The organism is Bacillus sp. EKM202B (genome assembly GCF_011066025.1).
In the GTDB taxonomy this organism is placed as follows: Bacteria; Bacillota; Bacilli; order Bacillales; family Bacillaceae_G; genus Bacillus_A; species Bacillus_A toyonensis.
In genome coordinates, this window is sequence record NZ_JAAMNK010000036.1 from 446 (window position 1) to 44,024 (window position 43,579).

Annotated in this window: 40 protein-coding genes and 1 riboswitch; of the genes, 23 read left to right on the forward strand and 17 right to left on the reverse strand. The window is 37.3% G+C overall.

Features of this window, described 5'->3' with window-relative positions:
* Together G9F74_RS25770 and speD are read left to right on the forward strand one after the other, a co-directional pair.
* The coding region (locus G9F74_RS25770) for a polyamine aminopropyltransferase (RefSeq protein ID WP_165406313.1) at positions 1 to 1,029 on the forward strand (1,029 nt) is incomplete at its 5' end.
* A 27-nt stretch (positions 1,030 to 1,056) separates the two neighbouring features.
* A complete protein-coding gene (gene speD / locus G9F74_RS25775; protein ID WP_000456812.1) occupies positions 1,057 to 1,428 on the forward strand; it encodes an adenosylmethionine decarboxylase in 372 nt (123 codons plus the stop codon).
* A 110-nt stretch (positions 1,429 to 1,538) separates the two neighbouring features.
* On the opposite strand, the gene G9F74_RS25780 is transcribed toward speD, so the two are convergent.
* The 3 genes from G9F74_RS25780 to G9F74_RS25790 are packed head-to-tail and all read right to left on the reverse strand — an operon-like array spanning position 1,539 to position 3,484.
* Positions 1,539 to 1,856, reverse strand: coding sequence for a PTS sugar transporter subunit IIA (locus G9F74_RS25780; protein ID WP_000379629.1), 318 nt, complete (start codon positions 1,854 to 1,856; stop codon positions 1,539 to 1,541).
* A gap of 9 nt (positions 1,857 to 1,865) precedes the next feature.
* A complete protein-coding gene (gene celB, locus G9F74_RS25785) occupies positions 1,866 to 3,167 on the reverse strand; it encodes a PTS cellobiose transporter subunit IIC (protein WP_000617766.1) in 1,302 nt (433 codons plus the stop codon).
* Between the two features lie 14 nt (positions 3,168 to 3,181).
* The gene (locus tag G9F74_RS25790) at positions 3,182 to 3,484 is read right to left on the reverse strand and encodes a PTS sugar transporter subunit IIB (RefSeq protein ID WP_016107254.1); all 303 of its coding nucleotides are present in this window, start codon (positions 3,482 to 3,484) and stop codon (positions 3,182 to 3,184) included.
* 225 nt (positions 3,485 to 3,709) lie between these two features.
* Here G9F74_RS25790 and G9F74_RS25795 point away from each other — a divergent pair, with 225 nt between their 5' ends.
* The 3 genes from G9F74_RS25795 (at position 3,710) to G9F74_RS25805 (ending at position 6,754) form a co-directional block, all read left to right on the forward strand.
* Entirely contained in the window at positions 3,710 to 4,927 is a 1,218-nt protein-coding gene (locus G9F74_RS25795; protein WP_000649372.1) for a dicarboxylate/amino acid:cation symporter, read from the forward strand.
* 246 nt (positions 4,928 to 5,173) lie between these two features.
* A complete protein-coding gene (locus G9F74_RS25800; protein WP_000194326.1) occupies positions 5,174 to 6,331 on the forward strand; it encodes an acyltransferase in 1,158 nt (385 codons plus the stop codon).
* A 42-nt stretch (positions 6,332 to 6,373) separates the two neighbouring features.
* Positions 6,374 to 6,754 (forward strand): VOC family protein, encoded by a 381-nt coding sequence (locus G9F74_RS25805; protein WP_000609842.1) that lies wholly within the window; start codon positions 6,374 to 6,376, stop codon positions 6,752 to 6,754.
* A 40-nt stretch (positions 6,755 to 6,794) separates the two neighbouring features.
* Here G9F74_RS25805 and G9F74_RS25810 read toward each other — a convergent pair whose 3' ends face one another.
* The gene (locus G9F74_RS25810) at positions 6,795 to 8,795 is read right to left on the reverse strand and encodes a YhgE/Pip domain-containing protein (RefSeq protein WP_016107255.1); all 2,001 of its coding nucleotides are present in this window, start codon (positions 8,793 to 8,795) and stop codon (positions 6,795 to 6,797) included.
* Between the two features lie 135 nt (positions 8,796 to 8,930).
* On the opposite strand from G9F74_RS25810, the gene G9F74_RS25815 reads away from it, so the two are divergent.
* Entirely contained in the window at positions 8,931 to 9,815 is an 885-nt protein-coding gene (locus G9F74_RS25815) for a LysR family transcriptional regulator (protein WP_016107256.1), read from the forward strand.
* Between the two features lie 109 nt (positions 9,816 to 9,924).
* Here G9F74_RS25815 and G9F74_RS25820 read toward each other — a convergent pair whose 3' ends face one another.
* Together G9F74_RS25820 and G9F74_RS25825 are read right to left on the reverse strand one after the other, a co-directional pair.
* Positions 9,925 to 11,010 carry a hypothetical protein gene (locus G9F74_RS25820; RefSeq protein WP_001231684.1) on the reverse strand — a complete coding sequence of 362 codons (1,086 nt, stop codon included), beginning with the start codon at positions 11,008 to 11,010 and terminating at the stop codon, positions 9,925 to 9,927.
* A 90-nt stretch (positions 11,011 to 11,100) separates the two neighbouring features.
* Entirely contained in the window at positions 11,101 to 11,250 is a 150-nt protein-coding gene (locus G9F74_RS25825; RefSeq protein ID WP_000283176.1) for a hypothetical protein, read from the reverse strand.
* A gap of 251 nt (positions 11,251 to 11,501) precedes the next feature.
* Between G9F74_RS25825 and cydA the strand changes: the two genes are divergently transcribed.
* The 3 genes from cydA (at position 11,502) to G9F74_RS25840 (ending at position 15,462) form a co-directional block, all read left to right on the forward strand.
* Positions 11,502 to 12,857, forward strand: coding sequence for a cytochrome ubiquinol oxidase subunit I (cydA, locus tag G9F74_RS25830; RefSeq protein ID WP_016107257.1), 1,356 nt, complete (start codon positions 11,502 to 11,504; stop codon positions 12,855 to 12,857).
* Positions 12,850 to 13,875, forward strand: coding sequence for a cytochrome d ubiquinol oxidase subunit II (locus G9F74_RS25835; RefSeq protein ID WP_000544171.1), 1,026 nt, complete (start codon positions 12,850 to 12,852; stop codon positions 13,873 to 13,875). Before cydA ends, G9F74_RS25835 begins: the two co-directional genes overlap by 8 nt.
* Positions 13,876 to 14,103: 228 nt before the next feature.
* Complete coding sequence (locus G9F74_RS25840; RefSeq protein WP_016107258.1) at positions 14,104 to 15,462, forward strand: arsenic transporter; 1,359 nt, start codon at positions 14,104 to 14,106, stop codon at positions 15,460 to 15,462.
* Positions 15,463 to 15,565: 103 nt separating this feature from the next.
* Here G9F74_RS25840 and thiC read toward each other — a convergent pair whose 3' ends face one another.
* Both thiC and lldP read right to left on the reverse strand, forming a co-directional pair.
* Positions 15,566 to 17,326: a phosphomethylpyrimidine synthase ThiC gene (thiC, locus tag G9F74_RS25845; RefSeq protein ID WP_016107259.1), complete on the reverse strand. Its 1,761-nt coding sequence runs from the start codon at positions 17,324 to 17,326 to the stop codon at positions 15,566 to 15,568.
* A 113-nt stretch (positions 17,327 to 17,439) separates the two neighbouring features.
* Positions 17,440 to 17,555, reverse strand: a riboswitch (TPP riboswitch).
* Positions 17,556 to 17,625: 70 nt separating this feature from the next.
* The gene (gene lldP, locus G9F74_RS25850; RefSeq protein ID WP_016107260.1) at positions 17,626 to 19,284 is read right to left on the reverse strand and encodes an L-lactate permease; all 1,659 of its coding nucleotides are present in this window, start codon (positions 19,282 to 19,284) and stop codon (positions 17,626 to 17,628) included.
* A 296-nt stretch (positions 19,285 to 19,580) separates the two neighbouring features.
* On the opposite strand from lldP, the gene G9F74_RS25855 reads away from it, so the two are divergent.
* Entirely contained in the window at positions 19,581 to 19,898 is a 318-nt protein-coding gene (locus G9F74_RS25855) for a magnetosome magnetite crystal formation protein family (RefSeq protein WP_001014094.1), read from the forward strand.
* 113 nt (positions 19,899 to 20,011) lie between these two features.
* Here G9F74_RS25855 and G9F74_RS25860 read toward each other — a convergent pair whose 3' ends face one another.
* A complete protein-coding gene (locus G9F74_RS25860; RefSeq protein ID WP_001139015.1) occupies positions 20,012 to 20,503 on the reverse strand; it encodes a metal-binding protein in 492 nt (163 codons plus the stop codon).
* A gap of 50 nt (positions 20,504 to 20,553) precedes the next feature.
* Positions 20,554 to 20,919 carry a YkvA family protein gene (locus G9F74_RS25865; RefSeq protein ID WP_000810376.1) on the reverse strand — a complete coding sequence of 122 codons (366 nt, stop codon included), beginning with the start codon at positions 20,917 to 20,919 and terminating at the stop codon, positions 20,554 to 20,556.
* A 548-nt stretch (positions 20,920 to 21,467) separates the two neighbouring features.
* Here G9F74_RS25865 and G9F74_RS25870 point away from each other — a divergent pair.
* The 6 genes from G9F74_RS25870 (at position 21,468) to G9F74_RS25895 (ending at position 30,701) form a co-directional block, all read left to right on the forward strand.
* Complete coding sequence (locus tag G9F74_RS25870) at positions 21,468 to 23,396, forward strand: LTA synthase family protein (protein ID WP_016107261.1); 1,929 nt, start codon at positions 21,468 to 21,470, stop codon at positions 23,394 to 23,396.
* A 593-nt stretch (positions 23,397 to 23,989) separates the two neighbouring features.
* Positions 23,990 to 24,874 (forward strand): D-amino-acid transaminase, encoded by an 885-nt coding sequence (locus tag G9F74_RS25875; protein ID WP_002060282.1) that lies wholly within the window; start codon positions 23,990 to 23,992, stop codon positions 24,872 to 24,874.
* Between the two features lie 211 nt (positions 24,875 to 25,085).
* Complete coding sequence (locus tag G9F74_RS25880; protein WP_016107262.1) at positions 25,086 to 26,807, forward strand: C40 family peptidase; 1,722 nt, start codon at positions 25,086 to 25,088, stop codon at positions 26,805 to 26,807.
* 365 nt (positions 26,808 to 27,172) lie between these two features.
* A complete protein-coding gene (locus G9F74_RS25885) occupies positions 27,173 to 28,384 on the forward strand; it encodes a NupC/NupG family nucleoside CNT transporter (RefSeq protein WP_016107263.1) in 1,212 nt (403 codons plus the stop codon).
* A gap of 263 nt (positions 28,385 to 28,647) precedes the next feature.
* Positions 28,648 to 29,403 carry a diguanylate cyclase domain-containing protein gene (locus tag G9F74_RS25890; RefSeq protein ID WP_000794326.1) on the forward strand — a complete coding sequence of 252 codons (756 nt, stop codon included), beginning with the start codon at positions 28,648 to 28,650 and terminating at the stop codon, positions 29,401 to 29,403.
* Positions 29,400 to 30,701 carry a glycosyltransferase family 2 protein gene (locus G9F74_RS25895; RefSeq protein WP_000988737.1) on the forward strand — a complete coding sequence of 434 codons (1,302 nt, stop codon included), beginning with the start codon at positions 29,400 to 29,402 and terminating at the stop codon, positions 30,699 to 30,701. The genes G9F74_RS25890 and G9F74_RS25895 overlap by 4 nt, the downstream gene beginning before the upstream one ends.
* Before the next feature lie 146 nt (positions 30,702 to 30,847).
* On the opposite strand, the gene G9F74_RS30230 is transcribed toward G9F74_RS25895, so the two are convergent.
* Both G9F74_RS30230 and opuD read right to left on the reverse strand, forming a co-directional pair.
* Positions 30,848 to 30,982 carry a hypothetical protein gene (locus G9F74_RS30230; protein ID WP_000833064.1) on the reverse strand — a complete coding sequence of 45 codons (135 nt, stop codon included), beginning with the start codon at positions 30,980 to 30,982 and terminating at the stop codon, positions 30,848 to 30,850.
* A gap of 383 nt (positions 30,983 to 31,365) precedes the next feature.
* The gene (opuD, locus tag G9F74_RS25900) at positions 31,366 to 32,883 is read right to left on the reverse strand and encodes a glycine betaine transporter OpuD (RefSeq protein WP_001230123.1); all 1,518 of its coding nucleotides are present in this window, start codon (positions 32,881 to 32,883) and stop codon (positions 31,366 to 31,368) included.
* A 676-nt stretch (positions 32,884 to 33,559) separates the two neighbouring features.
* Here opuD and G9F74_RS25905 point away from each other — a divergent pair.
* The 4 genes from G9F74_RS25905 to G9F74_RS25920 all read left to right on the forward strand — a co-directional run bounded on the left by G9F74_RS25905 (position 33,560) and on the right by G9F74_RS25920 (position 39,405).
* Entirely contained in the window at positions 33,560 to 34,438 is an 879-nt protein-coding gene (locus G9F74_RS25905; protein WP_000733305.1) for a cell wall-binding protein EntA, read from the forward strand.
* An 84-nt stretch (positions 34,439 to 34,522) separates the two neighbouring features.
* The gene (locus tag G9F74_RS25910; protein WP_016107264.1) at positions 34,523 to 34,825 is read left to right on the forward strand and encodes a DUF3910 family protein; all 303 of its coding nucleotides are present in this window, start codon (positions 34,523 to 34,525) and stop codon (positions 34,823 to 34,825) included.
* Positions 34,826 to 35,045: 220 nt separating this feature from the next.
* The gene (locus G9F74_RS25915) at positions 35,046 to 36,665 is read left to right on the forward strand and encodes an SWIM zinc finger family protein (RefSeq protein ID WP_165406314.1); all 1,620 of its coding nucleotides are present in this window, start codon (positions 35,046 to 35,048) and stop codon (positions 36,663 to 36,665) included.
* Complete coding sequence (locus G9F74_RS25920; protein WP_016107265.1) at positions 36,649 to 39,405, forward strand: DEAD/DEAH box helicase; 2,757 nt, start codon at positions 36,649 to 36,651, stop codon at positions 39,403 to 39,405. The genes G9F74_RS25915 and G9F74_RS25920 overlap by 17 nt, the downstream gene beginning before the upstream one ends.
* 27 nt (positions 39,406 to 39,432) lie before the next feature.
* On the opposite strand, the gene G9F74_RS25925 is transcribed toward G9F74_RS25920, so the two are convergent.
* The gene (locus tag G9F74_RS25925; protein ID WP_001080715.1) at positions 39,433 to 39,918 is read right to left on the reverse strand and encodes a VanZ family protein; all 486 of its coding nucleotides are present in this window, start codon (positions 39,916 to 39,918) and stop codon (positions 39,433 to 39,435) included.
* Positions 39,919 to 40,028: 110 nt separating this feature from the next.
* Here G9F74_RS25925 and G9F74_RS25930 point away from each other — a divergent pair, with 110 nt between their 5' ends.
* Positions 40,029 to 40,253: a DUF1659 domain-containing protein gene (locus tag G9F74_RS25930; RefSeq protein WP_000257697.1), complete on the forward strand. Its 225-nt coding sequence runs from the start codon at positions 40,029 to 40,031 to the stop codon at positions 40,251 to 40,253.
* A 21-nt stretch (positions 40,254 to 40,274) separates the two neighbouring features.
* Positions 40,275 to 40,490, forward strand: a complete 216-nt coding sequence (locus tag G9F74_RS25935) for a DUF2922 domain-containing protein (protein ID WP_001197606.1) — start codon at positions 40,275 to 40,277, stop codon at positions 40,488 to 40,490.
* A 162-nt stretch (positions 40,491 to 40,652) separates the two neighbouring features.
* Here the strand turns inward: G9F74_RS25935 and G9F74_RS25940 are convergent, their stop codons facing one another.
* Positions 40,653 to 41,051, reverse strand: coding sequence for a DUF4359 domain-containing protein (locus tag G9F74_RS25940; protein ID WP_000731398.1), 399 nt, complete (start codon positions 41,049 to 41,051; stop codon positions 40,653 to 40,655).
* Positions 41,052 to 41,241: 190 nt separating this feature from the next.
* Here G9F74_RS25940 and G9F74_RS25945 point away from each other — a divergent pair, with 190 nt between their 5' ends.
* Positions 41,242 to 41,721, forward strand: a complete 480-nt coding sequence (locus G9F74_RS25945) for a competence protein ComK (RefSeq protein ID WP_001058458.1) — start codon at positions 41,242 to 41,244, stop codon at positions 41,719 to 41,721.
* 81 nt (positions 41,722 to 41,802) lie between these two features.
* On the opposite strand, the gene G9F74_RS25950 is transcribed toward G9F74_RS25945, so the two are convergent.
* The 3 genes from G9F74_RS25950 to G9F74_RS25960 all read right to left on the reverse strand — a co-directional run.
* Positions 41,803 to 42,273, reverse strand: coding sequence for a sigma-70 family RNA polymerase sigma factor (locus G9F74_RS25950; RefSeq protein ID WP_000801309.1), 471 nt, complete (start codon positions 42,271 to 42,273; stop codon positions 41,803 to 41,805).
* A 216-nt stretch (positions 42,274 to 42,489) separates the two neighbouring features.
* Complete coding sequence (gene yknW / locus G9F74_RS25955) at positions 42,490 to 43,188, reverse strand: YknW family membrane protein (RefSeq protein WP_016107266.1); 699 nt, start codon at positions 43,186 to 43,188, stop codon at positions 42,490 to 42,492.
* A 115-nt stretch (positions 43,189 to 43,303) separates the two neighbouring features.
* Positions 43,304 to 43,579, reverse strand: a 276-nt coding sequence (locus G9F74_RS25960; protein WP_165406315.1) for an ABC transporter permease, incomplete at its 5' end; no start/stop codon positions are given.

Below are 43,579 nucleotides of genomic sequence, written 5' to 3' on the forward strand. Positions count from 1 at the left end.
GAACAAGATAAACAGGACGAACAAGATAAACAGGACGAACAAGATAAACAGGACGAACAAGATAAACAGGACGAACAAGATAAACAGGACGAACACAATAAGCAAACACAATTAGAACCTATAATAGAAACAAACTCGCACAGCTTAGATATATGGGATGAAATTTCTCTAAAAGAAATACAAGCTGGGGAACACACAAATTTATTTGAAGAAAAAAGTGATTATCAAAATATTAATTTAGTACAAGTCAGCGATGTTCGCCTCTATTTGGACAAACAACTACAATTTAGTTCCGTTGATGAGCAAATTTATCATGAAGCACTTGTGCATCCGATTATGTCAAAGGTAATTGATCCAAAACGTGTTCTCATATTAGGCGGTGGCGATGGTCTTGCCTTACGAGAGGTATTGAAATATGAAACAGTATTACATGTAGACCTTGTTGACCTAGACGAGGCAATGATTAATATGGCGCGTAACGTTCCTGAATTAGTTGCTTTGAACAAAAGCGCATTTTTTGATAATCGTGTGAATGCACACGTATGCGATGCAAAAGAGTTTTTGAATTCTCCTTCCTCTTTATACGATGTAATCATCATTGATTTCCCTGATCCAGCGACAGAGTTATTAAGTACTTTATATACAAGCGAACTTTTTGCTCGTATAGCTACATTCTTAACAGAAGATGGTGCTTTCGTCTGCCAATCTAATTCACCTGCTGATGCACCTCTTGTATATTGGAGTATCGGTAATACAATTGAAAATGCCGGCTTAATTGTAAAAAGCTATCATATAATTGTTCCTTCTTTCGGAACTGACTGGGGATTTCATATTGCAGCTAATTCTGCCTATGTACTCGATCAAATTGAGCAATTATACGTAGTACCAACTCCTCGAACATTACCTTCTCTTCTTTTTCCTTTATTTCAATTTAAAGAAGAACATTTAGATCACCGTAATCTCGCTCTTCTAAACTCAGAATCCAATCTTATCCTACATCAATGTTACAAAAAGGAAATGGAGTTTTGACGATATTATAGTAAGGAGTGCTAACCTATGGAATATTCTACTTTCGGTAAGCATATAATAGTAGATTTGTGGGGAGTGGATTTTTCCCTCTTAGATGATATTCACTTTTTAGAACGCCATTTAGTTGTCGCTGCCGACCATTCTGGCGCACATGTTTTAAATGTAAGTACAAAAGAATTCCATCCTTATGGCGTTACAGTATTAGTGTTACTATCAGAAAGCCATCTTTCTATTCACACTTATCCAGAAAAAAACTTTGCAGCAATTGATTGCTATACATGCGGTACAACTGTTGAACCACAAATGGCGATTGATTATATCGTAAATATATTAAAACCGGAGCAGATACAAATAAAAAAATTGATTCGTGGTATAGGAGAAATTGTTACTATCGATTAACTATTTCTCTTACTCATCCGTAAAAAGGAGGATTGCAACTACCATCAGTGGGATGAACACCCCACTGATGGTGCGGGCAAATACATAAAAAAACCTTGCATACGCAAGGTTCATTCATTCACTGACATCTTCCTATATAACTCTACAAATTCACTCGCTAATTCCTTTACTGTAATCGCATTCATTAAATGATCTTGTGCGTGCACCATCAGTAAGGTAACCTCTGTCTTTTCCCCACCAGCCTCTTTTTGTATAAGCTCCGTTTGTACACGATGTGCCTCTTTTAATTCTTCTAGTGCCTCTTGTAATTTAGCTTCCGCTTCTGTAAACGCCCCACGCTTCGCGCAATCAATTGCTTCCATTGAACAACTTCTTGCATTTCCCCCATGCAAGATTAGATGAAAAGCTTTCGTCTCTATCGTATCCATTTTAGTTCTTTACTCCCCCTTTTCTTCAGCTAATTTTTGTTTATCCCATATTTTTAAGAACGGTAAATAAATAAAGAATGCTAGTGCAAAGTTAACAAGTTGCAAAATAACACCTGAAATTTTCCCACCCGATCCTAAATATCCACTAAAAAGAATAGGTGTCGTCCAAGGTACAGCCGCTCCGCTCGGACGAGCAACTAATCCCCATTCCATCGCAAAGTAAGAAACAAGCGTTAATACAACTGGAACTAATATAAATGGAATAAGTAAAAGTGGATTCATTACAATCGGCATGCCGAACGTCACCATTTCATTAATATTAAAAATACCAGGTGCAATGGACAATCGACCAATACTTTTTAATTGCTGACTTCGTGCAAACAATAACATTCCTACAACTAAAGCAAGTGTTGCACCAGAACCACCCATGTAAATCCACAAGTCAAAGAACTGTGCCGTAATTGTATTCGGTACATCTTGACTAGCCTGAAACGCTACGCGATTTTGATCCATTAACGATAACCAAATCGGGCTCATTACACCACCAACAATTGCAGCACCATGAATTCCGCACGCCCAAAGAACATGGACAATAATAACTGCAATTACTGCGCCCCAAAGACTAGCACCAAGTACACTAAGTGGCTCTTGCAGCAGCTTCCCTACAACATTATGAATACTTCCGAAAGTTGTATGTTCAAAAATCAATCTAATGATCCAAACAACTGTCACAACAATAAATCCTGGAATAAGAGCAGCAAATGAACGTGTTACTGCAGGTGGAACTGTCTCAGGCATCTTTATAATCATTTTTTTCTGTACAATAAATCGGTATATTTCAGTAGATATAATTGCAATAATCATCGCTACAAATAAACCTTGGCTTCCCATTAACGCCGCTGGGATTGCTCCATCTACAATCACACTTTCCTTCGTGCTTGGTATAATATATGCAACTTGAAATGGAGTCGCAAGTAAAAATGTCACAAGCGACAATGCCCCGGATGCTAAAGCATCTACTTTATAATACTCTCCAAGTCTGTAAGCGATTCCAAAAACAGCTATTAAAGCCATTATATTAAAAGTTGCACTAACTGGATACCCCAAAGCTTTCTGCCAACTCTCACCAAACAACCCTGCCATAAAATCATTATAACCTGGTATTGGTAATGCACTAATAATAAGAAAAAATGATCCAATAATTAAGAAAGGCATCGTTAAAATAATTCCATCACGTATAGCTTGCAAATGCCTCTGCTCTGCTACCTTTCCTGCTATTGGCATTACATATTTTTCTAAAAACCGTATCATCTATCCCACTCTCCTCATGGTTTCATTGACAAAGCTGCTTGCAAGATAGCCTCCCCATTACAAAGTCCGTAATGGACGGATTGAATGACATCAACATGTATCCCTTTCCCCTTACATAGTTCTTTCATTTTCGGTAATAAATAACGTACTTGCGGTCCAAGTAAAAGTACATCTGCTTCATCGATGTGACTATTCACTTCAGAACCTGATACAGCCCAAATCTTTACCTCTATCCCTTTTGCCTGTGCTGCTTTCTCCATTTTTGTAACAATCAAACTGGAAGACATTCCCGCCGCACAGCAAAGCAAAATATTCATCCCGCATCCCTCCCCTTTTTTCTAAACCTAAGTTATGGTACATCCCTTGCTACCACTAGGTTACAAATATATATGTCTAGATTTCTAACTGTATGCCGAGCTTAAAAACAAAAATTTCTCGGTTTTCACGCTATTCCATCTATCGGTATTCTTCTAGTAAAGAGGACTCTAACTCGCTATAATAGTTCAGTATGATTTTTTTATAATTGATAGGAGGGTATATTTATGAAGGCATATCGCTTTCCACTTATTTTATTATCTTCTATCCTAATTGGTGGTTTCATTGGTTATTTCATGGGTGCCGATGCAGTTGCTTTAAAGCCACTTGGTGACATTTTCTTAAACTTAATGTTTACGATTGTTGTACCTTTAGTATTCTTTAGCATCGCGTCATCTATTGCTAATATGGATGGATTAAAACGTTTCGGTAAAATTATGTCTAGTATGGCTGGAACTTTCTTATTTACAAGTATTTTAGCTGCTATTTTTATGATTATTGTCGTGAAAGTATTCCCGCCAGCACAAGGCGTTGTATTAGAACTAACACAACCTGACAAAGCTGAAAAAGCAGTGAGTGTTGCGGATCAAATCGTCGGTATCTTAACAGTATCTGACTTCTCGAAGTTACTATCTCGTGAAAATATGTTAGCTCTTATTTTCTTCTCTATCTTAATGGGGGTTGCAACTTCAGCAGTTGGTGAAAAAGGTAAACCATTCGCTACATTCCTACAAGCTGGTGCAGAGATTTCAATGAAAGTCGTATCTTTCATTATGTACTACGCTCCAATCGGACTTGCTGCTTACTTCGCAGCATTAGTTGGCGAATTCGGACCACAACTTCTTGGAACTTACTTCCGAGCAGCAATGGTATACTATCCAGCATCTCTAATTTATTTCTTTGTATTCTTCACTTTCTATGCATACCTTGCAGGTCGCAAACAAGGTGTTCAAATATTTTGGAAGAATATGGTCTCTCCTACAGTTACATCTCTTGCAACTTGTAGCAGTGCCGCAAGTATTCCAGCGAACTTAGAAGCAACGAAAAAAATGGGTATTTCTTCAGACGTTCGTGAAACAGTTGTCCTTCTTGGATCTACACTTCATAAAGACGGCTCTGTTTTAGGCGGGGTATTAAAGATTGCTTTCTTATTCGGTATTTTCAACATGGAATTTGAAGGACCAAAAACATTAGCAATCGCACTTGTCGTTTCTCTATTAGTAGGAACAGTAATGGGTGCTATTCCAGGCGGAGGTATGATTGGGGAAATGTTAATCGTTTCTCTATATGGATTCCCGCCAGAAGCACTGCCAATTATCGCAGCAATTAGTACAATTATTGATCCTCCTGCAACGATGTTAAACGTAACCGCAGATAATGCTTGTGCCGTAATGACAGCTCGCCTTGTAGAAGGTAAAAACTGGATCAAAAATAAATTTGCTTAATAAATAAAAAGAGGATGCTCTAAACGAGCATCCTCTTTTTGTCGTTATTTGTTGATAAGTCGATATCCCTTGTCGAAACGTCGATATATTGAAAAAATCGTTGATATATTTGAAGTTATGATAGATATATTCGAAAAATCGTTGATATCTCCCCTTGCCACAAATTTGTTAAAATCTTCACAAATATTCCACACCTCTCATCCTTACTCCGTACTATAATCATGTATGGAGAAGGAGATGGAAACAATGACACAAAGCGCACCGGAATTTAAAGTTTTGCAAAGCATTGCATTTCTTGCTGTCGTTTTGCAAAGTTCCTTATTATATACAATGAATCAAGGAAATGTCTTACTTGAACAGTCCCTCATTATGGGTATGCTATTTAATCTCGCAAAGTTTTCAGCACCTGCATTCATATTTATCGTTGGGTTTCACCTAATTCGTCACTATACAAAGCAATTAGTATACAAAGAATATATTTCTGAAAAAGCTACACACTTACTCATTCCTTATTTCTTTTGGTCTATTCTTTACTTATTAACAACAAACGATATTATGACATTACAAGGCGGGATAAAAAGTTTACTACTCGGAACAGCCGCACCGCATCTTTGGTACGTTATTATGATGTTCCAAATTCATTTATTATTCCCTTTACTATGCACACTATTTTATTGGTTTCAAAAACGAACAGAAAATAAAAAAGACATATATAAATATATGACCATCTTTGCTTGTCTATATTTCCTTTTAATGTGGTACTCCTCTCACTACATTTTTAATGGAGAGAAATTGACTAGTTCAACCATTTTACATTATACAGATCGTTCCTTCTTCTTCTACTCGTTCTATTTCGTTATGGGCGGAATCGCTGCTGTATCATTAAAAACTTGGCGTATATTTGTCATGAAACATATCCCGCTTATCACAATATTATTTTTCATCTTATTTTTATTCATCAATTATGAGTTATTTAGTTTTTACGGAGCAAACTCTATTCATTTAACCGTTTCTACTTATTTAAAACCGTCTATGTTTTTATATATCGTTTGTGAAATTATGATACTGTACGTGCTATCTATTACAATCGTACAGCGACGCGGTTTCTTATATAAAGCTTTACGATTTATCGGAAATTACACGTATGGTGCTTATTTAGCTCACTTTTTCTTCTTGCAACTATGTACAAAATTCCTTTCTTTATTCACACTGCAAGAAAACACAATATTATATAGCCTATTATTATTTACAATAACGGCTACAATCTCGATTTCAGCAATGGCCATTTGCAGTACACTACCACTTCATACGTGGATTACAGGACCTTCTCCTACAACAAATATAAAGTGGGCGAAGATCATACTTCGGAAAAATCACGAAAAAGTATGCAAACCATATCTTTGATATAATAGAATTCCATACAAGAAAAGAAAGTAGGATACACCTATGATTAATCAAATTGGACAAATTATGTTATATGTAAATAATCAAGATGAAGCCGTACAATTTTGGACTGAGACAGTAGGATTCCAAATTATTGCGGAAGAAAATAACGGAAAAGGATTCCGCTGGATTGAAATTGCACCGGCGAAAGAAGCAGGAACAAGCATCGTCCTTCACGATAAAGCGTTAATCGCGAAGATGCAACCTGAACTAAATCTTAATACACCTTCACTTATGTTCTTCTCAAATAACTTAGACCGTCTATATAAAGACCTTTCTGAGAAAAATGTCACAGTTGGACAAGTTGTAAATTTACCTACTGGTAAAGCATTTAATTTTGCTGATAATGAAAATAATTACTTTGCGGTAATGGAACGAAAATAAAAAAGAAGCTATCCGAAAAAATCGGATAGCTTCTTTCATTTTAAGAAACTTGTTCTGTATTCGTTTCTCTATGCTGTATATGACTCGTAATCCAAGCAATTCCACCAGCAACAACGAGGTAACATAACAATATTAAAATTTGCATTCGTAATTGCGACCAATCCCCTAAAGAAATAACATCTTGTAATCCTCTAAGAGAATGTGACATTGGAAGAAACTGTCCGATTTTGCTAAGAACAGCTACGTTTAATTCTCCTGGGAAAGTCCCCCCACTCGTCGCTAATTGCAAGACGAGAAGTGTTACTGCCGCGAATTTCCCAACAAGACCAAATACCGTTACTAACATAAGAATAAACGTCATGAACGTAAAGGAAATAACAATACTTGATAAAACAAAGAGCGGTACACTTGCAACTTCTAATTTCATGGCTCCTAGCACAACAACATCTACAAGTAGCGCTTGAATGAGCCCAATTAAATATACTAATCCTAGTTTATTAATAAAGTGTACCGTTCCACTTACCTTCATATTTTGTCTACGGCCAAGCGGTAAAATATTTGATGCCATAATTCCGCCGACATAAAATGCAAGTGATAAGAAATATGGTGCAATACCTGAACCGTAGTTAGGTACGTCAGAAACTGTTGACTTCACTAATTGAACTGGCTCCGAGAACATCGTATTGCGTGCATCATCATTGCGAACATCCGCTATCTTCTCTGCGCCCTCTCCTAATTTCGTAGCAAGTTCTTTCGCACCGTCGTCAAGTTTAACAAGGCCATTCACTAACTTGCCAGCACCATTATTCAGCTCTGTTCCACCACTCGCAAGCTGATTTACACCTTCTTGTAATGATGTAAATCCATTGCCCCACTTCGTAAATCCATCAGCTAGATTTGCCGCACCATCTGCTATCTTTTTCGTTCCAGCAGTAGCTTCATTTAACTTAACTCCGAGTGTATTCATGCCTTCTTCAACTTTAAGCTGACCGTCAGCAAGCTTCTTCGCGCCTTGTGTCAATTGTTGTTGGCCATTATTTAAAGTATTTGTTGCTTTAGCTAACCCATTAGAAGTAGCAACGATTTTTTGAAAAGCAGGATCTTGCTGTGCTTCTGGATGACTTTTCATGTACTCCTCTAATTGCTTCTTCACACTACTTGCCGCATCATCCGCTTTCACTTGTCCCTCAGCAAGTTTCTCGCTTCCGTTCACCCATTCATTTGTACCAGCACTTAATTCACTAACTCCTGATTGTAAAGTTCCTTCACCTTGCGCTAGTAATTCCAAACCACTATGAAGTGATGTCGCTCCTTGACTTAGCTCATTTGCTCCCCCGGTTAAAGCAGATTGACTGGATGCAAGCTTGTCACTTCCTTCTTTCAATTTCGATGTCCCGTCACTTAAACGATCAATACCATCCGCAAGCCGATTTGCTCCATTTTTTGCATCGGTCGTTCCTTCATGTAACTTCTCAGCCCCATTACTTGCATCACTCAATCCTTGTGCCAAATCTTGAAACTTTGAAAAGACACCTTCTGTATAAGATTTCGTAATACTGTTTGAGATTTTTGTTTTCATATTTTCAACAGCTGTCGTTCCAATTTGAGCTGCTACAAAGTTTTTACCTGGATTTACTTTGTACTGCAATTGTGCCGGTTCTGGTTTCTCATCCATAAGTGTACTTACTTTTTTAGAGAAATCTTCCGGAATCGTAACAACCATATAATACTTATCTTCTTTTAACCCTTCATCAGCATTTTTTTCTGATACGAAATGAAAAGCCAGTTCCTTATTCTCTTTTAAATTTTTAACAAAGTCGTCTCCTGCATGAATTGTTTTTTCATCCATTGCAGCACCTTTATCTAAATTCACAACTGCAACAGGTAATTTATCTAATCGTCCGTATGGATCCCAATATCCAGCTAAAAAGAATCCCGAATAAATTAAAGGAACGATTAATAAAAAAATTAAAGCGATACGTCCATGTTTATGGTGCCACATCGCTTTCCAATCTTTAAATATAAGTTTAATACCCTTCATGAAACATGCTCCTTCTCCTAATTTAACACCATTAGAATGGTTTAACAGATTTACTATACACGTCCATTTTCATACTGTATAATACATCTTTAATTATCAATTCATTCCCTTTGGTCTATAGAAAGGAGAGTCAAAATGGAACTGCTCCAATTAAAATACTTTCAAACAGTCGCACGACTAGAACATATGACAAAAGCAGCTGAAGAATTGCATATCGCGCAGCCTTCACTCAGTAAAACAATTGCTAGACTAGAAAAAGACTTAGGCGTTCCGTTATTTGATCGCCAAGGTCGACAAATTACATTAAACTCTTTCGGGAAAGTATTCTTAAAACGAGTAGAGCGCATTTTTCATGAATTAAGTGAAGGCGAACGAGAAATTAAAGATTTAGCTAACTTACAACAAAGCTCTATTACGCTGGCCGTTTCTATTCCAAGAATATTACCAGAACTACTCGGTTCTTTTTTACTAGAACATCCTAATGTTAGATTCCAACAGTTTCTCGCATCTACTCCTTCTATGAAACGACAACTAGATAATATAGAAATTGACTTTTGCATTTCTTCTGTGCCAATTGAAGGCGAGGAAATGGTTTGGGAACCACTTATTACAGAAGAAATTTTCTTAGTCGTCCCTTCAGGCCACCGTTTATCAGGACGTGAAAGTATCTATCTTCATGAAGTAAAGGACGAACCGTTTATTAGTATGAACACTGGTTATGGATTTCGACACTTAACAGATGAATTTTGTAAAGAAGCTGGCTTCACTCCACATATCGCTTTTGAAGTAGATGAACCAACCGTGATTAGCGACCTTATTAAGCAAGGTCTCGGCATCGCTTTTGTCCCAAGTTTAACTTTATTAAAAAACTCTACTTTAGCATTAAATAAATTACGTATTATTGAACCGAATTGCGAGCGAACCATCGGCTTAAGTTGGTCGAAGAAACGCTATCTATCAAAAACTGCCCAGCAATTCCGTGAATTCGTGATTGACTACTTCTCCAATATTAGGTCATAAAATTATATCGATCATAACTTCAAATATATCGACGTTTCGCCAAGAAATATTGATTTATCAACAAATAACGACACAAATAGAAGGTGCCACCCCCATAGGATGGCACCTTCTATTTCTTACTCTTCTCTAATTCCATTTCAGCTAAAAGTGGTAGTACATTATCAAAAATATGCGTATTATTATTTTCGCCTGTTACGTACCCACCGTAATATCTACTAAATACATTATCATTTCGGAATGTGGCCATATGTTCATACAATTCCGTCGCAAACTTTGTATCACCTGTTTGTAGTACGTACAAAATCGTTAATCCGTAAGCAGCTGGTGATTCATAATCCACAGTTTGTTTTCCCGTTTCTAAATTATAACGGCCGTATAACTTTCCGTCCTTCTGGAACTTCTTCTTTATGAATTCCAAATAAGCATCTGATGAAAGACCACCTAGACTACGATGATATGCAACGTATGATTGGTCAATAAGATTCACTTCTTTATCGTACGTAAATGTACCATCTTCCTTATACTCTTTCGGGAATGCCCAGCCATGCCTTGGATAATTCGCTAGAAATTGAACCACTTCTTGATACTGCTCAGCAGAAACTTTTCCATACTTTTTCATGTACGAGAATGCATGCGGATTTATGTATGATGTTGTTGCAAAACCACTTTGCTTCCCTGCATCCGCGTCATAATAATCAACGTAATAATTATCTTTCTTATTGTAACGAAGTACAGCATCACTCAATTGATCTGCAAGATTTTTATAACGATCTTCCTTATACATTTCATAAGCACGATATAATTGTTCTATAATACGAAGATCATCTATAAGTGCATTTGTAGCTGACTGCATTTCTCCCTTTTCAGAGACTTTCCATAAAACGATACGATCCTTATGTACAAAGTTATTTTGAACGACCTTTACTTGTTCATCAAATAACGCTTGATCATCTTTATCCAATGTATATTGTAGCCATAGCCCTGCCGATTCTGATAAAGCTTCACGGCCTTTCGCTTCCCCAGTACCTGCCTTTGTATCTTCTAAACGGTAGGTGGCAAGTGTCCCATTTTCATTCACCATATGTCTTAAAATAAAATGTTCCGTACGGTTTCCTTGTAAGGCTGACCAAAATACAATTCCACCTAAGGCGATTAAGAGAATAACTCCAATCCCTATATATAAACGTTTCCGCAATCTTTTCACCTCCCTAATAAGGCTAACCTTAATTTTACCAGAACATACGTAAATTAAAAAAGACAATCTATTAGATTGTCTCCCGCATTTCTACCCCTCACAAACCTCTTTAGAAGGTCTATATAGTGATTCCACAAGTCGGTCATATTCACGACGTGTAATTTCTTTATTATACAACTTCAATAATAAATCTCTATGCTCTTTTGAAAACGCCATCTTTTTAATGACTTCAGGATACATAAAACACCCTCTCCATTTCACATAAACTTCTCCAACCGAAACAGAACTTATGTTCGCATAAAAGATTATAAAATATTCCTAGATAAAAAACAAACAAAATATTATTAAACGTTAATTTCTTTCTATTTATAATATTCAAACACCATATTACCATATTCACTTTTTAAATACATATATATTTTTGGCAGTTTATTGAATAAATCTTCCAATTCAATCAGAAAATAATGGCAAAAAAGAAGAGGAGTATATATATGGATACCGTAACATTAGCAAGAGCGTTTTTTGGTTCTTCATTAGCATTCCACATTATCTTTGCAACACTTGGAGTCGGGCTATCTTTGATGATTTTTATAAGTGAGATACTCTATCACTGGAAGAAAGATTCCGACTATGCCATTATGGCAAAAAGATGGACAAAGGCTTTTGCTATTCTTCTCGGTGTAGCAATTCCAACAGGAACAATTGTTGGTGTACAAATCTCACTTCTTTGGCCTGGTTTCGCCAAAATTGTTGGGCAAGTTATTTCTGTTCCCTTTCAAATTGAGATTTTCGCCTTCTTTTTAGAAGCTTTATTCATGTCTATTTATGTATATGCAGCTGATAAATTACCTCCATTCATGAGATTAATCTCACTCTTTTTCGTCATGATCGGCGCCACGGCATCCGCCGTGCTTATTACATCAGCAAATACATGGATGAATACACCCGCAGGCTTTTCCATGGGGCCAGATGGATCGGTTTTTAACGTTGATCCGTGGAAAGCTTTCTTTAATCCGAGCTTTGGCACAAGCGCATTCCACGTCGTTATTACAGCCTATGCGACTGGAGCAGCCGTCATTGCCTCTATCGCTGGATTTAAATTATTAAAGAAGAATGTAAGTGAGCGTGAAGTGGCTTATCATAAAAAGGGACTACTGCTAGGACTCGCCGTGACATTTATTACAGGTGCTACGATGTGGCTCTCGGGGCACGAATCAGCAATCGCCTTACATAAGCATTCACCTGAAAAACTTGCATCTGCTGAAGCTTTATTTGAAACGACATCACATGCTCCTTTATCAATTGGCGGGGTTGTGGATCCTAACACACTTGAACTAAACTATGCACTGGAAATTCCGAACATGCTTAGCCTATTAGTGGGACTAGACCCTAGCACCGTCGTAAAGGGTTTAAAGGAATTCCCACAAGAAACATGGCCACCATTTTACACACATACGCTGTTCAACTTAATGGTGGGCACCGCTGCCTTCACCTTTGCAGTTGCAGCAATCGCTCTCTTATATTGGTACTTCGTTTACCGAAAAAAAGGAGCCGAGTTACCGAAGTGGCTTCTTTGGGGAGCTGCCGCATGTGGACCAGTTATGATGCTCGGTATTGAATTCGGATGGATTTTCAGCTGTAGCGGTCGTCAGCCGTGGACAATTTATGGTATGCAGCGTACAGTCGATGCTTCTACACGCGCTGATTTCGTCGGTCCTTTATTTATTCTATTCATTATTTTATATATCGGACTCGGTATTTTAACAGTCTTTGTACTACGGACATTCTTTAAGAGACATCCGCTAAAGAATGATTTACATCACCAAGGAGGCGATTCTCGTGCATGAGGAAAGCATTGCAATCATCATCTTATGGGCTCTTATTTTCGTATACAGTATATTAGGGTCCATTGATTTTGGAGCGGGTTTTTGGGGCATGGTATATGCAAAACATCCAACACTTGCTGCCAAGCTTGCCAATCGATACTTATCACCAACTTGGGAAGTAACAAATACGTTTCTTGTCTTTGTCGTTGTCGCTTTCCTTGGTTTCTTTCCGAAAGCAGCCTTTACCCTTGCAACCGTTATGTTCGTACCAGTCATGCTAATTCTAGTACTCGTTGCAATTCGTAGTACATTTATGGTATTTGCTTACTCTCTGCCGAAGTACCAACATCTTCTTCGGATTATTTCAGGTATTACAGGGCTCTTAATTCCAGCCCTATTAATTACCGTTTTACCTGTTACAGAGGGTGCCTACATTACAATGGCTGAAGGAAAAGAAGTACTCCTTTACGGAAAACTTCTTTCTAGTCCTGTTATTTATTGTTATATGCTATTCGGACTAACTTCGGAACTGTTTCTATCTTCTCTCTTTCTCGCTGATTTTGCGAGAGAGCAAGGTTCAGAAGATGCATATAGAATTTATAGAAGAAATGCCATCATACTTGGTCCTGCAACGCTCGTTACGGCAATTATAGCTCTCGTTGTAATGGACCCACAAACACACTGGCTAATGCAAGGATTAATAAAGCAATTCCCATGGTTTACAGTCTCTATCATTTTATTTGTTATCGGCTATTCCTCCCTTTGGTGGACAAATAAGAAATATAGCACACTAGGATTTCCTCGCATTGCAGTTTTAGCTGTCGTCGCTCAATATGCATTTGCAAGCTACGCTTACGGCGTCGCTCATTTACCGTATATCATTTACCCGGACGTAACTGTATTTACAAGCTTTACGACGGTCGAAACATTCTATGCGCTACTTATCCTCTACGCAATCGGGATTGCAATTTTACTACCCGGATTCATTTTCTTCTGGAATTTATTCTTGAAGGATCGAACTTTTTTAAAGGAAAAATAAACATATAAGCTGGAAATGGGGCATTATCATATATAATGTCCCTAAGTATTAGGCCCCTCTCTCGATAGTTATTTCACTACTATCTACATTTGCCTCCTATCATCAAATACACATATTCACTAGATTCAATTAAATGCCTAGTTCCTATCATTTTTTTGTGAATATACTGCTATATAAACTTGAGACAAGCTACATCCGTTCAAGGGAAAATAGAAAGGTAGGCTAACTATGAGCATTGAGATATGGATTACTATTATTGTATTCTTCTTAACGATGGTTGTTATTTTTTGGCGACCTCGTGGCTTAAATGAGGCATGGCCAGCAGCAATTGGCGCTGGTATTATCCTCATTACTGGACTTGTATCAAAGCCAGATGTCATGGACATTATAAGTAAAATCGGAGGCGCTGCCATAACGATATTGGCGACCATCGTTATGGCAGTTATATTAGAAAGCTTCGGCTTCTTCCATTGGGCTGCAGCAAAACTCGCAAATTTAGCGAAAGGTTCTGGACGCCGCCTATACTGGTACATTCAATTACTATGCTTTCTTATGACTCTTTTATTTAATAATGACGGTAGTATTTTGATTACAACCCCAATTTTAATCCTTCTTCTGAAAAATCTTCAATTAAAGCCTCATCAACAAATTCCTTATTTATTAAGCGGTGCTTTAATCGCCACTGCTTCTAGTGCACCAATCGGTGTAAGTAATATCGTAAACTTAATCGCATTAAATATCGTTAATATGACTCTTTATATGCATACTGCTATGATGTTTGTACCTGCAACATTAGGATTATTGTTTATGTCATGGCTCATGTACACTGTTTTAAAGAAAAAATTACCAGAGAAATTACCGGTTTCTTCATATGATATTGAAGAAATTTTCTTCACGAAAAACTTCCATCCGTTAAAAGGAAACAATTCTGTTGATACGAAACAAAAACGTACAAAATTCATGTTAAAAGTATTAGGTTTCGTCTTCCTTATGCGCTGTCTTCTGTTCGTTGCATCCTTCTTATCTATCCCAATCGAAATCGTTGCGGTGCTCGGTTCCCTCGTTCTTCTTATCTGGAGATGGTACTACTTACGAACAAACCCTGTCGATATTTTGAAAAAGACACCGTGGCACATTTTAATCTTCGCCTTCTCTATGTACGTCATTATTTACGGGCTTCACAACGCAGGATTAACAGCCGCACTTGTGCAATGGCTCGAGCCACTTGTAAGTCAGCATTTACTCTATGCTAGCTTTGCAATGGGCGGACTTGTATCCATCCTCTCTAACGTCTTCAATAACCACCCTGCCCTTATGATTGGTACAATCACATTAACAGAAATGGGGCTAGATCCAGTCACATTAAAAACAATCTACCTCGCAAACATTATTGGTAGTGACATCGGTTCACTATTATTACCAATCGGTACACTAGCTTCCCTCATCTGGATGTATATTCTGAAACAAAACAAAATTAAAGTAAAATGGAAAGATTATTTAAGCGTATCTCTCATCGTTATTCCTCTCACAACAGTCGTCACATTATTCCTCTTATACTACTGGGTACACCTCTTCTTTGCCTTATAAAGAAAACAGAAGCCCCCTTTGCTACCGTCTTAGCAAAGGGGGCTTTTTCTATAATTAAGTTAGGTACTACAGTGTGATCAATCAAGTAAAGAGGTGTAACGTGTTATTGGTATAAATGACTACCAGTATCTTTAAATTCTTTCGCCTTCTCTTTCATTCCTTTTTCAATTGCTTCTGTCGTTTCTAAGTCATTTTCTTTCGCATATTCACGAATATCATGTGAAATTCTCATACTACAAAACTTCGGTCCACACATTGAACAAAAATGAGCTGTTTTCGCTCCTTCTGCTGGTAACGTTTCATCGTGATACTCCATCGCACGTTCAGGATCTAAAGACAAATTAAATTGATCGCGCCAACGAAATTCGAAACGTGCTTTTGAAAGTGCGTCATCACGCTGATGAGCCGTTTTATGCCCTTTCGCAAGATCAGCCGCATGTGCTGCAATTTTATACGTTATAACCCCTTCTCGAACATCATCTTTATTTGGTAAACCTAAATGTTCTTTCGGCGTTACATAACAAAGCATCGCCGTTCCAAACCAGCCGATCATTGCTGCTCCAATTGCGGATGTAATATGGTCATATCCTGGTGCAATATCTGTCGTTAGCGGCCCAAGTGTATAAAATGGCGCGCCCTGACAAATATCAAGTTCTTTCTCCATATTTTCTTTAATTAAGTGCATCGGTACATGTCCAGGTCCTTCAATCATAACTTGCACATCATGTTTCCAAGCGATTTTCGTCAATTCACCAAGCGTTTCAAGCTCCGAGAACTGCGCTTCGTCATTTGCATCTGCAATCGAACCTGGACGTAATCCATCTCCAAGCGAGAATGAAACATCGTACTGCTTCATAATTTCACAAATCTCTTCAAAATGAGTATATAGGAAGTTTTCTTTATGATGGAATAAACACCACTGTGCCATAATCGAACCACCGCGTGAAACGATACCTGTCGTACGTTTTGCAGTAATTGGAATGTAACGAAGTAATACACCAGCGTGAATCGTAAAGTAATCAACGCCTTGCTCCGCTTGCTCAATTAACGTATCACGGTACACTTCCCACGTTAAATCTTCTGCAATTCCGTTTACTTTCTCAAGTGCTTGATAAATGGGCACAGTTCCGACAGGTACAGGAGCATTACGAATAATCCATTCGCGCGTCGTATGAATATTTTTACCTGTAGATAAATCCATAATCGTATCTGCACCCCAGCGCGTTGCCCATGTCATCTTCTCTACTTCTTCTGCAATAGAAGAAGATACAGCAGAGTTTCCGATATTTGCATTTACCTTCACATGAAAGTTACGTCCGATAATCATCGGTTCTGCTTCCGGATGGTTAATATTCGCTGGTAAAATCGCACGACCTTCTGCGATTTCCTTACGAACAAACTCAGGCTCCACTCCTTCACGAATCGCAACATACTCCATCTCAGACGTAATAATGCCATTACGCGCATAGTGCATTTGCGTAACATTTGCACCTTCCTTCGCTCTAAGCGGCTTACGATCCATTTGCGGGAAAATAGGTGTATGTTTCGAAGCCACTTTCACACCGTCATCCTCTGGCTTTACTTCACGCCCTTCGTATGCCTCTACATCACCACGCCCTAGGATCCAAGAGTGACGCGGCGCCTGCAACCCCTTTTCCAGTTCCACTTTATACTCAGGATCTGTATAAGGTCCACTCGTATCATACACACGGATGGGCGGATTTTGGACACCATTCGTATCGCTTTGTGCAATCTCACGCATCGGTACTTTCATACCTTCCCGTGGTCCATCTACATACACTTTCTTACTTCCTGGTAAACTCGATTTCAATTCAATTTGCTCAGCTGAAACAGATTGTTTCATAACCTTTGTTGCCCCCCTGTACGTGACAAGGACGAGATATGGCCAGCGTATGCCAAAACAAAAAGAGCCAGGTCCATAAAAAAATAAGGACCTGGCTCATAAAAGACATCATTATGTAAAGCCGTTAACTTCCCTACGCTGGTACGAGCCAGATCAGGTCCAAAGGGTTAAGAAGTTCACACGCTTCTCTCTCAGCCTACGCATACGTTAGGCACCCCTAGTTTATCACTGATTTAATTTTCAATACTTTCCCATCATACACGATAATCTGAAAAATGCAAAGGTTATTTATTTTCCGCTTACGGAATCATCCAAGTTAAATAATAAGCCTGAACATACGTCATAATCCCAACAATAATAACGAAGAACAAACTATGCTTAACTGTAAAACGGAACAAATCCGACTCTTTTCCGGCAAGTCCAACTGCCGCACAAGCAATTGCAATCGATTGCGGAGAAATCATCTTACCTGTTACACCACCTGTTGTATTTGCCGCAACGAGAAGTACTTCAGATACGCCAACTTGCTGCGCCGTAATTGCTTGTAAATTCGAGAACAGTGCGTTCGCTGACGTATCGGATCCTGTTAAGAATACACCAATCCAACCTAGGAATGGTGAGAAGAACGGGAATAGTCCGCCAGTTCCTGCTAGCGCTAGCGCTAATGTAGAAGATAGACCAGAATAGTTTGCGATAAATGCGAATCCTAATACGAATCCGATAGATAGAATTGGCATCTTAAGTTCGTTTAACGTTTCTTTAAATGTCGCTACTGCATCTTTTGCACTCATTTTCAAAATAAAGATAGAAATAATACAAGCAATTAAAATTGCCGTTCCAGTCGCTGATAAAACATCTAATTTCAAAATTGCTTCATAAGGCGTTGGTTTATTTACTATCGGCTCTGCTTTCATTACTAAATTGTGTAAGCCTGGAACTTCAAACTTAAATACAAGACTTTCTAAAGCGCCTCCTGGAGCAAATAAAGATTTAAAGAAGCTTTGGCTCCAAACAACTACCATAACCGTTAAAATAATGAACGGAGACCATGCTTTCACTACTTTTCCTATTGTGAGTTTTGGCATAGATGTCGTCGTTGTTGCCGCTACTTCACTATTTGCTTGTTTAGATTGATAGATTTCTTTCGGTTGCCAAACTTTTAAGAACAGCGCTAAACTCACTAAACTTACAAGTGCTGACGTAATATCCGGAAGCTCTGGCCCTAGAAACGTTGCTGTAATAAACTGTGTACTTGCAAATGAACTACCTGCTACAAGTAACGCAGGCCACGTTTGTTTTACCCCTTTAAACCCATCCATTAAAAATACGATGAAGAACGGAACAAATAATGATAGAAACGGTAACTGATGTCCAGCCATTTGTCCGATTTTATGTGGATCAATACCCGTTACTTGTCCAGCAACTGTAATCGGAATTCCCATCGCTCCGAATGCTACCGGTGCAGTATTTGCGATTAAACAAAGACCAGCCGCATATAAAGGATTTAATCCGAGACCTGCTAGAAGCGCTGCCGTGATTGCTACTGGTGCACCGAATCCCGCAGCCCCTTCTAAAAATGCTCCGAATGAAAAACCAATTAGAATAACGAGTAAACGGTGATCGTTTGTAATAGATAATACAGATGCACGAATGACATCGAATTGACCTGTTTTTACGGAAATTTTATACAAAAATACCGACATAATGATTATCCAAGCAATTGGCCATAGTCCGTATAAAAAACCGTATCCGGTTGCTGCCATCGCCATCGTAAACGGCATTTTATAAGCGAATAACGCTACTAAAATTGTAAGTACAACTGTAATAAACCCTGCCACATACCCCTTCATGCGGAAAACTGCTAAAGCTAAGAAAAAAAAGATGATTGGAATAAGTGCGACTGCTGCCGAAATCCAAATGTTACCGAACGGATCATAAACTTGTGTCCATGTGTTCATTGTTCTCTCCCCCTAAAGAATCCCCTTTTAAATAGAATAACCTCATCAATAGACTATCAGGTCATCATACCTTTAAGTCTAAAAATAAAAAACGTTCAAGAAAACGTTTTCATCTAATCCCATTTATACTTTATCACAGCATTTTCCATAAAAAAAGATTTTTTTGAAAATTTTATTATTTAAAGAAAAAATCTTACAAAATCGTCACGTTCTTGTAATGTTCATCGATAGTAAGCTTGTAAAAATTACTGCATAATAATAGTATAACAACGGACATTATTTATGAGGTGATATATATGAATGGAAACAAAATACTAGCTGCTTTATCATACTTTAGTGTACTATTTGCCCCTATCTTATTCCCAATCATCGTTTGGATTGTGGGGGATGCTGAAACAAAGCCACATGCAAAACGTGCTCTATGGACACATATTATTCCAAGTATCGCTACATTTATCGGCGTAGCCATTTTAGGAATTATGGGCATCGGATCGGACCAACCAGATGTAACACTTGGAATTGGAGCAATGATTGTCTTAGCTATTTGCGGAATCATCAGCTTATACTACTTCATCTGGAACATTGTAAAAGGAATTAAAGTGCTGAAAGCTTAATTTTAAACAAACGTTTGTTTAAAAAAGGACACTTGCAATTTGCAAGTGTCCTTTTCCCGATTAGTGTGAGCTAATAATTAGCGGGGGATGCCCCTACGGATTAAAGTTTCACTTTATCTTCTTCGTTTCTTCTTTTTTCTCATCATTTTCTTTCGGCGCGTATTCGTTTTATCCGCTATAATGTGAAGCGTGCTCGCCACAACAATTCCCATTAGGAACGTTTTAATTTCCACCTCATGTTTTTTCGCAATTTCTATTAAGTTCCCGTCCAGTGCTATTACATTTAATAGAAATAAAAACGGAGAAAATACGATTAACATGTATGCAATACGAATTACATCACCAAGTATAATCGTATGTGTAAGAAAGGAACGATGTGGCATTACTTTCTTATACGGATACCAAAATATACGCAGGAATCCCCATTTATTATACGCATTACTGTACGTATCTAAATCAGGTGTTAAAAATGAAGTACCTACTAAAAAGCCAATTGCAAAAGTTAATAAAAAATCAAAATTTGTTAATCCATACGAAAAGAGCAGAAACAAAACAACCGGAAGGGATATTAAGTTTATTTTCGTATGCGTTTTTCCTGATGGCATAATGCACTTCCTCGCTTACGTTCGCCCTGTCACTCTATGACAGTTCTCACCTATTGATCTAATTTTTGATCGATAAATGATGTGTCTATATCCGAACCAAACCATTCTGCCAACTTCACTCGTGCCTTATCTTTCACATCTTCATTGACATATAATGACGCCTGTATTAGTGCGGCCGTTAATGCCCCTAAATCGTCCGTATAACCAACTCCAGCAATGAAATCTGGGATGGCATCAATCGGTGCAATAAAATAAGCAAGTGCTCCAATTACAATAATTTTCACCCGCTTTGGAACATCAGGTCTTTGCAAAACGTAAAACAGTAATAAACTTGCATAAATGACTGACTGTCCAGCTTGCTTTGCAACATGTTTTACTTTTTTCCAAAACGCTTCAACTGAAAATTTTTGTTTCATGTAAAAGCCCCCCTATTTTTCAAAAGAAATAAGCTACAATATATTACCAGTAAAAGTTCATCAAAATTACACATAATCTATCAATAAATTTTTATTTTAACAAACAAAACTAAAAAGAACAAGTGTTCGTTAATTTTTATACCCTTTCCTTCATATAATAGTTTTCTAGACAAACCATTACATATCTCCATTTCTTATTTCTCAACCATGAAAATTTTCACTTTCACTTAACATTCTTCTCTATCTTTGTTATATTTTCTAGTTGACGGACATATAAACGAATGATAAAGTTTTCTCTGGTAGTGACAAAACACATACAAAAAATGTAAAATGTTATAGTGTTTCTCAGAAATGAATTTTGTTGTATAATACAGAAATGACGTTATACTTATGAGCAGCAAAAGAAACCAAAAAAGGGTATGCATAGTTAAAGTCGTATATGGGTGAATATAGAAGCTCTAATTATGGCAAAAGAAACTATGTATTTTTTATTTTAACATTTTTCGCTCCAAAATCGACCAAGCCTGATAGAGAAAGGGTGGAAATGAATGAAAGAAACCTTGAAATCACAATTTCAAAATGTGCGTTTCACTTTATTCGTAGCTTTAGCCGTATGGCTGAAAACCTACATTATTACACGCACAAGCTTTGATTTAAAACTTGAATCTTTCATGCAAGAATTCATTTTATTCATTAGTCCATTAGCAGCATCATTACTGTTTGTGGGACTTGCATTATTTGCAAAAGGAAAAAAACGTAACTATATAGCACTTGGAATTAATTTTGTTTTAACGTTCATTCTTGTTGGTAACGTAATGTTCTACGGATTCTACAATGACTTCGTTACTTTACCAGTACTAGGGCAAACTTCTAACTTTGGAAGCTTAGGTTCTAGTGTAAAAGAATTATTTAACTACAAAATTATCCTTGCATTTGCGGATATTATCGTATTCTTCATCTTATTAAAGAAGAAGAAAAACTTTGCACCGACAGAGCGTGTAGCACGTCCGATGCGTTCTCTATACTTCGTGTCAACAGTTGCTATTTTCTTCGTAAACCTAGGGTTTGCAGAAGCTGAACGTCCAGAACTATTAACACGTTCATTCGACCGCGTTATGCTTGTTAAAAACTTAGGATTATATGTACACCAAGCATACGATCTTGGCTTACAAGCGAAGTCAAGTTCACAAAAGGCATTTGCAGACGGTAGTAAATTACAAGAAACAGAAAACTATGTGAAAACAACACAAAGTAAACCAGATCCAAATATGTTCGGTACTGCAAAAGGAAAAAACGTAATTGTTGTCTCTCTTGAGTCATTACAAACATTCTTAATTGGCGCAACAGTTAACGGACAAGAAGTTACACCATTCTTAAACCAATTTACGAAAGAAAGTTATTACTTTGATAACTTCTTCCATCAAACTGGGCAAGGTAAAACATCTGATGCTGAATTCTTAGTAGATACTTCTTTATATCCACTAGACCGTGGTGCTGTATTCTTCACACACGGTAACAACGAATACACAGCAACTCCAGAAATTTTACGTCAGCAAGGGTACCACACATCGGTATTCCACGCAAACAACGCAACATTCTGGAACCGTAACATTATGTATCCGGCACTTGGTTATGATCGTTACTACAACGAGCTTGACTACAAGATTACGCCAGAGACAAAATTAAACTGGGGATTAAAAGATATCGAATACTTTGATCAGTCTATCGATATGTTAAAAGAAGTGAAGCAACCATTCTATACTCGCTTCCTTACTTTAACAAACCATTACCCATTCTATTATGATGACAGTACGAAATTAATCGATGAATACAATTCTGGTGATGGTGTATTCGATCGTTACATGGTAACTGCTCGTTATTTAGACGAAGCAATGAAACACTTTATTGAGCGTCTAAAAGCAGAAGGTATTTATGACAACTCTGTAATTGTATTCTACGGTGACCATTATGGTATTTCTGAAAACCATAATCGTGCAATGGCACAGTTCTTAGGAAAAGAAGAAATTACTGCATTTGACCATATGAACTTACAAAAAACACCGATGTTTATTCACGTTCCAGGTCAAAAAGAAGGTAAAACAATTTCAAAACCAACTGGTGAAATTGACATTAAACCAACTATTCTAAACCTACTTGGTGTAGATTCTACGGATGACGTTCGATTCGGTCATGACGTATTCTCACCTGATAATAAAGGATTCGTTGTTCTTCGTGACGGTAGCTTCGTTACAGATAAGTACATGTACACGAACAGTACATTCTACGACCGTGCTACTGGCGAAGTTGTACAATTACCGAAAGAAGAATCTCAACCACTCATTGATCGTGCCCAAAATGAATTGAACATGTCAGACAAACTCATTGAAGGTGACTTACTTCGCTTCTCTGAAAGTAACAAGATTAAAACTGGTGAAGTAAAAACAGCTATTAAAGAAGAAAAGAAGAGCGCTGAGTAATCTCAGCCTCTTTTTTTTATTTTCCGCTATCCTTCCTTTCCTATTCATTAACTTTAAAATTACATAACCTTTACCAAATATTCACACCACATTAACGAAACATCCCTATAATAAAATATGCAAACAAGGTTCTACATATTTCTTATCTCTCATCTTCAATAAGATCCCTTAAAGAAATATGCGAACCGTTTGTTTTCTACTTTCTTTTAATTGTCTTTTAAAGTGTTTTGTTCTCACGTACAAAACCTTCAATAAGATGATATCCCTATGAAAGATAGCTACCCTCCTTTTGCAGCATTCCATATGAATGTTGCTTTTTTTTATTTATAGGCAGGATTCTTATTTCTTATTTTCGAATTTGTATATACAAAATGCTATAAATCTCTATTACTTCCCTATTATTTACAAATACATATACGTCATATGTAGAGTATTGCTTACATAAAAATTACTATAGCGATTTTATGCCGCGTTAACCAGCAATAGGAATCCCACTTCAAAATTCGGTCGGATTCAAAAATCATACGGGCAGTCTACTAACCGTATAAGCTCGATTAATCAAAGTTTCACCTTACTTCAGTACTTACGAAAGGATGGGATGGAAATTGGCATATGAAAGATTTGTACTTTGGAATGATGCAGTTATTGATACAACAAAACAAAAAACATACATAGAACTAGAAGAAAGAGGCTTGCAATTTGGAGATGGTGTCTACGAGGTAATGCGGCTCTACAACGGAAACTTTCACTTATTAGATCCGCACATAACAAGACTATATCGCTCCCTGGAAGAAATAGAATTATCGCTCCCTTTCTCAAAAGCAGAGCTCATCACCTTGCTTTACAAACTCATTGAAAGTAATAATTTCTACGAAGATGGAACCATTTATTTGCAAGTATCTCGCGGTGTACAAGCTCGTACTCATGCATTCTCATATGACATTCCCCCGACAATCTATGCCTATATCACAAAGAAGGAAAGACCGGCTTTATGGATTGAATATGGTGTACGTGCTATATCAGAACCAGATACTCGCTGGCTTCGCTGTGATATTAAATCATTAAATTTACTACCAAATGTATTAGCTGCTACGAAAGCTGAACGCAAAGGTTGTAAAGAAGCCCTTCTCGTACGAAATGGTATTGTAACTGAAGGTAGCCGTTCCAACTTCTTTTTAATTAAAAATGGAACACTCTACACACATCCAGCCAATCATCTTATTTTAAACGGAATTATTCGTCAGTATGTCCTTTCTTTAGCTAATACTCTTCACATTCCTGTACAAGAAGAACTTTTTAGCATTCGTGACGTTTACCAAGCCGATGAATGTTTCTTTACAGGCACGACGATTGAAATCTTACCGATGACTCACCTTGATGGAGCTGCGATTCAAGATGGTCAAGTTGGCCCCATTACAAAAACAATACAAAAATCATTTTCTCAAAGCCTTTTAAAATCGAACACTCCATCTTCTTAAATACGAATAATTATCACTCCTTATAATGTTAATATATGTATTTAAATCAAAATCAAGGTAGAAATTCCTGCCTTGATTTTTTTCTTGTAATCTTTTTGTCACATTCAGTTTCCCGCATAAGTCTTGACAGTAATCGACATGCCTTTTAGAATTTTTAATAGTTGGTAAATTTTTCTTCACTACATTACAGACAGAAAGGAATCGACAAACTATGAAAAAATACCTTGCCGGTCTTGCGGCAGTGTCTGTAGCAGGAGGAGCAGCCCCTACACTTGATAGTGTGCAAGCTGCCCCGGAACAAAATACACAAAAAACTGCTACACAAACTGTACAAGCTTCTGCACCTAACACTTCATCTTACACGGTAAATGCTGATGTATTACATGTTCGTGCAGGATCAAGCACTTCTCAAGATATCATCTCTCGTGTTTATAACGGTCAATCATTAGACGTGATTGGCGAAGAAAATGGTTGGTTCAAAATTAACCATAATGGAAAAACTGGCTTTGTCAGTGGCGAATTTGTATCAAAAAAGGGAGCAAGTAATTCTAATGTAAGTACAACAGGTGGAAAGAATAAAGTTACTGCCGATGTATTACGTGTACGTACAGCTCCTAACACTTCTAGTTCTGTTTCAGGACGTGTGTATGAAGGACAAACATTAAACGTAATTGGTCAAGAAAATGGTTGGGTGAAAATCAACCACAATGGACAAACTGGTTACGTTAGTGGCCAATTCGTATCAGGTGTTTCTGCAAATACAGGAGCTACAAACGATACGAATCAACAAACTGTACAACCAGCAAGCGGAAACTATACAGTAAATGTATCTTCCCTTCGTGTTCGTACAGGTCCTAGTACTTCTCACACAACTATAGCTTCTATTACAAAAGGACAAGTAGTACAAGTTGTTGGCGAAGTTCAAGATTGGTTCAAAATCAATTATGCAGGACAAGCTGCCTACATAAGTAAAGACTACGTAACAAAGGGCGGTTCTAACGAAAACGGTTCACAAGGCAACAATCAAAACAATAACGTAACTGTTCAAACTGGTGGTACTTACGTTGTTAACGCAACGTCTCTACGTGTTCGTACAGGCCCTGCTGCTTACCATAGTGTAATTGGCGGCGTGTTAAATGGTACAACATTAAACGTAGTTGGATCTGAAGGTAGCTGGTTTAAAGTTAATTACCAAGGAAAAACTGGTTTTGTGAGTAGCGAGTTTGTAAAATTCGTTAAAGGTGGCACTGCTACTCCTGAACAACCAAAACAACCTGAAAAACCTAACCAAGGTGCAATTGGTGACTACTACATTAATGCTTCTGCACTAAATGTACGTAGTGGCGAAGGTACAAATTATAGAATCATAGGGGCACTTTCACAAGGACAGAAGGTGCAAGTAATCTCTGAAAACTCTGGATGGAGTAAAATTAACTATAATGGCCAAAATGGTTATATCGGAACACGTTTCCTATCTAAAACACCAGTTGGTGGTGCAGTAGATAAGCCTAACAACAATAATAATCAAAATAACAACAATCAAAACAACAACAATACAGGCAACAACAGCGGTGACACTTCTTCTCTACTTGCATACGCGAAATCTATGCAAGGTGTACCATACGTTTGGGGCGGTACTTCTGCTAACGGTGTTGACTGCAGTGGTTACATCTACCACGTATTTAAGAAATTTGGTCATAACATTAGCCGTCAAAGTGTTGCAGGATATTGGAGCAGCTTACCGAAAACTTCAAGTCCACAACCAGGCGACTTAATTTATTTCCAAAACACTTATAAAGCAGGTCCTTCTCATATGGGAATTTACCTTGGGGGCGGATCATTTATCCAATCTGGAGATAAAGGTGTAGCAATTGCTTCACTAAGTAACTCTTATTGGAAGAGCCACTTCTTAGGTTATACGAAAGCACCTTAAGTTATAGTTTCAGAGCCTTCTAGATTACTAGAAGGCTCTTTTTTAAAGAACTCAATATAGTAATCCCCTTTTATTCTCTCTCCACACAAAAATAATGCATACCTTCTCCTATTTCATACACTATATTCTATAAAAATTATTCAAAACGTTATCACAATGAATATATTTCCACAAAAAACATAACCTATTTCATGTCAATTCATTTTATATGTGTTTTTTTGAAGAATTTTCTTTTTATTTAAACTTTTCGTTAGACGTTTGACCTCCGATGTCCATTATGATAAGTTACTTAAGATGTTATATTCGTAAAAGTATAGACAACTGGTTTATACACTTTTTTACTATGAGGAAGGAGCATACACTGCATGAATCTTTTATGGGGAATTGGCGGCGTGATTGGAGTATTAGCAATTGCTTTTTTACTATCTTCCAACCGCAAAGCTATTAATTGGCGCACAATTTTAATCGCGCTAGCATTACAAATGTCATTTTCATTTATCGTATTACGCTGGGATGCTGGTAAAGCAGGTTTAAAACACGCTGCTGATGGTGTTCAAGGATTAATTAATTTTTCTTACGAGGGAATTAAGTTCGTTGCTGGGGATTTAGTCAACGCAAAAGGCCCTTGGGGATTTGTCTTCTTTATTCAAGCACTACTTCCAATTGTATTTATTAGTTCATTAGTAGCAATCTTATATCATTTCGGTATTATGCAGAAATTTGTTAGTGTCGTTGGTGGTGCATTAAGTAAACTTCTTGGAACTTCTAAAGCAGAAAGTTTAAACTCAGTAACAACTGTATTTTTAGGACAAACTGAGGCACCAATCTTAATCAAACCTTACTTAGCACGCTTAACAAATAGTGAGTTCTTCACTATTATGGTAAGTGGTATGACGGCTGTTGCCGGGTCAGTTCTTGTCGGCTATGCAGCGATGGGAATTCCGTTAGAACACTTATTAGCAGCAGCAATTATGGCAGCTCCATCAAGTTTATTAATTGCAAAACTAATTATGCCAGAAACAGAAGAAGTAGATAATAACGTTGAGCTTTCTACAGAACGTGAAGACGCAAACGTTATTGATGCAGCTGCACGTGGTGCATCTGAAGGTATGCAACTTGTTATTAACGTAGCAGCAATGTTAATGGCTTTCATCGCATTAATCGCTTTATTAAATGGATTACTAGGATTGGTTGGTTCTTGGTTCGATATTAAACTTAGCCTAGATTTAATCTTCGGTTACTTATTATCACCATTTGCAATCTTAATCGGGGTTTCTCCAGGTGAAGCTATACAAGCAGCAAGCTTTATCGGTCAAAAACTTGCAATCAACGAATTCGTTGCATATGCAAACTTAGGACCACATATGGCAGAGTTCTCTGCAAAAACAAATCTGATTTTAACATTCGCAATCTGTGGATTCGCAAACTTCTCTTCTATTGCAATTCAATTAGGTGTAACTGGAACGTTAGCTCCTACTCGCCGTAAACAAATTGCACAATTAGGGATTAAAGCAGTTATCGCTGGTACACTAGCGAACTTCTTAAACGCAGCAGTTGCAGGTATGATGTTCCTATAAATTTATATCAAATCTCCTCTTTCCAAAGAGGAGATTTTTTTTGCATATATAAATGTATTTTTTATATATACAAAATACTTTATACTTAAATACAAGAACATTATGATACAATAATTAGTAAGTCTGTTTATTTTTTCTTGTGCAAGGGAGATACTACTTCATTTTGTTCTATTAAAAATGAATTGCAGTTACATGGTCTAATTCTTATTAATTGCGCATACTACAAGTATCCTTGCCTGAATTACCTTTAAGGAGGAACGTTTGTGAAAAATAATTTCTATAAAGTCTTCTCTATGTGGATTTTACAAATTTTATTTTATTTTACAACTGTACATGTGACGCATTATGAGCATGCTCTCATTTTTACAATTATATATGTAATCGTTAATGTACTATTTCTATTTTTGCCTGATAAAACCGCATTTGTTTTCTTCATATTGGGAACCATTATTTCGGTATTCTATTTATTCTATCAAGCGTGGCTTTACTTATGGAGTACATCAGATCAATGGGAGTACATTATTACTCACTTCCTGATGGTAGCAAACTTCTTCATTGTTTACATCTCAACACATCTATTAAAGAAAGTTATTCATGAGAATAAAGAATTAACTGAACGTGTGAGAACGCTAGAACAATACATTGGAGAATCAAAATTATTAACGAGACAAGAATTCGAAAGAAGACAAGCATTATTAATAACTGCAATGAATCGTCGCAATGAATCAGGTATTATCATTTACTTCGATTTCGCTTCCTTTAGTAAATACACGAAAGAAAGCGTCATGGACCGTGTAGCTTCATTATTAGTTGAAACGGTAAGAAATGACTTTGACCTTGCTGCTGAATACGATAGCAATACACTGGTTATTTTACTACAAAACACAAATGAAGCCGGTGCTAACATTGTAATGAACCGCCTACAGCCAAAAATGGGGCAATGGCTTGCTGCTGAAGCAATTCAAGATATAAAAATTTCGCGAGAGCAAATTGGAAGTAAAGGACCGACATTATTATGATGACGCTTGTTATACTCCTTTTATTTCTTTTATTCTGTGTACTCGTTTTTTGGATTAGCATCGCATTTTCAATTAAATACGTACTTATTTTTACAGCCTTTCTATTCTCTGGCTTACTCGTTTATTATTCTTTCTTAACACTCGCAGGCTTAATTCACCGAAATAGTAAACGAAAAGATCGTACGCTAGAACATTATCCGAGCGTCGATATTTTAATACCCGCCCATAATGAAGGGGTCGTTATTAAAGATACATTAGAGGCGATGGCAAAGATTGAATATCCAGGCAAACTAACTGTTTATTTATTAAACGATAATTCTCAGGATGAAACACCTGAAATTGGTGATGATTTTGACAAAGCTTATGCTCATATCCGTCACATTCGTGTCCCGCCTGGTGAACCAAAAGGAAAATCACGTGTATTAAACTATGGGCTTAGTATTTCGGATGGTGAATATTTCTGCGTTTACGATGCAGACAATCAACCTGAACCACATGCTCTGCGAATGCTTGTCGAACATGCTGAAACAACCAAAGATGCTGTTGGGGCTGTTGGACACGTTCGTACAGTCAATGAAAACAGAAACTGGCTGACACGAATGATTTCACTAGAGTTTCAAATCTTCCAGCTCCTTATGCAATCTGGACGCTGGTTACTATTCCAAACAGGTTCACTAACAGGAACGAACATGCTTCTTCGTCGCTCTGCCTTAGAAGAGCTTGGTGGCTATGATCCTTATGCAATTGCAGAAGACGCTGAATTAACATTACGAATTACACAAAAAGGCTATCTCTTACCAATCGTTCCAGAATCGATTACATGGGAACAAGAACCTGAGCATTTAAAAATTCTTATTAAACAACGTACACGTTGGCTCCAAGGAAACCTCTATATTTTAGAAAAGATGTTTTCTTCGTTAAGTTTCTTTAAAGGGAAACTTCTTGTCCATTCCTTGCAGCAAGTTTTAGTGTATGTCGTATTTTGGCTATTTTTAATCATTTCAAACGTTTGGTTTGTCATTGGACTACTCGGGATATTCCAGATTCAATATAGTATTCCGTTACTATTTATGTGGTATGTTGCATATATTACATATGTTTCGCAATTATTTAGTGCCCAGAGCGTCGAACGAACCTTTACACCGACGAATATTTTTATTAGCGTCATCATGTACTTTACGTACGCACAGCTCTTCACGTATTTATTTATTCGCAGTCTAATCTTATACTTACGTGCAAAGAGCAAGAAACAAGTCATCGGCTGGGATAAAACCGTTCGATTCAAAAAAGATAAATAATAAAAATAAGCACAGAGCGCCGTATGCTCTGTGCTTATTTATTGCCGTATAAATTATATATCAGACAATACCCCTTAGCTGAAAGTAATTTCACGTCCATCCCCCAACGAACGATCGACCTTCATTTATATACGAAAAAGTGATTGCTATTTTTGTAGAACCAATTGCTTCTCTTGCTGATCTTTGCGCGTTTCAGTCTTAGGTTCCGTGCTTTCTTGCACATTTCGATGTGCCACACGTTTCAAACAAATATGCTTCCACTTTCTTTCGTAACGTTTCATTATTCTAGATGTCCCCCTTGAATGCGCTTTAAAACTATTTGAAATCGCTTACAGGAAATAATATAGCACATATACATAAAAGTGACAACACATTTCCGACATATTTTTGACAAAAATATGAATAGAATTCATAAAATATCGAACATTGTCGAAAGCTATCATTTTTTCTTCGTATAAAAGGCATACTACTTATATAGTACAGTATTTTATTTCCCTGATTTGTATTTAAAATCTCTTCTATATAAAATGAAACTTTAATCAGTAGGGCTTTGTTCATCTCCCACTTAACTTCTTTGCTTTTGCTGAATTTTGAGGTGGGTGTCTTACTGCCACAAATAGAGGGATAAAAAAGAGCTGATATGAAATCAGCCCTTTTCCTTCTATTATTTATGTTGCTTCATACGTCCTTCTTTTTGCAATTCTTTAAATAATGCTGCCATCATAAAGAAAATAACAAAGACGAATGGGAATGCCGCAATAATAGCTGCCGTTTGCAATGCTTCTAATCCGCCAACATATAATAAGGTAGAAGCTATCGCGGCTAGAACGATACCCCAAACCATTTTAATGCGGTTCGGTGGATTTAAACTACCATGCGTCGTTAACATTCCTAAAACAAACGTCGCAGAATCTGCTGATGTAATAAAGAATGTTGCAATAAGTAGAATACCTAAAACTGATAAAGCTGATCCAAAGCTACCCATCTGATCGAACATAGCGAATAATCCTACTTCTGTTCCCATCTCTTTCACTTTGTCGAAGATATGCGCATCACCAAACAGCTCCATATGAATACCAGTCCCGCCGAAAACAGAGAACCAAAGTGCACCAATTACGGTCGGAACAAGTAACACACCAATAACAAACTCACGAATCGTACGCCCTCGTGACACACGAGCAATAAATGTACCTACGAATGGTGACCATGCAATCCACCATGCCCAATAGAAAATTGTCCAAGACTGGATCCATTGATTTCCGCCTTCATCCAATGGACTTAAACGGAAACTCATGCCTGGCAATTCCTGAATGTAAGAACCAATCGTTGAAGTGAAGTAATTCATAATAAAGTTTGTTGGACCTGCAAATAATACAATTATCATAAGTGCAAATGCCAAAATAATGTTCGTATTACTTAAATATTTAATTCCTTTATCAAGACCGGTTTGCGCAGATAACATGAAAAGAACTGTTACGATTGCGATAATAACTAACTGTGTCGTTAATGAATTAGGGATAGATGTTAAATAGCTAACACCACCTGCAATTTGTTTTGCCCCAAGACCTAATGATGTCGCAACACCAAACACAGTCGCGAACACAGCTAACACATCAAATGAATGAGCAATACGCCCATGTTCCCCGCCCTTAAATAACGGACCTACTGTCGCACTAATTGTACTTGCTTTTCCTTTTCTAAAAGTGAAGTACGCAATACATAACGCTACAAACGCATATAGTCCCCAAGGATGTAATCCCCAATGGAAAAATGAAAAACGCAGTGCAAGACGCGCACTTTCCTCAGTTGCACCATCTCCAAACGGAGGTGCGTATAAATGGTTTAATGGTTCCGCAACACCCCAGAAAACTAAACCGATACCCATACCAGCACTAAATAACATAGCAAACCATGTCATATAACTATAATCAGGTTCGTCATCATCTTTACCTAAACGAATAGAACCGTATTTCGAGACAATTAAAAAGATGGACACACCTAAAACGATAGAAACAGAAATAATATAAAACCATCCAAACTTACTAACTAGTGCAGTTTGAATTGCAGTTGTTACATTTCCTAGGCTACCTTGTCCAATAATAGATTCGGGAATAATCCCCCAAATTGTAAATGCAATACATAATGTTAATGAAACGATGAATGTCTTTGTCAGTTTCCTCATCAAATCCCCCTTCGTAGGTTTCACTTTTGTAAATAACATAAATTCCGATATGTTAAATCGGATAGAAAACTATAATTTTTGCGGTGATTTTCTTTCAAATCTCTTACTTTCACCTTCACCAATTAGAATTCTTATAGACAGCCTTACCTTCCGTATAACCTTTTCACTCTGCAAGAGCTACAAGGTAGAAATACTGCTGCCAAATTGTGCGAGAAAAATGCGGATGGGAATGTATTTTCCCAAAAAAGGATGTGTTACATATGTAAAAAAGGGCAAATTCCTTCCTTGCAACCTTTTCTTCTTGTAACAATTATGCGGTTTTTTTACTAGTATATAGCACATGTTTATAGCTTCACAAACGAAATGTTTATGTTTATATAACTATATTACCCATAAAACGGTAAAATACTCAAGGAATGTAACTGTATAGTAAACGTTTTGTAATACTCTCGTAACATTTTTATTTACGCCGAAAAAAATATGTTGTATTAAATATTTTGAATATAACTAGAAACCTACTAATCATATAGAATGAAAAACGCTTTCCTATATTTTTTATTATATTACAGGATGTTAACGACTGATTACGAATGGTTTGTAATTGTGTGTTTTCCCCAAATCCGAAAAAATCTGTTGCTATAATGAGGACACGAAAACAAACGCAATGGAGGCTATCATGAAAAAATTAATTGGTATAGCAACAGCAGCAGTTTTTGGTCTTGGGATTTTCACATCATCTGCCAATGCAGAAACTGTTGTAACAACAGACGTACTAAACGTACGCGAAAACCCTACTACTGAATCAAAAGTTGTCGGTAAATTACTAAACGGTAATAAAATAGATGTTCTAAATACAGAGAACGGATGGTCAAAAATCACTTTAGATGGTAAAGACGCATTCGTAAGTGCAGAGTTCACAAAAAGCATCTACTACGTAACAGCTAACGTATTAAACGTACGTGCTGAAGCGAACACAAACTCAGAAATTCTTGGAACGTTGAAGAAGGACGATATGATCGAAACAACGAACCAAGTACAAAATGAGTGGTTACAATTTGAATATAACGGGAAAACAGCTTATGTTCATGTTCCTTTCTTAACAGGTACAGCACCTGTTATTGAGAAACAAGAAACACCAGCTCCTGCTAAAGCTGCAGCACCAGCTAAAGCTCAAGCACCTGTAGCACAAGCAAAACCAGCTGCTAAGCCTGCTGTGAAAGCTGCTGAAACTAGCGAACCTTCTGGTGGTCGTGAGTTAACAGTTGTAGCTACAGCATATACAGCTCACCCGAGCGAAAACGGTGGCACATATGGCGGCCGTGTATTAACTGCAATGGGTCATGATTTAACTGCGAATCCAAACATGAAAATGATCGCTGTTGATCCGAAAGTAATCCCATTAGGATCTAAAGTATGGGTTGAAGGTTATGGAGAAGCTATCGCTGGAGATACTGGCGGTGCAATTAAAGGTAACCGTATCGACATTCTACTTGGATCAGATAGCGCTGCCCAAAAATGGGGACGCAAAACTGTTAAAGTGAAAATTTTAAAATAACCAATGAATGCTAAATTACAGCCGGTTCTCTTTGTTGAGAGCTGGCTTTTATTTATTTATAATAGCTATGAGGAGGCTATTATCATGAATGTACAAGCAAAAGTAGACTGGATTGGCACACCAAAACCTTATATATATAAAGACGAAGTAACATATGATGCTACTTCCATTGATTTTTCACTCGCCGGCGATGACAATCGCTATAAATTAATTGTGCTCGGCCATGAAGGAAATATACATTACAAAATTGTACAATACGGGATAAAACCAGGCTCACAAAAGCCATTTCCTATCGATATTCCATTCGAACAAGCAATGCTACCGCTAGTCGAACAAATAGTAAATGATCTGTATGTACAAGCGACATTAAAGCAGACACGCTTCTGACCGCAAAAAGACTATCTCAATTACAAGAGATAGTCTTTCTTACGTTAACGAGTCGGACCAGATACTTCCCCTGTTTTCAACGTATTATTTGTACCAAGAGAATGATACAGCATCTTCCCATTCACAGTTACGATATGATAATCTAAATTTCATTTTTTCTGTTTTGAGCATTTTTTGTTTATAATGGTAAAGGAAAGAAATATGTGTACGGAGGAATATTATGCTGCAACACTCAATTACGAAAGATGAAATTATGATGATTGCGAATGAGTTCGTTCAAGGACTAGATCCACAGCAAACAGCTGATCAGGAACATGTCGCTACAGCTCGGCACCTATATCGTAGTGGTGTTGTCTACAACGTTGACTTTGATGGTTACACGCTATCAGGAACTGTAGATGCTGAAGGCAGCGTATATAGCGTTCATATCCCGATTCGTAACGTCGCTGAAAGCTATTGCGATTGCTTCGCACCAACGCAATGTGAGCATATGCTCGCTGTGTTACTATCTGCAGCGTCTAGTTTCGGGCAAGTAGGAGATGTATTAACTTTATTTAAAAATAATACGAAACCTTCTCTTCCTCCTATTCGAACTGCAAGACAAGTATTGCAATCATCAGCTTTTGAAGAAACGGATTATAAAAGTTGGCAATCATATTTTGACAACGAATATGAATCATTAAAAAAAGAACAAGCTCGGCTTACTTATAAACAAATGTATTTTCTTATGAGTATTTTTACAGACTTCTATACGAAACTCGAGCGGAAAGCTCCGCGTATCATTGCGATACATGAATTGTTCAGACTGCACGCGGCACTTTATTGCTTTCAAAAATTATTAGAAGAAATTCAGGCATTCGAAGTAAATAAAACGTATTCTTATCACCAACCTGTTAACGTCGTTCGCCTATTTGTGGATAAAGTGGAATCCATCGTTCGGGACCTACAATCAGAAGCGATTCCTTCAGAGTCTGAATCAATTTTACAAGAAACTGCTCGTCTCGTTCACGAAGTATTCTTCTCCACTGATGCCTATACGCAGGAGAGATTTTTTATTTATCGTCACATATGGAGTGAACTGTTAAACAATAAAGATCAACTGCAAGAAGAAGAAAAACGAATTGAAACGAAAATAAATCCACTTTCCAAAGCATTAGCCTCTTCTCATCTATTCTTTTTAAATGACGAAGACCTACTAGCAATGGACTTACTAAAAAAACAGCCTGCTTCTGTTGTAAGTCTTTATTTCTATTGGTTAGAAGAGCTATTAAGCGCCATGCAGTGGGATCGCGGAAAAAACTGGCTTTCGTTTACGTATAAACAAGTAAAGAAAACCATACATGAGCACGAGGATACAATCTTCATAAAAGATATTGTTCGGTTATTTGTAATCATGTACGAAACATATGCAACGCATACAAATGAACAAGCTGGATTCGAAATGATTTTACAAGAACTATTACCGTATAGTTTCACAAACTACGAACAATACGTACTCGCGAAGAAGCAGTATCGTACATGGTCCGAACTTCATCTCTTATATGGATTTGAAGCAATTGAACTATTGAAAGAGCCATTGAAAGATATTGAAAAAGAAGCGCCAGAAGCGGCACTTCCTCTTTATCATCTTGCTGCTGTAGAGGCCATTGAAGAACGAAACCGTAAATCATATAGACGTGCAGTTCGCTACTTAAAGAAATTACGTACATTATATAAACGTTTAAAACGCACCGATGAATGGGATGCTTTCATTATTCATATCGCCAATCTACATTCACGCCTTCGTGCACTACAAGAGGAATTACGGAAAGGAAAATTAATCGATGATCAATCAAACTGAAGTAACAATTAGGCTCCAGCATGTTAGTCAAGGTTGGTTCCTTTGGGGCGAAGATGACAGCGGTACTCCATTATCCGTAACAAGTTGGAAACGAAATGCATTTACATGGCACGCCACTTCCTTCTATGGCACGTTTCTAAAAGAAGCAACCTTTGAAGGGAAACAAGGTGTTATGCTAACAAACGCACAAGCATTTGAATACATCGCAAACAAACCGATGAACTCCTTTGCACATATTCAAATGAACGATCCTATTACAGCACTTACGAAAGATGCAAATGAATTATGGAATGCCTTCGTAAGCGGTAGCTTCGTACCCGATATGGAACGTTGGTCCAAACAACCATCTTGGAAAGTTCAAAATACACCAATCGAAGATGACACATTAGCAACGCTTTTCTCAACCTCGGTAAATGAAAGTATATTGCAAGATAACCGATCAAATGACGGATGGGAAGATGCAAAGAGACTATACGAACATTACGACTTTACGAAAAGACAGCTGGAAACAGCGCTACATGAAGAAGATTGGCTTCGAAAAATCGGTTACATTGAAGATGACCTTCCCTTTACAATTGGACTAAGACTGCAAGAACCACAAGAGGAATTTGAAATGTGGAAGCTTGAAACGATTGTGGCACCAAAGCGCGGGGCACATCGCATATATGTATATGAAAACATCGATTCCTTACCGAAAAGATGGCACGATTACGAAGAGCGTATTACGGAAACGCAAGAAGGCTTTAGTAAGCTCGTACCGTGGCTAAAAGAAGAGGATACGTTCAGAAAAGAACTGTTTGAAACGGAAGCATGGAATTTCTTAACAGAAGCAAGTGACGAGTTACTTGCAGCTGGTATTACAATTTTATTGCCATCATGGTGGCAAAATTTAAAAGCAGCAAAACCGAAGCTGCGTGTACAGCTGAAGCAAAGCACAGCACAAACACAATCTTTCTTCGGCATGAATACGCTCGTTAACTTTAATTGGCGCATTTCAACGAACGGAATTGATTTATCGGAAAGCGAATTTTTCGAACTCATTGAACAAAACAAACGATTATTCAATATAAATGGTCAATGGATGCGACTGGATCCAGCCTTTATTGAAGAAGTAAGAAAACTAATGAACCGTGCCGATAAATACGGACTAGAAATGAAAGATGTCCTCCAGCAACATTTATCAAACACTGCTGAAACAGAAATTGTAGAAGAAGATAGTCCGTTTACTGATATTGAAATCGAACTAGACGGATATTATGAAGAGCTATTCCAAAAGCTACTCCATATTGGAGATATTCCAAAAGTAGATGTCCCTACTTCACTAAACGCAACACTTCGTCCGTATCAGCAACACGGCATTGAATGGTTATTATATTTACGACAACTTGGATTTGGGGCATTATTAGCGGACGATATGGGACTTGGGAAAAGTATTCAAACGATCTCTTACTTACTATATGTAAAAGAAAACAAGCTCAAAACAGGTCCTGCATTAATCGTGGCGCCGACATCCGTTCTTGGAAATTGGCAAAAAGAATTTGAGCGTTTCGCACCAAATTTACGCGTTCAATTACATTATGGAAGTAACCGCGATAAGGGAGATTCATTTAAAGATTTTCTTCAATCAGCAGATGTTGTATTAACGTCTTATGCGTTAGCTCAACTTGACGAGGAAGAACTTACTTCGTTATGCTGGGACGCTGTTATTTTGGATGAAGCACAAAATATTAAGAACCCACATACGAAACAGTCGAAAGCAGTACGCAACTTGCAGGCAAATCATAAAATTGCTTTAACTGGTACACCGATGGAAAACCGACTTGCCGAGCTTTGGTCCATTTTCGACTTTATTAATCATGGATATCTTGGCAGTTTAGGACAATTCCAGCGCCGCTTCGTCACACCGATTGAAAAAGACCGTGATGAAAGAAAAATCCAACAAGTCCAACGCTTTATCTCACCATTTTTACTGCGTCGAACGAAGAAAGATCAAACAGTCGCATTAAACTTACCAGATAAACAGGAACAGAAAGCTTACTGTCCACTAACTGGTGAACAGGCTTCCTTATACGAGCAACTTGTTCAAGATACATTACAAAATGTTGAAGGGCTAAGCGGGATTGAACGTCGCGGGTTCATATTACTAATGTTGAATAAACTAAAACAAATTTGCAATCACCCTGCTCTTTATTTAAAAGAAACAGAGCCGAAAGATATCGTTGAACGTTCTATGAAAACAAAAACGGTAATGGAACTAATCGAAAATATTAAAGATCAGAATGAGAGCTGTTTAATCTTTACCCAATACATCAGCATGGGAAACATGCTAAAGAGCATATTAGAGGAAACATTTGGTCAGCGCGTCCTCTTCTTAAACGGCAGTGTGCCGAAGAAAGAGCGTGATAAGATGATCGAACAGTTCCAAAACGGAACGTATGACATTTTCATCTTATCCTTAAAAGCTGGCGGAACAGGCTTAAACTTAACTGCCGCTAATCATGTCATTCACTACGATCGTTGGTGGAATCCAGCTGTAGAAAATCAAGCAACGGACCGTGCATATCGTATTGGTCAAAAACGATTCGTTCATGTTCACAAACTTATTACAACAGGAACATTAGAAGAGAAAATTGATGAAATGTTAGAACGAAAACAATCACTAAACAATGCGGTCATTACAAGTGATAGTTGGATGACTGAACTATCAACAGACGAATTAAAAGAATTACTTGGTGTATAAACAAAAGGAGCAAATCTCGAAATGAGATTAGCTCCTTTTTCTATTCCAAAACCAATTACTTATTATAATTCCTGTCAATCCGCCGCACGTATCAAGCAATGTATCTTGCCACATCGGTGTACGGTCTCCCGTAAACCATTGATGGATTTCATCCAATGTTGCATACCCTGCAACGAAAAGAAGGGCATATATAAAGCATCTTTTTCTCGAACAACCCGATCGATGAAAAGCATAATACGTCAAAGAACCGAGCATGAAGAACACCATAAAATGAGCACCTTTACGAAGGAAAAATTCAATAAATCCACCCACACCTTTATTTGCAATACTAACAGGTGTACCTCCACCATAATCGATAGATACCCATGAAAAATGCTCTTTCACAAACTCAACATTTACATATTGTTCAATATCCGAGCGCATATCCTGTTTTTTATATGGTTGCGCTGAGGAATAGAAGATAAGCCCCATCCATAGTAATACAGGAATCCAAAATAACCATTTACGATTCATTCTTCCGAAACCCCTCTCTTAGTCTTTTAAGAGTACCAAAAAAAAGAAAAAATTTCACGCCAAAACATGACATTTTCCCCCTATTTATAAAGTGAAAGGGGGTGATAAACATGGCAGTTGAAACAATCGTAATGGATTTAACTCTACGTCTTGTATTAAACAATGGATTAGATAAGAATGGAAAAACAACTTTGAAGAACAAACAATTTAAACGCGTTAAAACAAATGCAAACTTAGAGCAAGTACACAACGTAGCCCGTGCCCTTGCTTCCTTACAAGAATCATCACTTCACGCTGTACAACTTGTAAGTACTTCAGATCTTGCTAACGTATAAATAATAAGGAGGGAATAAAGCATGCAAGTACTCGAATTGATTTTCACGAAAGAAGATGGAAAAACAGTTGTTTTTTCTATCGATAAGCCCATCACACCCGTCGATGCACAAGTCGTAAATCAAGTAATGGATACCATTCTTGCGTCATCTATATTTTCATCAATTGATGAAAATACCCGAAAAAAAGGAGCTCGTCTCGTAGAAAAAAATGTATCCGAAGTTCCAATTACTCTATAAAGTAAAACTTTAATCAGTGGGGATTTTGTTCATCCCTACTGATTATAAACCTTCACCCATTAGGCATTTACGGGCAGTAAACCTTCTTTTCTCCAGCCGAATTTTGAGGTAGGAGTCTGACTGCCCACAAACAGCGGGATAAACGAAAAAGACAAATCTGCATTATTTTGCAGATTCGTCTTTTTTCTTCGGCATTTCAATCGGAATAAAAATCTTTGAAAAACCGACGCATACATATTTATAATTTTCTCCACCTAAATCGAAATCGGTCGTATATGTTGAGAAGAAAATATAATCATTTCGCTTTGTATAATGGTCGATTAATAATCCAACTTGTGGCTCAACATACTTTTTCGCCAACTTCTTACCTGCCGATGCTAAATCGCCAAGAAGACCCTCTTCATTTTCTTTTTGAACCTCATCTAGCTTCTTACTCACATCATTACGTTTCATAAACTGCTTCGCTGCCCAATCCGTATATTCTCCTTTACTCGGATTGCTATTTGCTAAATAAACTAGGAGAACAACAGCTAGAACTATAATAATATACTTTTTCTTCATGCTATATCACCGCCTATTCTTTTCTATTTTCATATATATGTACAAGCGATGCAAATTAGAAAGACTATCATCTGTTGATTGTAAACGAATAACTAAAATTTACAATATAAAACAGAATATTAATAGTGACTTTACAAAATTTATATATAATTATATTCAGAATAAAAATTACAAGGGAGGCATTATACTAATGAACAATGAAAATGATATTTTTATTTCTAGTTCTACAATGATGTTAGAGCCATGTAAGCACCCCTCTTACCGTACAAAAATTATCGACAGTAGCGGGAAGCACCTTTACTCCCGCCAAACCGCTCTCCAGCTCATACAGAAATCTTGTCTAACAGATGTTTATTCTACTTATCAGGGCAGACGTAATGCAGTCCAAGCAAACTTTAAATTCAAACAAAACGTTCCGATTCCAATTAATCATAAGGAATATATTTGCGCTTTTCCAACAGAATCTCCTGCTTCTCCAAACTGTATTTGGTTGTTCTACAAGCATATCCATACAATAGAGTTTTTCAAAAAAACGAAGAAAGCTAAAATTCATTTCTCAAACGGATTTACCGTAACGATACAAATTAGTTCCCATAAGTTAAGTCAGCAATTATGGAAAGCTGGATATGTTTTATCCCAAATGAACATGCAAGATTCACTACACTCATAAAACCTCATGCCACATTTACTATCTTAAAACAAATAGAATGGAAGGTGATCTTTCTCTTATCTTCCATTCTACTTATTCTCTTTATCCCTTTACACTATCTCGCATTTTCTCAAGTGCCTGCCGGTATATCCACCTCACTTGATAATATGTCATTCCCATTTCACAGGCTATCTCACCCATCTTTTTCCCTACAAAAAATCGTTCCGAAATAATGTGTCTCTCCCTCTTATTTAACACACTCATAAAATCCTGTGCTCTCATTCCCGTTTCTTCAGACTCAAATTGTTCATCGTACTCTCCGACGCACACATACCTCTCCTGCATTACACATTCTTTCTTTAGTCTTTCCAATATATAACCACGTACCGTTATCACCGCATAAGCAGGAAAACTTCCTTTCCCCTCCTCATATCTTTCATACGCATACCAAAGACCAATTAAACCACATTGATAATACTCTTCATGATCTTGATAAATACTTAACTTTTTTATTTGATTTACAATCATTCCCTCATACAAAACAACCGTCTCTGTAAAAGTCGCTGGCTTCACATAGTACCTATTTCTAAAAGGTATACCCCTTTGTTATTCCGCGGTACCTTTACAATATAAAAATAAAGAAGAGACTTCACTGTGAGTAATTTCAAATACTACCGAAGGAATTTGAAATTACACTAGGCAGTATTTGAAATTTTGTTGGTGGTATTTGAAGTAAGGGTAAAAATAAAAAAGGTGACTCTAGAGAGCCACCTTTTTTGTCAGATCATATTATACAGGAATATTTGGTAATATTTTTGCCATTAACACAACAAATGCAGCTAAGAATGCCGCTTTAATAATGAATAAAACAATAATTGGAATAGCTGCTTTCACTTTACTTAATCCAGCTGTAACTTGTAATCCCAACCAAATTAAAACTAAATTCCATAAATAGAACAATTCAATTGTATTACCTATTCCATATGCAAGTGAACCTTGGTCAAATAATGGTCCTAAACTTGTATACTGGGTTGCTCCACCATCTAAAATTAGGGCTATAATACCATTAATAAGTCCACCAATAATAAGAATAATATTAGCATATACAACAATCGTTAATAACTTCTTATAAGACGTATCATTTCCAAAGAACATCATAAATACTTTATAAATAGCTGCGACAAATAATGCTCCAATCATCGCCCCAACAAAACCAGATCCAATTCCAGAAATAACTTCTGATGTTATTGAACTCTTACCAGCAAGTTCGCCTAATTCTTTCTGCATTTTAATCATTTCAGGTGACGTGTTCACAACATATGTTGTCAAACCACCTACAAGCCCTTGTAACAACGCAACTAAAAAGAACATACCCCAAACTTTCTCGCTCGCCTTCATTCTCTCAAACTGTAAGCCAGGAGAAGTAATCATTCCAAATAATGATGGCTTCTCTCCTTCAACCTTTTGCGTATTCAAATTCGCTTCCATTATAACGCCTCCTTCTATTTATATAACCCGTTCTAACGGGCGGTTCACTTCCTCATTGTAAGAGGCTACGAACCGCCCACTAGAACGGTAATGTGTAGTTCTACTACACTATTAATTACTCATAACGTAATGCTTCAATTGGATCTAATTTCGCAGCTTTGTTTGCTGGAATTAATCCAAAAACAATACCAAGTGTCATAGAGAATAGCACTCCTCCAACGACAACTTCCCATGAAACGAGCGGTGGCCACTTCGCAAATGTGGAAACGATATATGCCCCGCCATACCCAAGACCAATCCCGATTAAACCACCTAGAAGCGTTAACATAACTGCTTCAATTAAAAACTGTAATAAAATTTTACTACGCGTCGCTCCAAGTGCTTTACGTAC

Coding starts and splice junctions, on each gene's coding strand:
- opuD (WP_001230123.1), bottom strand. CDS start 32,883: ATGAGGAAACTGACAAAGACATTCATCGTTTCATTAACATTATGTATT.
- G9F74_RS25885 (WP_016107263.1), top strand. CDS start 27,173: ATGAATCTTTTATGGGGAATTGGCGGCGTGATTGGAGTATTAGCAATT.
- G9F74_RS25805 (WP_000609842.1), top strand. CDS start 6,374: ATGATTAATCAAATTGGACAAATTATGTTATATGTAAATAATCAAGAT.
- G9F74_RS25825 (WP_000283176.1), bottom strand. CDS start 11,250: ATGTATCCTGAAGTCATTAAAAAGATGGCGTTTTCAAAAGAGCATAGA.
- G9F74_RS25840 (WP_016107258.1), top strand. CDS start 14,104: ATGAGCATTGAGATATGGATTACTATTATTGTATTCTTCTTAACGATG.
- G9F74_RS25940 (WP_000731398.1), bottom strand. CDS start 41,051: ATGAAGAAAAAGTATATTATTATAGTTCTAGCTGTTGTTCTCCTAGTT.
- G9F74_RS25945 (WP_001058458.1), top strand. CDS start 41,242: ATGAACAATGAAAATGATATTTTTATTTCTAGTTCTACAATGATGTTA.
- G9F74_RS25915 (WP_165406314.1), top strand. CDS start 35,046: ATGCTGCAACACTCAATTACGAAAGATGAAATTATGATGATTGCGAAT.
- cydA (WP_016107257.1), top strand. CDS start 11,502: ATGGATACCGTAACATTAGCAAGAGCGTTTTTTGGTTCTTCATTAGCA.
- G9F74_RS25795 (WP_000649372.1), top strand. CDS start 3,710: ATGAAGGCATATCGCTTTCCACTTATTTTATTATCTTCTATCCTAATT.
- G9F74_RS25935 (WP_001197606.1), top strand. CDS start 40,275: ATGCAAGTACTCGAATTGATTTTCACGAAAGAAGATGGAAAAACAGTT.
- G9F74_RS25865 (WP_000810376.1), bottom strand. CDS start 20,919: ATGAAACAAAAATTTTCAGTTGAAGCGTTTTGGAAAAAAGTAAAACAT.
- speD (WP_000456812.1), top strand. CDS start 1,057: ATGGAATATTCTACTTTCGGTAAGCATATAATAGTAGATTTGTGGGGA.
- lldP (WP_016107260.1), bottom strand. CDS start 19,284: ATGAACACATGGACACAAGTTTATGATCCGTTCGGTAACATTTGGATT.
- G9F74_RS25800 (WP_000194326.1), top strand. CDS start 5,174: ATGACACAAAGCGCACCGGAATTTAAAGTTTTGCAAAGCATTGCATTT.
- G9F74_RS25930 (WP_000257697.1), top strand. CDS start 40,029: ATGGCAGTTGAAACAATCGTAATGGATTTAACTCTACGTCTTGTATTA.
- G9F74_RS25905 (WP_000733305.1), top strand. CDS start 33,560: ATGAAAAAATTAATTGGTATAGCAACAGCAGCAGTTTTTGGTCTTGGG.
- G9F74_RS25870 (WP_016107261.1), top strand. CDS start 21,468: ATGAAAGAAACCTTGAAATCACAATTTCAAAATGTGCGTTTCACTTTA.
- G9F74_RS25815 (WP_016107256.1), top strand. CDS start 8,931: ATGGAACTGCTCCAATTAAAATACTTTCAAACAGTCGCACGACTAGAA.
- G9F74_RS25895 (WP_000988737.1), top strand. CDS start 29,400: ATGATGACGCTTGTTATACTCCTTTTATTTCTTTTATTCTGTGTACTC.
- G9F74_RS25810 (WP_016107255.1), bottom strand. CDS start 8,795: ATGAAGGGTATTAAACTTATATTTAAAGATTGGAAAGCGATGTGGCAC.
- G9F74_RS25880 (WP_016107262.1), top strand. CDS start 25,086: ATGAAAAAATACCTTGCCGGTCTTGCGGCAGTGTCTGTAGCAGGAGGA.
- G9F74_RS25875 (WP_002060282.1), top strand. CDS start 23,990: ATGGGATGGAAATTGGCATATGAAAGATTTGTACTTTGGAATGATGCA.
- G9F74_RS25790 (WP_016107254.1), bottom strand. CDS start 3,484: ATGAATATTTTGCTTTGCTGTGCGGCGGGAATGTCTTCCAGTTTGATT.
- celB (WP_000617766.1), bottom strand. CDS start 3,167: ATGATACGGTTTTTAGAAAAATATGTAATGCCAATAGCAGGAAAGGTA.
- G9F74_RS30230 (WP_000833064.1), bottom strand. CDS start 30,982: ATGAAACGTTACGAAAGAAAGTGGAAGCATATTTGTTTGAAACGTGTG.
- G9F74_RS25855 (WP_001014094.1), top strand. CDS start 19,581: ATGAATGGAAACAAAATACTAGCTGCTTTATCATACTTTAGTGTACTA.
- G9F74_RS25925 (WP_001080715.1), bottom strand. CDS start 39,918: ATGAATCGTAAATGGTTATTTTGGATTCCTGTATTACTATGGATGGGG.
- G9F74_RS25780 (WP_000379629.1), bottom strand. CDS start 1,856: ATGGATACGATAGAGACGAAAGCTTTTCATCTAATCTTGCATGGGGGA.
- G9F74_RS25860 (WP_001139015.1), bottom strand. CDS start 20,503: ATGCCATCAGGAAAAACGCATACGAAAATAAACTTAATATCCCTTCCG.
- thiC (WP_016107259.1), bottom strand. CDS start 17,326: ATGAAACAATCTGTTTCAGCTGAGCAAATTGAATTGAAATCGAGTTTA.
- yknW (WP_016107266.1), bottom strand. CDS start 43,188: ATGGAAGCGAATTTGAATACGCAAAAGGTTGAAGGAGAGAAGCCATCA.
- G9F74_RS25920 (WP_016107265.1), top strand. CDS start 36,649: ATGATCAATCAAACTGAAGTAACAATTAGGCTCCAGCATGTTAGTCAA.
- G9F74_RS25910 (WP_016107264.1), top strand. CDS start 34,523: ATGAATGTACAAGCAAAAGTAGACTGGATTGGCACACCAAAACCTTAT.